This is a genomic window from Brevundimonas sp. GW821-FHT10E09 (assembly GCF_058809375.1).
In genome coordinates this window covers 56,196-110,978 of record NZ_JBXASO010000003.1, presented here as the reverse complement: position 1 = coordinate 110,978, position 54,783 = coordinate 56,196, and the positions used below count along the sequence as shown (strand labels likewise).

The window sequence follows — 54,783 nt, the reverse complement described above, 5'->3', positions numbered from 1 at the left end:
CGTTGGCGGCTGCGCCGAAAGCTCGACGCGGTAAGCGGATTGGCGCGTTCGTTCAGCGGCCAGGTCCAGGCCAGCGATCATGTTTCTCGTCGATCACGAAGGGATGGGCGTGAGCGGCGCCGGTGCCCCCTGCCCCGTCCGTCAGATGCGGATCGTCCGCCTCCAGATCCGGATGGCTGTGCATCAAAGTCTCGGGGTCCCGCGCTGGCCATATCAACAAACCGAGCACGGCACCCGTCGCGCACAGCGCCGCCAGAACGAGGAAGGCTGCGGCAGGATCAGCCTCGGCGCTGACCAATCCCGCCACCGGATAGGCGATCAGCCAGCAGGCGTGGGACAGGGCGAACTGGGCTGCGAACAGGGCAGGTCGATCCTGAGCGGTCGATGAGCGCCGCAGCGCCCGCCCCGCCGGGGTAATGGTCAATGAATACCCGAACCCCATGATCACCCACAGACCGATCAGGACCGGATAGCTGACGGCGACCCAGGCTCCGGCGAGCAGGACCGACGTCATCACACCCGCCCCCAGCACCATGGCCGTACGATCCGACACCCGGCTGAGCAGGCGCGGCAGCACGACGGCCGCTGTCATCGACCCACCGCCGAATGCCGCGAGCGCCCAGGCGGTCGCCTGTTGCGACAGGCCGAACTGTGACTGCACCAGGACCACGGTATTGACGAATACCATGGCCCCGCCCGCCGCCGTGGCCAGGCTGATGGCCAGGAGCCCGCGCAGACGCGGCGTGAGGGCGAACAGCCGCATGCCTGCGGTCAGCCGCTGGATGAAGGGTTTGGGCTGGATTCTGCTCAGCACCGGCAGGCTGGCCCCGACCACGAACAGCGCCGAGACGACGAACCCCAGCGCCGTGCCGACGAACAGGTTGTTGTAGCTGATGAAGGCTAGCAGCAGCGCCGCCAGCACCGGACTGGCCACGCTCTCCAGGTCGGCCGCCAGCCGCGAGAGCGACAGCGCCTTGGTGTATTCCGCCTCGTCGGGCAGCAGGTCCGGGATCATGGCCTGGAACGCCGGGGTGAAGGCGGCGGACGCGACATAGAGCACGGTCATCAGCCCATAGACCTGCCACGGCTCGCTGACGAACGGCAGGCTGACGGCGACCCCCGCCCGCACGACATCCAGCGAGACCAGCAGAGTCTTTCGCGGCAGACGGGCCGACAGGGCGCTCGCGAACGGGGCCACGCCGATATAGGCGATCATCTTGATCGCCAACGCAGCCCCCAGCACCTGTCCTGCATTCGCACCGGCCAGGTCGAAAGCCAGCAGACCCAGGGCGACTGTGGCCATGCCGGTGCCGAGCAGGGCGGCGACCTGAGCCGTGAACAGGTTGCGATAGGCGGCGTGGCGAAGCGGCGAAAACATCTGCATCTCTCTCGAGGGTCGCGCGTCAACCGAACATGCCCCGTAGTCCGTTCCGATCGAACCAACGACGGGGCGGGATCGGTCAGACGACCCGCTTGACCTCGCTGTAGGCGCCATCGGTGATCAGGGTGATGGTCACCGGCGCGCCCGTGCGGTTACGCCAGAACCAGCCGTGACTGCCGGTGAAGACCGCCGTCAGCGTGTCCTCGACCCGCTCGGACGAGCCCTTGGCATAGCCATGGTACGATGTGCCCGGCCGGTCGGCGTGGGTGTCATAGTTGATCCGGCCACCGCTGCTGGACCAAGTATAGCGGACCGTGGCCCCCTCCTGCATCACAAGCTTGATCTCTGCGCCCTGATCGGGTGCCAATGTCAAAACCGTCCGGTCCGACCGCGTCGCGGCCTGGGCCGCGGTGGCTACCGGAGCCGCGCCGGGAGCTGCGGTCGCAGGCGCGGTCGCATCCGCCGTCGGGGCGAGCGAGGTCGTCACTGTCGCGGGTGCCGGAGCCGCAGCCGCGGTCGCTGCGCTGGCCTCCGCTGCCTCCTCGGCCTGAGCCTCAGCGGCGAGCGAGACCTTGATCCGGCCCATCTCGGTCAGGCCGAACACCGAGCCGACGCGGGTCGGATCGACCCCGTATTCAGCGGGCATGACGATCGTGACCAGCAGGCCGGCGGCGATGACCGCGGCGATGCCCGTCGACTTCAGCAGCTTGGCGGTCGAGGGCAGTTCGGAGGCGGTGGGCTTGTTGGCGTTGTACATGGGTCAGTCTCCGATCAGAGGACGAAATAGCCGACGAGCTGATAGCCCGTCAGAACGAAACCGAGGGTCATCAGGACGACGTTGGCGACATAGGCATGCCGCCAGAAACTGCCGGTCTTCCGCCAGAACCCCATGGCGATCAGGATGGCGCCCAGGGCCAGGAGTTGGCCGATCTCGACGCCGATATTGAACGCCAGCAGATTCACGAACAGCCCGTCGGGGGCCATGTTGAAGTCCTGCAGCTTGGTGGCCAGGCCAAAGCCGTGGAACAGTCCGAACACCAGGGTCGCGACCTTGGTGTTCGGCTGGACCCCGAACCAGCGCTGGAAGGCACCGAGATTGTCCAGCGCCTTATAGACCACGGACAGGCCGATAATGGCGTCGACCAGATAGCTGGACACGCTGACATCCATCAGCACGCCCAGCAGGAGCGTGGTCGAATGGCCGATGGCGAACATCGTCACATAGATCGAGATGTCCTTCATCCGGTAGAGGAAGAAGATCACGCCGAACAGGAACAGCAGATGGTCGTATCCGGTGACCATATGTTTGGCCCCCAGATAGATGAACGGCCAGAACACGATGCCGGACGTCTCCTGGATATAGCCCTTGTCGCCTTCGGCCACGCCATGGGCGAGGGCCTGGCCGGTGACGCCGTCGATCAGGAAGAACAGCAGAACGGCGAACAGCGCCGTCGCGGGGGATTTGAGCCACGACCAGGCGTCGGGCCGGTAAGCCACTGTCATGGGGACCTTTCCAGGGGTTGGGTCTGAAGCGTTGGATGAGGCGGAGCGCGTCATTGGGCACCTCGCCTGCGTCGGAACGAGATACGGTCTCGCCAGGCCGGACGCGGTTGGTCGCTGGACCGATCACGGCCATGCACCAGGCTGTAGAGCGCGGGCAGGACCAGCAGGGTCAGGATCGTCGAGGAAAGGATCCCCCCAATCACGACCGTCGCCAGCGGGCGCTGGACCTCGGCTCCGGCCCCCACGTTAAGCGCCATGGGCACGAACCCCAGACTGGCGACCAGGGCGGTCATCAGAACTGGCCTCAGGCGCGTCAGGGCCCCTTCCCTGATGGCTTCGGCGACGGGCTTGCCCTCCTCGATCAGGCTGCGGATGAAGGTTACCATCACCACGCCGTTCAGCACCGCGACGCCGGACAGGGCGATGAAGCCCACGCCCGCCGAGATCGACAGCGGAAGATCCCGCATCATCAGGGCCGCCACCCCCCCGGTCAGCGCCAGAGGCACGCCGGAGAAGACAATGGCGGAGTCCTGCCACGACCGGAACAGGGCGTACAGCAGGCCGAAGATCAGCAGCAGGACCGCCGGCACCACGACCTGAAGTCGTTTTGCCGCCGAGATCAGCTGTTCGAACGTGCCGCCATAGGTGACCCAGTATCCGGCGGGTACCTCGACCTCGGCCTCGATCCGCTGCTGGGCCTCGCCGATGAACGAACCCAGGTCACGGTCCCGGACGTTGGAGGTGACCACGATCCGCCGCTTGCCGTCCTCGCGGCTGATCTGGTTGGGACCGACCGTGAGGGCGATGGTGGCGACCTCCGCCAGGGGCACGAACTGACGCGGCTGGCCTTCGTTCGCCGGCAGCGGCACCTGTAGGCGACCAATCGCGTCGGTGTTGGACCGGATATCCTCGGGCAGACGGACAACGACGTCAAAGCGCCGGTCTCCCTCGAAGATCTGCCCCGCCGTCGTGCCGCCCATCGAGGTGGAGATGACCGACTGGACGTCGTTCACGCTCAATCCCAGCCGGGCCATGGCCGTCCGGTCCGGCGTGATCTGCAGCACCGGCAGTCCCGTGACCTGTTCGGTCTGGGGGTCGGCCGAGCCTTCGACGCTGGCCACGATGGTCTCGATCTCGGCACCGAGCCTCAGCAGTTCATCCAGATCGTCGCCGAAGATCTTGATGGCGACGTCGGCGCGCACGCCGCTGAGCAGTTCGTTGAACCGCATCTGAATGGGCTGGGTGAACTCGTATTTGCTGCCGGGAACCTCGTTTACCGCCGCTTCCATCTCCTCGACCAGCTGGCCACGGGATTTGCGGGGATCAGGCCAGTCCTTGCGATCCTTCAGCATGATGAAGGTGTCGGCGACCGAAGGCGGCACCGGGTCGGTGGCCACCTCGGCGGTGCCGATCTTGGCCACGACCCGCTCGACCTCGGGGAAGGTCGCGATCCGGGCCTCCAGGGCGGTCTGCATATGGATGGCCTGGCTCAGGCTTGTGCCGGGGATGCGCAGGGCATGCATGGCGATATCGCCCTCGTCCAGGTTCGGAATGAATTCCGACCCCATCCGCGACGCGCCAAATCCCGCGAGCGCGACCAGAAAAACCCCCAGACCGATCATCAGGACCCTTGTCTTCAGCGCGAAATCGAGCGCCGGCTGATAGCCGATCCGCGCCCAGCGCATCAGGAAGCTGTCCTTTTCCTCGACCTTGCCGGTGACGAACATGGCCACCGCCGCCGGCACGAAGGTCAAGGACAGGACCAGGGCCGCCGTCAGGGCGATGACCACGGTGATCGCCATCGGGTGGAAGGTCTTTCCCTCCACGCCGGTCAGGGCGAAGATCGGCACATAGACCAGGGTGATGATCATCACCCCGAACAGCGACGGCCGGATCACCTCGCTGGAGGCGGTGGCGGCCAGTTCGAAGCGTTCTTCCCGGCTCAGGACGCGACCCAGACGATGCTGGGCCTCACCGAAGCGACGCAGGCAGTTCTCGACGATAATGACGGCCCCGTCGACGATCAGGCCGAAGTCGAGCGCGCCAAGGCTCATCAGATTGCCCGAGGTGCCGGTGCGCACCATGCCGGTGATGGTCATCAGCATGGTCACCGGAATGACCGCCGCCGTGATCAGGGCGGCGCGGATGTTGCCGAGCAGAAGGAACAGCACGACGATCACCAGAAGCGCGCCTTCCAGCAGGTTCTTTTCGACCGTATGAATGGCGCGTTCGACCAGGTCCGTCCGGTCATAGACTGGCGAGGCGGTCACGCCGTTGGGCAGGGCGCGCGCGGCTTCCTCCAGGCTGACGGCTGCCGCCTGGGCCACGACGCGGCTGTTCTCGCCGGCCAGCATCAGCACGGTGGCCAAAACGGTCTCGCGACCGTTCTCCGTTGCCGCGCCGGTCCTCAACTCTTCCCCCATCCCGACATCGGCGACATCGGCGATGCGGATCGGCACGCCGCCACGGGTGGCGATGACGACATTACCCAGATCCTCAGTGGTCGAGGCCTGACCCGGCACGCGGATCAGATACTGTTCGCCATAGCGTTCGACATAACCCGCGCCGACGTTGGCGTTGTTGTTGCCCAGGGCGTTCACCACCTCGGCCAGGGTCACACCATAGGCGGCGAGCCGGTCGGGGTTCGGGGTGACGTGATACTGCCGCTCATAGCCGCCGATGGTGTTGACCTCGGTGACGCCCTTGGTATTGCGCAGCTGGGGTCGGATTACCCAGTCCTGCAGCGTGCGCAAATCCTCGGTCGTATAGGGCTGGCCGTCGGGGCGGCGGGCGCCGGGCTCGGCCTCGATCGTGTACATGAAGATCTCGCCGAGCCCCGTGGCGATGGGCCCCATCTCCGGCGTGATCCCGGGTGGCAACTGGCTGAGCGCGTTCTGCAGACGCTCGTTGACCAGTTGCCGCGCAAAATAGATGTCGGTCCCGTCTTCGAAGATAACGGTGACCTGGCTCAGCCCGTAGCGGGAGACGGAGCGCGTATATTGAAGGCCCGGCACCCCTGCCACCGCCGTCTCGACGGGGAAGGTGATCCGTTGTTCGGCCTCCAGCGGGGAATAGCCGGGGGCCTCGGTGTTGATCTGGATCTGGACGTTGGTGATGTCCGGTGTGGCGTCGATCGGAAGGCGCTGGAAACTCCAGACGCCGACCGCGCAGGCCAGCAGGACCAGCGCCATCACCCCCCAGCGGAAGCGGATCGACAGCGCGATGATGCGTTCAAGCATGGTGTGCGCGCTCCCTAGTGATCATGGCTCGCGCCGGACTTGTCGATGTCCGCGCGAATGAGGAAGGCACCGTCGACGACGTATTCGGTGCCTGGCGCGAGACCGCCCAACACCTCCGTCCATTCGTCGGTGCGGCGGCCCAGTTCGAGCATCCGCACCTCATAGGTGTTGCCCACCTTGGCATAGACGACCTGGAAGTCGCGGAACGGCATGATGGCCTTGGTCTGGACCGCCAGCGGCACCTCGCCCTGGCCGACTTGGACCATTCCTTGGACCCCCAGTCCCGGCCGCCAGACCCCGCCCATATAGGCCAGATCGACATGGGCGATCAGGGTCTGGCTCATCGGATCGGTGCCGGGCAGGATAGTTTCGATCACGCCGTTGAACCGGTGATCTCCGGCCAGGCTGGTGACCTCGACCCGCTGTCCGGCACGAACACGCTCGGCGTCGCGCGGATAGAGCGAGAACTCGGCGTGAAGACGCGTGGGGTCGCCGATCACCAGCATCGGCTCGCCATTGCCGGTGATCTCGCCGGGGACCGCGTTCTTCTCCATGATGACGCCCGAGATCGGCGCGGTGACCGAGTAGGTCTGAAGACTTTCGCTGGACTCGACCCGGGCGAGGACCTGCCCCCGCGAAACCCGCTGACCCAATTCGGCGTTCAATGCCATGATCCGGCCCGGATAACGGGCGTGGACCTCGCTCTGGCCCTCCGGCGTGATCTCGACCCGACCACTCAACGGTAGGCTCTCGCCCAGTACCGCGCCACCGGCACGCGCGGTCGTCACGCCGCCGGCCTGTGCGGCGGCGGCCGTGATGATCGTGCGCCCCTCATAGGACGGGTAGCTCCAGGTCGATCGCTTGCCCGCATGAGTCGCCGCCACCGAAACATCGAACGAATGCGGCTCCGCCACGACGGTCGGACTGGTCAGATAATCCTCGGCCGCCGTGAAGACGAACCGGTCCACCGAAGGCCCCAGGCGGGTCAGGGCAATGAACGCCTGGACCTGACGCGGATCGACAGGCTTGTCCTTCAAATAGGGGTAGAGCCGATAGAGCGGTTCCGAACCTTCCTCAAAGATCGTGATCTCCAGAGCGAAGTCGCCGTCGCGCAACATCCGCCCATTGTGCGGCCCGCGCTCATAGTCTGCGGCGGCAGCGGCGGCAGCCTCGGGGCTCAGCTTTTCCGGCGCGCCCTGGCCGCAACCGGCCACGGCCAAGGCCAGTGTCAGCAGAGGCGTGGCCAGGCCTCGCCGTGCGGTCGGATAGCGGATCATGGTTGCATCTCCAGGCCGGTCAGGCCGCCATGCGCGCCGGTCAGCCGGTCAAGGCGGGCGCGCTCGATATGAAAGGATCTCAGAACCGCCACTCGCCGCGCCCGCGTCTGCAAAAGCGCGGTCTGGGCCTGGATGACGTCGTTGTAGGTGAAGCCGCCGCGAGCGAAGCCTTCACGGACGAGAACCACGGCACGCTCGGCCTGGGGCAGGGTCTCCTCGCCGATGCGCCGGGCCTCGCTGGCCTTGGCGGCTAGCAGGACCTGGAGCCGGGCGATCTCACGGTCCCGTTCGATCCGAAGGGCGGACAGATCGGCCTCGGCCGCGATCCGTTCGGCCTGGGCGCGTTCGATTGCCCCCTCGTTGCGATCATATCGGCCGAGCGGGATGGAGCCGCCGACCACGAAGGCGAGCGCGTCTTCGTTCCATAGATGCCTCACCCCGACGCTGACGGTGGCGTCCGGCACGGCGCGGGCCCGCTCAACGGCTACCCTTGAGGTAGCGATGTCGCGTTGGGCCGCGATCGCCGTCTCATCGATGATCGTGGGATCACCGGCCGGTCTACGCGACGCGCTGGTGTCGGTGAAATCCTCGTCCCGCAGCACAAAATCGGCCGGTCCCATCCAGAAGCTGGCCAGGGTGGCCCGGCCGAGGCGCGCCGCGATCTCGGCCTGATCAAAATCGATCTGGGCCTGGGCCAGTTCGGACTCGGCCCGGGCTCCCGCGAACAGGGGGTCACGTGCAGCGTTTACGCGGCGCTGGACCTCGGTCTGGAACCGTTCGGCCAGATCGAGTCGTTCTCGCGCGATCTCGACTTCGGCCTGCGCGGCCAGGGCTTCCGCCCAGGCGGTCTGAACCTGTTCGAGCCGGTCTAGCCGTCGGACCTGCGCCGTGGCTCCGACCAGCACACCCTCGCTGCGCGCCAAGGACACGCGGGCATCCCGGTCGCCGCCCCGCTCAATCGGCTGCTCGTAGGTCAGGGTCGTCTCGGAACGGTCGATCAGGCCGATGCCACCGACACCACCGATATTCTCAGCGACCAACCCCAGGGTCGGATTGCGCCGGACGTCGGCCTGGCGCACCCCCGCTTCAGCAGCGCGCACCCGGGCGGCCGTACCCGCGAGGGCAGGATCGGCCGAGGCCGCGAGGGCGAGAGCCTCTTCGAGGGTCAGAGAGCGAGCGGCTGCGTCAGCCGACGGTGGGGACTGTGCCATGGCGAAGGACGGCGGCATGGCGGCCGCCAGAATGAGCGCGAGGACCGTGACGGTCGGTGTACGCGCCCACGATCCGGCAAAGCCGGACGATGGGGTATGCAAGGGATATCTCCAAAAACGGAATGGCGCGCGCGGCCGGCTGGCCGCGTCGGATCAAAGGATCGCGCCTGTCCGTTTCGGGGGGTATTCGGGCCCGTCGAGCCCGACGTCTTCCAAGGGTGAGCTTCGCCCGAGGCTGTGCTCCGCGACACGGACCAGCTGCAGCGGCCCGGCCACGCTCAGGGCTGGCGTGGTCGATGGCTTTTCGACGCCGCTGTGGTGATGTCCGGTCGGCTGTCCGTCCTGGTCTTGGTCCGGTGCATCGGGTGTGGTTTCGGTCGGCGCCACATGCATGTGAGCATGCCCGTGGTCGTCGCTCGCCACCATGGCGACGGGAGGCCAGCCGGCCGAATGTCCGACCTCATGCTGAGCCTGAGCGGACGCGTGCAAGGTCAGCGCCGCCACCAAAGCGACGCATAGCGAGACGCAGAATGTCCGAATCGATGGCGGCAAGGGAACTCCTGAGGCTCACGTATCCCGCCTCAGGGCAAACTTCAACACGAGTGGCCCCCGCGTACGACGCTGCGACATCCTCGCTTCCCACTAAAGATCGGCGAACCTCGACGACGAAGACCATAGGCGCGATAGGTGGTGTCGAACGGAGCTTACCGACATGTCCCTCTCGCCCGCCCCCCAGCTCGCGCCCTCTCGTCGGTCTTTTGTCCGGGCCTTGCCGGGTCTGGCCCTGGCGTCATCGGTCTTGGCTTCGCCGGTCCTTGCGGCCCAGGCGGTTCAGGCCATCACCGTCTACAAGACGCCTTGGTGCGGCTGCTGCGGGGCCTGGGTCCAGCATTTGACGGCGGCCGGATGGACGGCGACGGTGCGCGAGTTGGAAGACCTTGCCCCCATTCGCCGCCGCTACGGCGTGCCCGACGCCCTGGCGTCCTGTCACACTGGAGTTGTGGGGTCCTATGCGATCGAGGGACATGTGCCGGCCGAGGACGTGGCCCGACTGGTCCGCGAGCGCCCCGACGCCTTCGGTCTGTCGGTGCCGGGCATGCCGGCGGGATCCCCGGGGATGCCAGCCCCGGCCGACCGGGTCCAGGGGTTCCAGACCCTGCTTATCCTCAAAAACGGTGCCACCCGCGTGTTCGCCAGCCACGGATGACGCCCGCCACGATCTCGCCGACGACGCTAGCAGTCTATCTCGGTGCGGCGCTCGCCGAGATCGCAGGCTGCTACGCCTTCTGGACCTGGATTCGCCTGGGCAGGTCGGTGGCGTGGATCGTTCCGGGGTTGGCGTGCTTGGCGGTGTTCGCCTGGTTGCTGACCCTTGTGGAGGTCGAGGCCGCGGGACGTGCCTATGCCGCCTACGGCGGCGTCTATATCCTGTCGTCTCTTCTTTGGCTCTGGCTGGTCGAGGGCAGCCGCCCCGACCGATGGGATGTCATTGGGGCTATGCTGTGCCTGATCGGTGCAGGCGTCATCCTGTTCGCGCCGCGTCCTTGATCAAACCGGGCTAAACTGCTGATCCTCGCGTGCGTCGTAAGAACCGGTTCGCAGCGAGAGGGCTTGGCGGAGGAGATGGCACTTGAACCCCTCGGAACTGGGCAGATCGCGTGAGGTCAACCGGTTACCAGATGGACCTGCGCCAGACCGTTTGGTTGGTTGCCTTCCTGAACCTCTCCTATTTCGGGGTCGAGTTCACGGTCGCGCGGGCCATTGGGTCGGTCTCCCTTTTCGCGGACTCTGTCGACTTTCTTGAGGATGCAGCGATCAACCTGCTGATCGGCATGACGCTTATGGCTTCGGCGACGGTTCGGGCACGGGTCGGTCGATGCCTGGCCATTTTGATCCTGATCCCGGGACTGGCGACGATCTGGACGGCTTGGAGCCAGTTTCAGGCACCGTCCCCTCCGCAGCCGATTTTGCTTTCGGTGACCGGAGCGGGGGCCTTAGCAGTCAACCTCGCCTGCGCCCTTTTGCTCACACGGTTCCGCGCCAGCCGGGGCAGTCTGACGCGCGCCGCCTTCCTGTCCGCCCGCAATGACGCTCTGGCCAATGTGGCGATCGTCGCCGCCGGCCTCGTGACCGCCTTCCTTTGGCGTTCCGCTTGGCCGGACCTGATTGTCGGCCTGGCGATCGCAGCACTAAACGCCGACGCGGCGCGGGATGTCTGGAGGGCCGCAGGACGCGAGGCGGACGTGAATCAGGCCTGACCTTTGGGCGTTTCGGCCGCGACACCGTCTTTGCGCAACAGAGTCGTCAACAGCTCGATCTGCTCCTGCTGTTTGCTGATCAAGGTCTGGATTTGGCTGTCACGCATCTGATCCAGTTTTTCATGCAGGGCCATGATCTCGATCTCCGCCTTCAGGTTGACCTCATAGTCATGTGAGGCATCCAGCCGATCTTTCGTAGCCTGCCGGTTCTGACTCATCATGATGATCGGGGCCTGGATCGCAGCGAGCATCGACAACAACAGGTTCAGGAAAATGAAGGGATAGGGATCGAAGGCGTGCCGACCAAGGGTGAGATTCAGGATCGCCCAGACCAGCAAAAACAAACCAAAGCTGCTGATGAAGCCCCAGGAGCCACCCAAACGGGCGACTCGGTCGGACAGGCGTTCGCCGAAGGTCAGGTCGCTCTTGAACGCCGCATTGACGTCCTGCGAAACGGGTTTTCGATGCACCGTGCGGCTGAGGACGCGGCGCTCGGCTTCCGCTAGCTCCGGCGTGGCCTTGCCAAGCCAACGCCGTGCAAGATGATCCAGGTCGAGTCTGTCGTTGGTCATCGCCATCTCTTCATGAGGGATGTGAGGGTCGGATCTGGCGTCAGTGCTGCGTCGGGCCTGCGCCCGCAGTCGTCGGTTCGCCAAGCCATCGCCAGCCGATCAAGGCCCAGATTGATCCCAGTGCCCACCCGGCGGCGACGTCGGTCGGCCAGTGCACGCCCAGATAGACACGGCTTGCGCCAATCATAAGCACCACCGATCCGGCCACCATATAGATCATTCTACGGGAGCTCGGGCGGACCGCGCCCGCCGCTAACAAAGCCGCGAGTGTGAAATAGATGGCGACGGACAAGGTGGAATGGCCGCTCGGGAAACTGTTGGAATAGACATAGCTCCCGTGGGGCACGAGGTCCGGTCGGGGCCGGGCGTAGGCGAGCTTCAGCACATCGCTCGTCAGCTCGGCGCCGAGCGCCACCGTTGCCATGCCAAGCGCCTTGCGCCACCGCCTGGCTCGCATCAGCGTGACCACAGCGACGATCGTGACGAGCGTCAGCACCGTGAAGCCGCCGAGGGCCGTCACGTCACGCATCGCCTCTTCAAGCCACCGCGGCCCGAGCGGATCATTCTGATCGCCCCTTTCACGCATCAGCAGCATCAGGCGTTCATCGATCGCCCGGGTCTCGCCTTCACGCATTTCGCCCGCGAGGGTCAGGAAGCCCCAGATGGCCAGCGAACCGGCCATGAAGGTCGCGATGACCGCTCCGCTCAGCCGACCGCGCACCCGCCCCAGAGTGGAGGCCAATCCGGACACAGGCAGTCTTCCCAGCATCAGCTACCGACAAAGCCCAAGGAAGGCTCCATGCGCTCCCAGGTGACGGTGGAGCCCCACCCCTTGCCAAACGGCGCCTGGACATGGCCGTAGCGCAGCGAGAGGTGTCGCTCCGCGGCCTCCTCACCGAGCCCTTCCACCGCAGCCACATAGAGGGCCGAGGCAAGCCCGCTGCGGTCGGCGCCCGATTCGCAATGGATCAGCAGGGGCTTGGGCGCGTCGCGCATGACCTGGATCAGCCGCCAAGCCTCTTCGTTGGTAATGCCCCGCTTCGCGGACATGCGGAAGTCGATGTGGCGCAAGCCCAGGCGACGCGCGGTGGCCACCTCGTCGCGGTACCAGGCCTCGGACGGGTTCGCCCCTCTCAGATTGATAACGGTGCGGATGCCATGATCCCGCGCATAGCGTTCGAGGTCCTGCGGCGACGGCTGCGCCGACCGGAAAGCCTCATCCTTGGCGACGGCGTGGAAATTGTCGTTAGCCATGGTGAAGCTGACAAAGGCCACGACGAACAGGCCGATGGCGGCCATCGTCCAGAGGGTCGCGGACCCAAGGCCGGCGACGATCTTGAGCAGCACGCGTGGGCCACGCGAAGACGGCAGGCTGAACTTCATTGCGGTCGCTCCCGGAGCGGAGTGGAAAGGCGCGCCAACAGGGCGGGACAAAAAATCAGGATCAGCGGCACACCGGCGATCAGACCGGTGATGATCGCGATCGCGAGGGGCTTTTGCATCGCCGACCCCTCGCCGAGGCCGAGCGCGAGGGGCGCCAAGGCCAAAATGGCGATCAGGGCGGACATGAGGATGGGCCGAAGTCTCGCCCGCCCAGCGGCTATCAACGTCTTGGCGTCCGCCCGTTGGTTCGGTGGCAGTTCCGCGAGGTAGAAGACGCCCAACTCGGCGACGATGCCGATGACCATCGTGAGGCCCATCATGGCGGAGATGTTGAGCTCAGTGCCCGTGGCCCACAGGCCCAGGAAGACACTGGACGCCGCCAGCAGAAGCGTGACGACGATGCTCGCCGCCGCTGCCCATCCCTGAAACAGATAGAGGAACAGCAACCCGACGAGCGCTAAGGCGCTGACGAAGACCACCGCCAGGTCACGGAACGACTTCTGTTGTTCGGCATAGAGGCCGCCGTACTCGACGCGGACGCCAGACGGCAGGCTCAACGAGGCCACCGTGCGCTGAACCTCGCGCATCGCCGAGCCCAAATCGCGTTGATCCAGCCGCGCGGTCACAGCCACCAACGGCTGTAGATTCTCGCGGGTGACCTGCGGCTGACCGGGCGCGATCGTCAGGGTCGCGACACGCGAGAGAGGCAGGGTGTGCCCGTCCGGCGCGCGCAGCGGCAGGGTCTCCAGAGCGCGCACACGATCGCGGAGATCGCCTGCCGTCCAGACCCGCACGCCGACCAGTTTTTCGCCCTCCTGAATCTGCCCGATGACGTTGCCGCCTACCAGAAGCTGGAGCTGTCGCGTCACCGCCTCGGGATCGAGGCCTTCCAGAGCCGCGGCCGGCCGATCCACGGCTATAACCACGGCGTCGCCGGCGACCCGCAGGCCACCGCTGACCTCGACCACGCCCCGGATCTTGCCGATGGCATCCACGACCATTGGCGATGCCGTTTTCAATGCCGCCATGTCCGCCCCCAGCAGCTTGACCTCGATCGGCTGGGGCACAGCGGTCAGATCGCCGATCAGGTCCTCCATCAGTTGCGCCGTCTCGACCGTGAGGCCGAGCACGGACGCCTCGATCTTGGATCGGACCTCTGCGGTGACGACTTCGAGCGGACGTCGGCCCTTGGCCTTCAGCCTCACGAAAAAGTCGCCCTCATTGGCTTCGGATAGGCTGCCGCCGAGCTGCAGCCCGGTCCGCCGCGAATAGCTTTCGACGTCCGGCGTGGCTTGGAGGATGGACTCGACTTGTCGTAACAGCCGGTCGGTTTCGCTCAGCGACGTGCCCGGCGCGGCATAGTAATCGAGGATGAAGCCGCCTTCGTCCATCTTGGGCATGAAGCCCGACCCGACCCGGGTATAGGCGAGCCCGCCGATCAACAGGACGACGAGGCCCACGATCAATGCAAGCCGACCCGGCCGTCCCAGAACGCGCGTCATCAGCGTCTCGTAACGACCACCGAATCGTTCGAGCAGCCCGCCTGCCCGCTCGGCCTGCTCCACGTCGCGTTCCCGCACCCATCGCTCGGCGAGCAACGGCGCGACGAACAGAGCGAAGATCAGGGAAACGGCGAGCGACGCCGACATCGTGACAGCAAGGGCCTTGAAGAACCCGCCCGTGACGCCGCTCAAGAAGGCGAGGGGCGCGAAGACTAGGATGGTGGCGAGCGTCGATCCGATGAGCGGGCGGGCCATCTCGGCCGCCGAAACCAGCACACCGTCCTCCCCGGCTTCCGCCCCTCTGCGCTTCTCCTGAAGCCGCCGCATCAGATGTTCCAGCATGACCACCGCGTCGTCCACGACCAGGCCGACGGCCGCGGCCATACCCCCCAGGGTCATCATGTTGAAACTCATGCCCAGAAGGCCGAGGGCGATGCAGGTCGTCGCCAACACGGCAGGCAGCATCAGGGCGACGATCACCATGAAGCGCAGGCTGCGAAGAAAGACGAACAGCACAACACCGGCCAGCAGAGCGCCCAACAGGATAGCGTCGCGCACGCTGCTCGCCGCTGCGGTCACCAGCTGCGACTGGTCGTAGAAGGTAACGATCTGAACATCGGCGGGGGTCTCCACCTTGAAGGCGGCGATGCGTCGCTGCACCTCTTTGACCAGACCGACGCTGTTGGCGTCTGGCGTCTGGCGAATGTTGACCAGCACCGCGTCCTGGCCCTGCGACGTGACCCGCGTCCACTGCGGGGTCTGTCGGACCACGACATCGGCGATATCGTCCAGTTCGACCACACCGCGCGCGCCGGTCTGGATCACGGTCCAGCGGATATCGTCGATGCCGGTCAGCTGGTTGTCGGTGAGCACCAGATACAGCCGATAACGGTCCTCCAAGCGACCCGCTGCGACCACGACGTTGTTGGACGACAGGACCCGTGCCAGGTCTTCGACAGAGAGACCCAGCGCCTGGAGTCGCGTGGGGTCCGCCAGCACCTGATATTCCTTCTCCTGACCGCCCTGCACGGTCACGCTGGCCACGCCGGGCGTCGAAGACAGCAGCGGGGCGAGCTGGAGCTGGGCGAAATCTCTCAGCGCCACGGGATCGCGGCTGGGCGACACCAGCGCAAGACCCAGGACCGGAAACACCGTCGGGTCCATTCGCCGGACTTCGAACCGCGTCCCCGGCGGCAGGTCCGGCATCACCGCATTCACGGCCGACTCGGCCTGAAGGGTCGCAGCGACCATGTCCGCGCCCCAGGCGAAGTTGACGGACAGCTCGGCCGAGCCCCGGCTGCTGGTAGATCGGACGGAGGCTACGCCGGGGACGGTGCGAAGCGCCCGCTCGACCGGCCGGGTCACCTGGCTGACCATCTGCTCCACCGGACGGTCGCCGGCGTCGACGGCCACCACCACCCGGGGGAAGTCGATCTTCGGGAACAGGCTCACGGGCAGTCTGAACGCCGCCGCCGACCCCGCCAGGGCCAGCAGGACGAAGGCGAGAAGAACGAACCGGACCTGGCCGGAGAGCCAGCGGGTCACGGGCGCGCCGCCGGGGTCGCGGCGGCGGCTTCTCTCACGGCCATGCCGTCCGAGAGGGATGGACCGCCCTCGATCACCACCTGCTCGTTGGCTTGAACGCCCGAGGTCAGTTCGACCCGATCGGTGAGTTCAAGTCCGACCTGGACGGGCCTGCGCACCGCCTTGCCCGCGCTGACGACAAACACATAGGGCGTCTCGCCATCATAGAGGACCGCGGCGCGCGGCACCGTCAGGACGCCGATGCGCGTGCCGACCACTACGTCCGCCCTGACGGCCTCGCCCGGAAGCAACACGCCCGCAGCCGGAAGCGGAACAAGCAGAGCCGCGAGGCGGGTGGCGGGATCGACACGCCGGTCGATTGAGGCCACCCGAGAGGGAGCTGTGCCGCCCTGATCATGCAACCCCATCAGCATGACGACGCTGCCCGACCTGAGCCTCTGGGCGTCTTCGACCTCAATGCCGATGCGGGCGTTCAGCCGCCCGGCAGCCCCGAGATTGGCCACCACGGATCCGGCAGGCACCAGACTACCCGGGCTGCTGGGCACGGCATCGACAATCCCTGCCACCGGTGCCGACAGGGTCACCTGCCCGCCGCGCGTCAGGCTCTGGAGGTTCGCGCTGGCCTGACGTGCCGTCTGGGCGGTGGCCGTCGCGGTCTGGACCTCCGCGTCACCGGCCAGGCCATCGGATCGCAGGCGACCCAGCCGCTCCGCCTCGCTCGCCGCCACCTGCGCCTCACGAGCCAGCCGCCCGAGGTCGAGGCGGGTCTGGGGACTGGCGGTCAGGGTCACGATCGGTTGCCCGGCCGAAACAGACTGTCCGACCCGAACGTGAACCTGGGCCACCTGGGCCTCGAAGGGAGCAGTCAGGGCGCGAAGACCGGCTGGATCGAACTCCACCTGACCATAGGCGGTGACGGTTTCGTCCAGGTCGGCTCTGACGACAGGAGCGGTGCGGACCTGAGCCACGGGATCGGCCGCCTTTTCGGCGGGCTTGGAACAGCCGGCCGGGATCGCCGCCAGGGCGAGGAGAAGGATCAGACGGCGCATGCGAACGTCTCCAGCGAAGTTCCGACGGCGGTCTGCAAAGCCCGTGTCTGTTCGGCCATCGCCTGATCGAGGGCGGACAAGGCGATCGACTTGTCGAGCAAGGACAGGCGGGCGGTCTCGGCGGTGATCCGCGCTATGTCGCCACGCGCCGCCGCGTTCTCGAAGGCGGCCACCGAGGCGCGGAGCGGACCCAGTTGATTGGCCAGGTCGGCCTGCTGCCGGCGGCCGATGTCGAGCGCGGACACCAGGGTCGCGATATCGGCCTGCGTCCTGAACAGCCGGGTCTCGTACTCCGAGCGCAGCTGCTCGCGCGTGGCGGTCTGGATCGCGATCTGGCCGCGGTTCCGGTTCCAGAGAGGCAGGTCGAACCCAACGGCGACGCCGTTGGTGCGGACGGCTCCGGTGTCCCGGGCCCCGTTCAAAGAGAGGTTCAACCGGGGATACTGCTGGAGAACCGCGACCTGCAGCGTCGCCTCCTGGCCCTCATATCCCGCGCGCAAGGCCTGAAGGTCGAGCCTCTGCGCCAGGGCCCTATCAACCAGCGTGTCCACGTGCAGTAAGCATGGCGACGGTGGCTGCAAGCGCGTCAGCTGGATCGAGGTCGCGGGGCTGAGGCCCAGCAGGGCATTCAACTCCAGACGGGCGGAGGCTAGATCGCGTTCGGCGACGCGCAGACGATCGGCCGCATCGGCCTCGGCGATCCTCCGGGGCTCGACGTCAGTGGCGGACAGGTCTCCCCTGGCCAGGGCGGCCAGCGAGCGATTCAGAATCGAGGCCGACAGGGCCTCCGCCTCGCGCGTCAGTTGGAGGTTATTCTCCAGACCCTGAATACGGGCGGCCAGCACAGCCGCCTGATTGCCCGTCTGCCACTCTAGCCAGGCGAGATCCAGTCGGGCTTGCCGCTCCACCGCTCGCGCGCTCCGCAGCCTCTGAGGGCGGAGATAAAAGGCCGATGTATCCAGACCGAGAGAGGCCGCCAGGGCGTCGACGAGCATCGGGGCGGACTGCGGTCGATCAAGACTGGCGCTGAACTGCGGATCGGGAAAGAGGCCGGCGTCAAAGGCCTGGGCCTCGGCCACGCCGACCCGGGCGCGCTGGCTCCTCAAGTCAAGGTTCAAAACGATGGCGATCGCCGCAAGGGCGTCCGGGCCAAGCGGTGCGGTCAGATCGATGGGCTGAGCCTCTGGGCGTGCCAACCGAAGGCGATCGGCGAGCGAAGCGCTCGTGGGATCGGCCGAAGGGGCCATCGGCAGAGGTGACGGCGCATAGGTCGCGCAACCGGCCAGCGACACCATGATCAATGGCCAAACAAGACTGACCCGCATCACCCCACCGTTCCCATCATGGTCTTGGTAGCACGACGCGCACGGCCAAACCGGGATGGTTTGGCCCGATCACCAGTTCGCCTTCGTGGAGCGCCGTTATCGCCGCTACCAGCGCCAGACCCAAGCCTTGACCGGGCGTGTTGCGGCTTGAATCGAGCCGGTAGAAGCGGCGTGTGATCCGCTCGACTTGGTCGGCCGGCACGCCCCGACCATCGTCGCGCACGGCGAGAACGCTCTTCGAGCCCTCGTCGTAGGCTCCGATCTGGATTCGCGCGCCGCTGCCCGCGTGCGCCAAGGCGTTGTCGACCAAGTTCGACAGCATTTGAACCAGCAGCTCGGGGTCGCCGATGACCTCGGCGTCGCTATCGACAAGCTGGGTCAGGATGTGACCGCTCTCCTCGCTGGCGGGCTGATAGGCCTCGAAGACACGATCGACCACATCACCCAGCTTCACGCGCCTGAACGAGGTCCGGCCAGCCCCGCCCTCGAGTTGGCCGATCCGCAGCAGGGCGGAAAAGGTCTCCAGAACCTGGTCCAGGTCGGCGATCGCGGCGCGAATGGCCGCGTCCGGAACCCGCCCGTCGACGGCTTCCGCCTGGGCCCGATCCAGACGCTGGCGTAGGCGGTTCAGCGGCGTCCGCAGATCATGGGCGATGTCGGTCGAGACATGGCGCAGGGCTTCCAGCGCCCGCTGCTGCCAATCCAGAAGAGCGTTCAGGTTGCGGCGGACTCGCTCCAGTTCGGTTCCCAATCCGACGGACGGCACGCGCTCATTGGGGTGGCCTTCCATGATGCGCGCGGCGGCCCGGTTTATCCGGCTCAGGCGTGCCGACAGCAGTCCTCCAGCCGCCGCTCCCGACAGAGCGGCGACGCCGGTCAGACCCAGTACGGCCCATAGACCGATATCCTGGAGCAGCTCCTCAAGCTCATGAACGGCATAGGTCGACTTACCGACCACAAGCGTGCCCTGAGGCAGGGCCGTGGTCAGGGTGCGAACGGGCACTTCTTCAGCCGGACCGCCGTCATCTTCGGCATACGGCAGCTGGATCTCGTCGAGCCCCTGACGCGGCATCAGGCCGTCGGGCAACTGGCCTGCGAGCCGCTGACCCTGGGGATCCGTCACACTGTAAACGAACAGGCCGCCGACCCGGCTCCGAGCCTCGACCTTGCGCACCAGGGTCGCCTGATCCGACCCGCCGTCCTCCGCCAGCAGCACACGGGTCTCTGTCTGGAGATCCGTCGTGATGGCCTCGGCCGCATAGCGCGCGACGATGATCGTCAGGACCGACCACAGAACCCCGCCGCCCAGTCCAAAGACAAGGGCGTAGACGAGTGCCAGGCGAACGGCGACCGATCCCAGCGCCCTAGTCATGGTCGTCCAGTCGGTAGCCGGTCCCCCGCGCGGTCTGAATGCGGTCGCGGGCGAACGGCCGATCGACCTTGGCGCGCAGACGACTCATGTGGGCATCGATGAGATTGGCGCGGGGCTCGAAGTCGAACCCCCAGACCTTCTGAAGCAGCATGTCGCGCGTCACGACCAGGCCCGAGTGTCGGACCAGAAACTCCAGCAGTCGAAACTCCTGAGGCGTCAAGTCGAGATCGACGCCGGCGCGCCGCGCTGTGCGCGAGCCGAGATCGATCTCAATATCCCCGGCCGTCAGGCGATCGCGCATGTCCAGGGTGCGCGGCCGTCGGCCCAAGGCGTTCACCCGGGCCAGCAGTTCACTAAAGACATAGGGCTTGACCAGATAGTCGTCGGCCCCCGCCTCGAGCCCCTCGACACGGTCCCCGACACCGCCGACGGCCGTCAGGAAAAGAGCCGGTGTGGTCACGCTCGCAGCCCTCGCCTTTTTGACGATGCTCAGGCCGTCGCCGCCCGGCAGCATGCGATCGACGATGAAGACGTCATAATGGCCTTCGAGAGCCATGTGCTCGCCGTCTTCGGCATGGTCGGCGATATCCACAAGATGGCCGGCCTCGCGCAGGCCGCGCGCTGCGAACTGCGCCGCTTCGGCGTCATCTTCGATCAGCAGAATTTTCATCTTCAAACCTCCCCGAGGTCCTCGCCCGGCGCCGGGCGAGGCTGACGAAGGATCAATCCTCGTCCTCGGACCCCTCGTCGGTCTCCGATTCGCCGGGTGCGGCCGACAGCGCGCCAGTCGTCATGTCAACCAGATAGGTCGACACTTGACCGTCACGGGCGAGTTCGACTTCCCACCGGCTGCCGCTCTCATCGTCGAATGCCGCCTCCAGCGCCTTGCCGCCGTTCTGCCGCTCGGCGATGGCCACAGCCTGGACCAAGGACACGCGCGCGCCCATCACGGCGGCGATCTCCTGGACGTCGTCGGCTTCCACGCGTTCCGGTGAGACCCCGTTGGCCAAGGCCACGCCGCCGATGGCCAGAGCCGACGCCAAGGTCGCCGCCGACAGGCCGATCACGATCGTCTTGCGTTTCATCGTCTTTCTCCACTGCGCCCCAATCGGGCACGGTGACACCTTAGATGACCAAACCTTCGCGCAGCCTCGCGGCGCAGTTAAACCTTCGAGAGGCACGGACACGACGAAGCTGCTGTCACTCCGCCACCCCCTACCTTCATCATGAACCATACTATAGAGGAGTATGGTATGGCGCACGTCGCAGGCAACAAGAAGAAGCTCATCACGCGCGTCCGCCGGATCAGCGGCCAGCTGGCGGCGATCGAGCGGTCGATCGAGTCCGAGGCGGGTTGCTCGCAAATTCTGCAACAGGTGGCGGCCGCGCGAGGGGCCATGAGCGGTCTGCTTGAAGAACTGATCGAGGACCACCTTCACCAGCATGTGGCTCGATCCGATCTGACGGATGAAGAGCGCGAGACCGGGGCCGCCGAAATGCTCGCCATCATCCGCCGCTATTCCCGATAGGTTCGACCATGACGACCGCTGACCCGCATCTCCACACCCACGACCACAATTTTCTGGGCTCCACCCACGACGATAATGCGCGTCGCACCTTGTGGGTGGTGGCACTGACCACAGTCATGATGGTCGGCGAGATCGTCGCAGGCACCGTCTTCGGCTCGATGGCGCTGCTGGCCGACGGCTTCCACATGGCCACCCACGCCGGAGCGCTCGCGGTCGCCGCGGGGGCATATGCCTTCGCGCGAAGATACGCGACCGATCCGCGATTCAGCTTCGGCACCGGCAAGGTCGGCGATTTAGCAGGCTTTGCCTCGGCCCTGGTGCTCGGCATCGTGGCCATCGGGATCGCGGTCGAGTCGGTCATGCGCCTGCTCAGGCCCGAAGCAGTTGATTTCGGCCCGGCCGCGACGGTGGCCGTGATCGGCCTAGCCGTGAACGTCGTCAGCGCGATCCTTTTGTCAGGCGGTCATCATCACGGGCCCGGACATGGTCACGGGCACGAGCATCATCACGACGATGATCACCATGTCGGGCATGGCCATGCGGCCCATAAGGACAACAATCTGCGTGCTGCCTATATGCACGTCCTGGCCGACGCCCTGACCTCGGTGCTGGCGATCTTGGCGCTGCTCGCCGGATTGTTCCTCGGTTGGTCGTGGCTTGACCCTGCCATGGGTATCGTCGGAGCTATCGTGATCGCCCGTTGGTCCTGGAGCCTGATGCGCGACACCGCCGCCGTCCTGCTCGATACGACCGACGCGCACCTCAGTGAGGAAGTCCGCGACTGCATCGAAGGGCCAGGCGACGCTCGTATCGTTGATCTGCACGTCTGGAGAGTCGGTCCTGAGGCTTATGCCGCCATCGTCAGCGTCTCGGGGAACGTCGTCGCCGACGTGGTCCGGGCTCGCTTGGTCCCTGTGCACGAGCTTGCGCACATCACTGTGGAATGCAGGACCTCGGCATAGCGGTACGTTCGCCAGGATCATCAAGATCGATTTCTGGTTGTCCGGCCACCGCGGCGTCGATGGAGGGAGAGAGTGAGGGCGGCGGCTGGCGCTCCGACGGGGAGCGGAAGCCAGGAGGCCGCCGTGACGCAGATTTCAGCCCATGCCCATCCGATCCGACCAGCACGATCGACTGCCGCTTCAGACGGGCCAGACCCCTCCAGTCTGGAACGGATGTCAGACCACGATCTGCTGTGTCTGCTGCTCGGTCGAAGCGTTTCCGCTCCTATCGCAGGACGGGTGGCCGCCGACCTGCTGGGGCAGTTTGGGGACCTGGGCGGCATCGCCGCCGCTGACGGTCCCGAGCTTGGACGCGTGGACGGCGTCGGGGCGGCAGCGATCATGGACCTCAAACTTCTCCGCCAGCTGAGTGTGCGTTTGGCACGCAGCGCCGTCTGCGCCCGGCCGGTGTTGAGCTCCTGGCACGCACTTCTCGACTATGCTCGGATCGCCCTGGCCCATCTGCCCCGGGAACAGTTCCGCGCCCTCTTCCTCGACCGGCGCAACATCCTGATGCGCGACGAGCTGGTCGCAGACGGGTCCGTCGACCACGCGCCCGTCTATCCCCGCGAGGTCATACGGCGGGCGCTGGAGCTTTCGGCGTCGGCGCTCATTCTGGTCCACAACCATCCCTCGGGCGACCCCTCGCCCTCTCAGGCCGACATTTCGGTGACGCGCCAGATCATCGAGGCGGCCAAGGTGTTCGGCCTTCAGGTGCATGATCACGTCATCGTCGGGCGGGAAGGCACGGCGAGCTTTCGTAGCCTTGGTCTGATCTGAGCGCGCCATGACCTTGCACGCCATCGTCACCGCCCTGGGCGGCGATCTTTATCAGGGTGGCCATCGCGCCAATGTGCCGGCCCCTGGTCACAGCGGCCATGACCGCTCCGTCTCACTGCTGCTTACGGACGGGCGGCTCGTTATTCACGGCTTCGGGGCCACCGATTGGCGCGCCATGCGCGACGATCTGCGCCGACGCGGCTTCATTGACGACGGCGGGCGGTTGACGGGCGGTGGCCATGCCGGTTCGACCTGGCCCAGGCCCGATCGTCTGGCCCGGCTTCAAGCCGCCGCCCACCTCTGGGAGAGCGCGGTGCCCATCGGCGTGACCAGCGCGGCGGCACGACACATCCGGTCTCGGTCAGTGACCGGCGGGATAGCGTCGTCGAACCTTCGCCACCATTCACGTGCGCCGGCGTCCGTGTATCGGCCAGGAAGTGCCCACCGCCCTGCCCTCATCGCCCGGATCAGCGACGGCGCTGACCGGCTGACCGGCGTCGAACTCAAGGTGATCGCAGCCCTTCGGGTTGAATAACGTCCACCGACATGGGGGCCTGCGCGTTCAGCCAGGCGGCTGCGATGCCCATGTCGCCCAGGGTGGCGGACAGGCCGATCCGCCTGGGCCGGCGCGCCGACATCAGCTCCAGGCGACGTAGCAGGCTGAACAGATGCAGCCCGCGCGGCCCCTGAAGGAAAGCATGCAGTTCGTCGACGACGATGGCGTCCAGGGACCCCAGAAGCCGGCGCGCATCCGTCGAGCGGCGCAGAAGAAGCGCCTCGATCGATTCCGGAGTGATCATCACCACGCCGTGAGGCGTCTTCAATATCTGTTGCTTGGGACCCTGGGGCGCATCGCCATGCCAGCGCACCAGGCTTACGCCCATGCGCTCACACAGAAGGTCCAGCCGCCGGTGCTGATCGTTGATCAGGGCCTTGAGCGGTGCGACGTAGAGGATCGAGACGCCCCTCTCCTCGCGGCCGGCGGCCTGGGTGAGGAGGGGCAGGAAGGCGGCTTCTGTCTTGCCGGCTGCGGTCGCCGCAGCGATTACGACGTCCCTGTCGCTTCCCAGGATTGTCCGGATCGCCTGGTCCTGCACGGGCCGCAGTTCGATCCAGCCTTCGTCGCGAATCCAGCGCCGAACCTCCGGATGCAGCCGATCAAAACTGGTCTCGGTCAAAGCCGCAGCGTCGCCAGCTCGTCGTCCCCGCCCACCTCGACCTCGATGTCTGCGGCGCCGTCGGTGTCGTTGGCGATATCGACGCCGCCGATCAGGTCCGCCCAGCCCTGTCCAGGGTTCTGCTCCAACACCGACAGAAACTGGACGAAGGCCTTGATGGTGTTGCGCGGCGTCCGGAAGTAGGCTTCCCCGATCCGCTTGTTGCAGTGGGTCATGAACAGCGGCAGGGCCTCGTCGGGCACGAGGTACTTTTCCGGGTCGCCCAAGGCGAAAACGGTCCTCAGATTGAACAGGAGGATCAGCAGATCTTCAGGGGTCAGGCTCTGGAGCCGAATGACCGGTCCCGACAGATCGATCAGCCCATTGGTCGCAAAGGCGTTCTCGACCAGCCGCGACTGCAGGGCCTGATAGCTGTACAGGCCGCGCCGGCTGTCCATCAGGAACTCCGGCGTGCCCCCGAAGACGAAGCCGATGCCGGAGGCGTTACCCTGCAGGACGTCGTTCACAATGCGCAAGATCTGCTCGAAGTTCTGGTTGCGCGCCTGGGCGCTCTGGAGCTTGTACAGGTTGACCATCTCGTCGAAGACGATGACGAGCCCGGCGTATCCGGCCAGCCGGACGAAGGCCGCGAGCAGTTTGAGGCTGTCGTAGACGTCGCCGTCGTCGATGATGTTGCGGACACCCAGAGCCTGCCGGGCCTCGGTCTTCGTGGTGTATTCGCCTCGCAGCCAACGCAGGGCGGCCGCCTTGCCGCCGGCGTCGGCGTCCTCGCTGGCGCGCCAGTAGGCTTTCAGCACCGCCGCGAAATCGTAGCCGCCGTTGTGATCCTGCAGCGGGGCGAGACGCTCATCGATTACCGCCTCGACGCCCGCTCCGCGCCCTTCGGCGTCACGCACACATTCGGTAACGAATTTCTCGACGATCGAGGCGAGAGCATTGCCGTCGGGCTTAGTCCGGGTCGCCATGTTGCGAACGGCCTCGGCATAGAGCCCCCTCGCCTGCCCGCCGGTCGCGTGGATCCGCCTGTCCGGTGCCAAGTCGGCATGGATGGTCACGCATCGCCGTTCGAGAGCGATCAGTCGGACGAGATTGAGGAAGAAGGTCTTGCCGGCACCGTACTCTCCGATGACGAACCGGACGGCCGAACCCCCGTCGGCGATCCGGTCCACGTCGCGCACGAGAGCATTGATCTCAGCCGATCGGCCGACTTGGATATGTGGGAGGCCCGACCTCGGAACGACGCCGGCTGCAAGGGCCTGGAGGATGATGTCGCGATCCCGCGGCTTGAGCGTCGGTGCGGAGGTCATGCAGCCAGATCCAGAGCGAGAAGCTGAAGTCGGAGGGGCTCAGGGCAGGTAAGGTCGTCATCACCCTCGAGGACGGGCTCGTCGAAGCGGTCGAAGGCCCAGTCGTTGATCGTCTCGATCGCGCCGTCCGGGAGAAGCTTCAAAGCCTTGGCGCGGGTGTCAAACGTCGCGCGGTCAAGCCCGCAAGCGTCGACAACGGCCCCCAGGAGTTCAGAATGAGCGACATCAAGCCCCTCAAAGCGCGCCGAAGTCGTCTCCGCGACCGCCGGCGGAGCGACGGGGGCCTCCTCCTCCGCGAAGATGCCAGCTAGGAGACTGGACACCTCCGCCGTTTCCAGGCGCAGCCGGGCCAGGCGGGCGGGATCGATTTGCACGGTGGTCGGAACGACAGGTTCCTGGGGGATGGCGACGCCGTCCTTGGCAGCGGGCGCGGCCTCGGCCACTGTGACCGGTTCGTCGCGCGATGCCGGGCCCCGGTGGAGGGTGGCGTAGACCTCGTCCTGGGGCAGGCCCAAAGCCCTATAGAGTTTCTCGAGAAAACGGATTTCGGCGGGCTGGACCCGACCGTCGGATAAAACTGACGCCACTGCGGCACGCGCCGCCTCAGTCCTTAGCGGCACCGGCAGTTTGGACAGTTTGGTGATCGCCGCGAGCTGGCGCGGGCGATCCTGAAGCAACCACATCGCATAGGCCGACAGGCGTGTACGCTCCTCAGGCCGGAGGTCCGTGGCGGCGCGAATCACGGCCTCGATCTGGTCGAGCTCGGCCGAGACCACTTCGCCATCCGAAATAGCCGCGATCGCTGAAATCTCCGCCATTGTACGGACCGATCGGTAGGCGGGCTGTTCGCAGTCGATCGGACCACCGCCCGCCGCCCGGTAAAGGACCACCTGGCTATCAGACGTCAGGCCGGCGTCTCCGTAACGGCGATCCGGTTCGAACGCGATCTGCAGGCGATCCAGGACGACGCCGAACTGGCGATGGATGCCGACCGGCACCTTGCCCTCGACCTGATCCATTCCGATAAGGTCGCAGAGCCGCGTGACCGCCATCGGGACGATAGTCTGGTCGCCGATGATGGCGTCGAACTCCGCCTTGAGGGCCCGTGCACTCAGCCCCCAATCGGTTTCGATCAGGTCGTCCGGAAGGCATAGCGCAGCCTCTAGTGTGCCTCGAGCCTCGGGCTTCCGACCCAGAAGCCGGCTGTAGGCCTCGAGATCGGTCTGGCACTCCGACAGAAGATCGCGAAGACCGCTTAGCGGCGCGGCGATGGCCGCAATGTCGGGCAGGTCGCCGAGATCAAGGGTCAGCTCGAACGCGCTGCTTGCGCTTCGATACTGACCAGTAAGCCTGCGTTTGGGCGCACGGACCTTGAGCCCTTCAGGATGCCGCCGGTCAAAGCGGAGGCGCCACAGCACCGCGAGTTCCTCGAAACATCGCGAGCCGGGCGTGCGAAGATAGGTGTCAGGCAGACAGAGCGCCCAGACCAGGCAGTCGTCTGCGTCGAACGGAAGCTGTTCCGCGAGGCGCGCGCCGAGATAACGCCTAGCCGGAAGCGGGATCTCGAACTCTCCATTGCCCATCCTCGGAGACAGGATCGGCCGTTCAACCACGCCGGATCTCACGAGCTCGGCTGCTTCGAGAAAACGGCGCGCATAGCCATCGAAGGAATAGTTATCGCCGTAGGCGACTCTGAGTCGGGCGACCTCCGCGATGATGCTCTCAGCCTCCTTGAACGCCTTGTCGATGAACAACCGGCGTTCCAGGCCGTAGAAGAACAGGAAGACATAGCCGACGCCGACGGGGTCGACCCGCCCGGCGGCCAACCAGTCGAGATAGGACCGGCGCGCGTTCGACGTCAGGTCTCTGTAGGACGGCCAGTACGGCAAGCTTGATCCGAGCGGATCGGTGCCCGACAGGCTGACCTGCAATGACGGGTCCACCAGACTGCGTTCGTTCAGCCATTCGGCGGACGCTCCGGCATGGCCTGCGTAGATCATTCCTCCCGGCACGCGCACGGGTCCGATCTGAAGGCCATCGCCCGCCGCGATCCAGCCCGGAGACAGCCGTGCGGGAGCCGCTGCCAGGGCCTGTGACCGTGCGGGCATCGGCGCGACCGTACGGGTTTCCACTGGGGGTGACGGGTCCGGCCGCCCCTCTCCCTTCCGGCTCGCGAAGGCTACGGCCTGATCAAGGGTCGAGAACCCGTAGGCCCCGGCGACGTAGCGGCCATCGTGATAGGTGACCCCATGATCGGCCATGCGCGTGGCATGCGGCGATGGGGCCAGGATCGAGGCGCGCGAAGCGGAAGCCGTTGCAACCGGTAGAGAGGCGAGTGAAGGTGTCGCCACCGCGGAGACGGAGGCCCCTCCTCTGGGCTCGGCCTCACCGTGGGCGGCCAGCCTTCGGGCGTAGTTGACTGCCTGGGCCAACTCCGAGAAGCCGTAGCCCTTCACGACGTAGCGCCCACCGGTCAGGGCGATGCCGTGGGCGTTCATCAACTCACCGCGCGGATCCGGCGCGACGTCCGGAGCCGTGGGTGCCGGCATCGGCGGGTCCGACGACGGAGAGGTCTTGGCGTCCAAACGTACGAGCGGCAGTTCAAGCCGGATATGCCGGGTTGGGAAGACTAGCTCATCGTCGTAGAGCGGTACCCGCGGCGGCGGGCTTGCCGCAGTGCGTTTTCGTTTCTGCGCCTGGGCGTTCAACGCCAGCCAAATGACCACGACGAGAACGCAGATTATGATCAGTGCCAACAGCCCGTTCCCCCGGATTAACGGACCCTACCGCACGTGCATCTCGCGAGCTAGGCACACGGGGAAGATGCGGCAGTGAGAGGCCAGGCAGACATTCCAAACCATTACTGCGGGGCGGGGCGGACATTGTCCCTTTTGGTCGGCAGGACGCAGGAACCATCCGTTGGACTCCGGCCGGTCGGCCGCCTTTGTACGTTCAGGGCACGACCGGGCGTTCGACAACTACCTTCATGGCGCTTCAGCCGGTTTCACCTAGATGCGTGAACGCTCGCCCCGCATTGTGACCAAATCTGTGACCAAATCAGATTTCGAGATAATCGAAGGGGTTAGGCTCGTGCCTAACCCCTTGATTTCCCTGGTCGGAGCGACAGGATTCGAACCTGCGACCCCTTGACCCCCAGTCAAGTGCGCTACCAGGCTGCGCCACGCTCCGAAGGCGCTCCCTATAGACGGGGCGACCGTTGACCGCAAACGCTAAAACGACTTTTCCACCGACCGCGAAAGCACGGCGTCCAGACGCGCCTTCGCCTGCTCCAGATCGGCCAGAACACCCTGCAGATCCGCATGTTCGGCGCGCCCGGCATGCGACATCGAGACGGGGCGCGCCGGGACTGGCGTCGCGATGGCGGCGAACGTCTCGCCATCCTCGATCAGGGCCGCCGCCTCTGCGCCGACCAGCTTCTTCAGCCCCTGCTCCTTGTGCAGGCGCTGAACCCCGCGAATCGTCAGGCCGTCGTCGTGCAGCAGCCGCCGCACGGCCTTCAGCACCGCTATGTCCTGCGGTCGATAGAACCGGCGCCCCCCGGCCCGTTTCACGGGAACCACGAAACTGAACTTGGTTTCCCAGAAGCGCAGCACATGCTGCGGCGCCCCGACTTCCTCGGCCGCCTCGGAGATCGTGCGGAAGGCGTCTGGGCTCTTGGCCAAGGGACTCAGGCCTCGACGACGGCGTCGTGAACCCGGCTCTTCATGATCTGAGAGGCGCGGAAGCTGATGACCCGGCGCGGATTGATCGCCGCCGGCTCGCCGGTCTTGGGATTGCGCCCCATGCGGGCGCGCTTCTCGCGAACCTGAAACACGCCGAAGCCCGACAGTTTGACCGTATCGCCCTGTTCCAGGGATTCAACGATCAGTTCCAGGGTGCGCTCGACAAGGGCCGAACACTCCTGCCGGGACAGACCGACCTCTTCATGCACGGCTTCGCAAAGGTCGGCGCGCGTTACGGTCTGTAGGCCTGACATCATATCCCCGTCTGGTAGCGGTAGGCTGGGCGTATAGGGACGCAAAGTCTCCGAAAAATCAATGCCTCTGCCGGACTTAGAGGCGCAGCGCGCAGGCGCCCCAGGTCAGGCCGCCCCCCATGGCCTCCAGCAGGACCATGTCGCCCTTCTTGATCCGTCCGTCCTGGATCGCCGCGTCCAGCGCCAGGGGGATCGAGGCGGCCGAGGTGTTGGCGTGCAGGGCCACGGTCGAGATCACCTTGGTTTCGTCCAGACCCAGCCGGTCGCCGACGCCCTTGATGATCCGCTGATTGGCCTGATGCGGCACGAACCAGTCGACGTCGGCGATCTCGATGCCGGCGGCGGCGCAGGCGGCGGTGATGCCTTCGGCGATATTGACCACGGCATGACGGAACACCTGATTCCCAGCCATCCGCAGGTGGCCCACGGTCCCGGTCGTGGCCGGACCGCCGTCGACGTAGAGCAGATCGGTCTTCGATCCGTCGGCGCGCAGGGCGAAGCCCAGCATCCCCTGATCGGCCGAGGTCCCCTGCCCTTCGCGCGGCTCCAGCACCACGGCCCCCGCGCCGTCGCCGAACAGGACGCAGGTGGTCCGGTCGGTCCAGTCCATCAGCCGCGTCATTTCCTCGGCGCCGATCACCAGGGCGCATTTGGACAGGCCGCGCGCCACGAAGCCGTCGGCCACGCTCAAGGCATAGACGAAGCCCGAACAGACGGCTTGGACGTCAAAGGCCACGCCCACCCCGGCGCCCAGCTTGTGCTGAACGATCGAGGCCACGGCCGGGAAGGTCATGTCGGGCGTGGTCGTGGCCACGATGATCAGATCGACGTCCGCCGCCGTCTTGCCGGCGTCGGCCAGGGCCTTCCTGGCGGCCTCGACAGCCAGATCGCTGGTCGGCTGGTCGTCGCGCGCCTTGTGGCGCTGCTTGATGCCGGTGCGCTCCTGAATCCACTCGTCGGAGGTGTCGACGAACTTGGCCAGGTCGGCGTTGGTGACGATCTGCTCCGGCAGATAGGAGCCGACGCCGGTCACGGCGCTGCGGGTGACGCTCACTGAAGGGGTTCTCCGGCGGGGGCGGCGGGCGGGCTGGAATGGTCGAACACGGCGTCCAGCTTGCCCAGATTGGCGCCCACCTTGGTCATATAGTCGCTGCGGGCCAGATCGACCGCGATGCGGATGGCGTTGCCGAATCCCTTGGCGTCGGCGCCCCCGTGGCTCTTCACCACGATCCCGTTCAGCCCCAGCAGCGGGCCGCCGTTGATGGTGCTGGGATCGATCTTCTCGCGCATCTTCTTCAGAGCCGGCATGGCGATGGCGGCGCCCAGCTTGGACTGCAGGTTCGAGGTCAGGGCCTCGCGCAGCAGGGCCGAGATATAGCGGGCCGTACCCTCCGCCGTCTTCAGGGCGATATTGCCGGTGAAGCCGTCGGTCACGACCACGTCCACCGTGCCCTTGGCGATGTCGTCGCCTTCGACGAAGCCGTGATAATTCAGGTCGAACGGCCCGTCGCGCAGGATGGCGTGCGCCTCCTTGACCTGTTCGTTGCCCTTCATGTCTTCCGAACCGACGTTCAGCAGGCCGATGGTCGGCCGGGCGATGCCGCGCACCGCCGACTGGAAGGCTTCGCCCATGATGGCGAACTCGACCAGTTGCTCGGCGTCGCTGCCGATATTGGCGCCCACGTCCAGCACCGCCGTATGGCCCTTGAAGCTCGGCCAGCTGGCGACGATGGCCGGCCGCTCCAGCCCCGGCGCGGACATGCGCAGAATCAGTTTGGAGATCGCCATCAGGGCGCCGGTGTTGCCGGCCGACACGACGCCGCCGGCCTCGCCCGTCTTCACCGCCTCGACGGCGTTCCACAGGCTGGAGCCCTTGCCCCGGCGCATGGCCTGGGCGGGCTTCTCGTCCATGGCCACGACCTTTTCGGTGTGGCGAATCTCGGCGACAGCGTCCGACAGGTCGGCGCGCGCCAACTCAGGCCGAATCTGGGTCTCGTCACCGTGCAGCAGGAAGCGAACCCCCTCCCCGCCATGGGTGTGGATATAGCTGCGGACGCCGGGAATAACGACGGATGGGCCGTGATCGCCGCCCATGGCGTCAAGCGAGATCGTAACTGGGGCTGGCAAATGGACCTCGAATAGCCGCGTCGTCTTGTCGCGCGACGCTTGATATAGGGCGCTGGACGATAGCGCCCAAGCCGGGGGATGCAACCACCCGGCCCTAACGTCAACCTCAGCCTTGGCCGTCCTGCGGCTTCAGCGCCTTCAGGGCGGCGAAGGGAGAGATTTCGGCCGGTTCTTCCGGTTGCACGAACTCCGCGCCTGGCTTGCGCGGGAACGGATCCAACGACAGGGCCAGTTGCTCGACGGCGTACTGGCCCAGGTCGATCTTGCCGTCCTCGATCAGATCGGCGTCCTCCTCGTCCAGCGTGACCTCGATCTCGTCGGTCTCCGTGGGCGCACGTTCGGCCAGCTGGATAGAGAATCGGCGATCCACATCGACTGGCAGCGGCTCCAGCGTCAGGCCGCAGGTCTGGACCGCATGGGCGCTGACCCGGCCCTTCAGCGTCCATTCGCTGGTCGACGGGGTCGGCTTCACTTCCACGTCGATCGTGAAATCTTCCAGACCTTGCAGGTCCAGGGCGCGAGCGATTCGCTTGCGCGTGTCTGCGTCCGGCTCCAGCCGCCGGCTCAGTCCGGCGCCGATCTGGTTGATCCGCACCGTCTCGCTGTAGGGAAGGCTCACGCTCATCGTCTCAAACATCCGTCCAGGCCGGCTTCGCCAGCACATCATTGAATTCCTGCGCGGCCAGGCCGGCCCGCGCCGCCAGGGCGTAGCGCGCCAGATCATTCGCCCGTTCCGCCCCGGTCTCTGCATAGACATTGCGCGCCAGGGCCTCGGCCAGCGCCGTCGCGTCGTCGTCGCGCAGCGGCGTCTCATAGGCGTTCATCCGCCCGTACAGGGCCTCGCCCAGCTTGCGCATCTTCTTGCCGACCGAGACGTCGCCGACGCCTTCTTCGCGCAGCGCATGGTCCAGGGCCGAGACATAGGCGTCAAAGAGGGCCTGGGCCGCGTCCCGCCCGGCCTCGGTGTTCTCGTCGCGCAGCCTCAGCACCAGCAGCAGCACGTGCAGCGTATAAAGCTCGAAGCGGGCGTCGATCCGGTCGGCCACGCCCAGACGCGTGTAAAAGCCGAGATGGCGCGCCTGTTCCACCGCCAGGGCGTACAGGGCGTCGCCGATGCGGACGCCGGGCCGGGGTTTGAACAGGTATTTCAGCATGGTTTTATACGGCCCCTTTTCCGCCGCGCCGTTGAACTAGGACGCAGGTCCGTCTAGGTCAAAGACCTTGTTCTCTCGCAGGCGCCCGATCATGTCTCGTTTCGTCCCGCTTTTCGTCGCCGTTTCCCTGGCTGGCCTGTCCGCCGCCTGCGCGCCCATGATCGGCTCCAACGGCTTCCAGGCCATCGACGCCAAGCCCCAGGACATCGTCGCGGGGACCGACACCAAGGAAACCGTCCTGGCCCGCCTCGGTTCGCCGTCGACCACCTCGACCTTCGAACCGGATCAGGTCTGGTACTACATCAGCCAGACGACCGAGAAATACACCTACAACCGCCCGGTCGTCGCCAGCCGCACCATCACCGAAGTCACCTTCGAGCCGAACGGCGACAAGGTCGCCGCCGTCCGCACCCTGGGCCTGGCCGACGGCGAGCAGATCGCGATGAACCGGACCGAGACGCCGACCCGCGGCCGCGCCCTGACCGTGCTCGAACAGTTGCTGGGCAACGTCGGTCGCGGCCAGTTGCCGCGCACCGAGGACGACACCCCCGGCCAACGCCGCCCAGACTAAGCGCCGCCCGGACTAGGGTCCGACGCATCGCCGAAGAAAAAACGCCCCGGAGATCACTCTCCGGGGCGTCTTCGTACAAGCTTAGCCGATATTTCCGCTCGCCAGCACCGCCAGCAGCAGCAGGGCGACGATATTGGTGATCTTGATCATCGGATTCACCGCCGGGCCGCTGGTGTCCTTGTAGGGATCCCCCACCGTATCGCCGGTCACGGCCGCCTTGTGGGCTTCGGAGCCCTTGCCGTGGACCACGCCGTTCTTGTCGGTGAAGCCTTCCTCGATCACCTTCTTGGCGTTGTCCCAGGCGCCGCCGCCCGAGGTCATCGAGATGGCGACGAACAGGCCGGTGACGATCACCCCCATCAGCATGGCGCCCAGCGAGGCGAAGGCGTTGGCCTTGTCCGAAATCGCCAGCACCGCGACGAACAGGACGATGGGCGACAGCACCGGCAATAGGGACGGCACGATCATCTCGCGAATCGCCGCCTTGGTCAGGATGTCCACCGCCCGTCCGTACTCCGGCTTGACCTGATAGGTCATGATGCCGGGGTTCTCGCGGAACTGCCGCCGCACCTCGGCCACCACGGCCTCGGCCGCGCGCCCGACCGCCATCATCGACATGCCACCGAACAGGAAGGGCAGCAGCCCCCCGAACAGCAGGCCCACGACCACATAGGGGTTGGTCAGGTCGAAGGCGATCGGCCCCATGTCGGCGAAGAAGGGATAGTCCGCCGGATTGGCCGAGAAATACTGCAGGTCCGACGTATAGGCCGCAAACAGCACCAGGGCGCCCAGGCCGGCCGAACCGATGGCGTAGCCCTTGGTCACGGCCTTGGTGGTGTTGCCCACCGCATCGAGCGCATCGGTCGACCGCCGCACCTCGCTGGGCAGGCCCGCCATCTCGGCGATCCCCCCGGCGTTGTCCGTCACCGGCCCGAATGCGTCCAGCGCCACGATCATCCCCGCCACGCCCAGCATGGTTGTGGTGGCGATGGCGATGCCGAACAGGCCCGCCAGCTGGAAGCTGGCCACGATGCCGACGATGATGGTCAGGGCCGGAAGCGCCGTGGCCTCCAGCGACACCGCCAGACCCTGGATCACATTGGTCCCGTGACCCGAGACCGAGGCGTTGGCCACCGACTGCACCGGCCGGAATTTCGACCCCGTGTAGTATTCCGTCACCACCACGATGGCCGCCGTCACCGCCAGCCCGACCATGCCGGACCAGAACAGGGCCATCGGCTGGATCGTCAGGCCGCTTCCGGTCACGATCGGCCCCGTCACCATCTGGTTGATCACCCACCAGACCGCGCCGATGGACAGGACGCCGGTCACGATCAGCCCCTGATACAGCGCCCCCATGATGTTCTGGCTCTTGCCCAGCCGCACGAAGAAGCTGCCGATGATCGAGGTGACGATACAGACTGCGCAGATCGCCAGCGGCAGCACCATCAGGGCGCCCACATAGGGCTGATCGCGGAAGAAGATGGCCGCCAGCACCATGGTCGCCACCGTCGTCACCGCATAGGTCTCGAACAGGTCGGCCGCCATGCCGGCGCAGTCGCCGACATTGTCGCCCACATTGTCGGCGATGGTCGCGGCGTTTCGGGGATCGTCCTCGGGGATGCCGGCCTCGACCTTGCCCACCATGTCGCCGCCCACGTCGGCGCCCTTGGTGAAGATGCCGCCGCCCAGACGCGCGAAGATCGAGATCAGCGAGGCGCCGAAGCCCAGGGCCACCAGGCCGTCGATCACCTCGCGGCTGGTCGAGCCCAGACCCAGGTGATGGGTCAGCACGATAAAGTAGCCGGATACCCCGATCAGGGCGCCGCCCGCCACGAACATGCCGGTGATGGCGCCCGAGCGGAAGGCCAGGTTCAGCCCCTTGGACAGGCTCTCGGACGCCGCCTGCGCCGTGCGCACATTGGCCCGCACCGAAATCAGCATGCCGGCGTAACCGGCGGCGCCCGACAGGACGGCCCCGATCACGAAGCCGACCGCCGCATAGACGCCGATCAGCAGATAGGCGGCGATCAGGATCACGACCCCGACCATGCCGATCGTCAGATATTGCCGCTTCAGATAGGCCGAGGCGCCTTCCTGAATGGCGGCCGCGATCTCTCGCATCTTGTCATTGCCGGTGCTCGCCCTCATCAGCACGGCGGTCTGGGCGGCGCCGTACAGCACCGCCAGAACGCCTGCCGCGAAGACCAGCGTAAGTGAGTTCGTCATTGACGTTTCCATGCCCTTGCAACAAGCGCACGGATCCTTGCGACGGCGGGCGTTATCGCCTCTGTCCGACGTCCGGTCCCCCCGAGCGCGGCGGACGCGTCAGTGCGTCCCTTGGGATTTGCAGAGGGAGCGTGTCATGGGCGTCAAGTTGACGCAACCATGGTTGCGGACCTTCAGACGCCCGGCGTCATGCCCGCGCGCAGGCGCGGGTTCTGGGCGATGATCTCGGCCCGTGCGACGGAGCCCCGTCCAGAGATCGCGTTCGCAGCCGCGACCAGGGCCGCAGACATCCGGTTTTCGTCCAGCCGCGTCCAGTCGCCCGCAACAGTGAAGGGGGTGCGGTGGGCCGCCTTGACCAGGGCGTCGCGGAAGAACGCCTCCTTGGGCCGCATCTGCTCGACCGTCTTGCCCCCGCCGATATGCAGCTTCAGCGAGACGAAGACGTAGTTTCTAAGGCGACCGTCGGCGATCACCGGCAGGCCGACGCCGGGGATGCTCAAGGCCGGGGCCTCGGCGGGGGTCTTGCTGGATGAGGCCCGGGCCGACGTAGCGGCGACGCCGGCCAGGGCGACTGTTCCAGACGTGATCAAGGTTCTGCGATCCATAACCGCCACCCTAGCGGTGCGCGGTTAGGATTGTGTTGCCGGTTCAGCCATGGGTCCAGCCGCGCCGCGCCAGCTCTATCCGCCGTCCCCCATAGTCGACCGCAACGCCCTCGCCCGCCGTAACCGCCCCGATCCGGGTCAGGCGCAGCAGGCGGCGTTCGGCCTCGCGACGCAGGGTCTCTTCATGGCGGGGGTGGGCGGTGAAGACGATCTGGTAGTCGTCGCCGCCGGTCGCCAGGTCCTCCAGCGCCGCCTGCGGATCGACCCGGTCCTCGAACCAGGCCTGGGCGGCGGCGGACAGGGGCAGGACGCTGAGGTTCAGGGCAATGCCGACGCCGCTGGCCTTGGCGATATGGTTCAGGTCCGCCGCCAGACCGTCGGACACGTCCGCCGCCGCCGTCGCCAGGTTCCGGACGACATCGGCGAAATCCAGCCTCGGCATGGGGGTGCGGTAATGGTCGATCAGGCGCGCAAGCCGTTCGGCGTCCAGCTTCAGCTTGGCTTGCGCCGCCTGAAGCCCCAGCAGGCCATCGCCGATGGTTCCGGTGACGAAGACCAGGTCTCCCACCTGGGCGCCCGCGCGCGACACCGCCTCACCCGCCGGAACCCAGCCCAGGGCGGTCAGGGAGAACACCGCCGGCCCCGGCGTCCTGACCGTGTCGCCGCCCATCAGAAACACCCCGAACAGGGCCTGATCCTGCGCCAACCCGGCCGCAAAGGCCTCGCGTTCGGGCCAGCCGCAGCGGTCCGACCAGCAGCAGGCCATCAGATAGCCGAACGGCTCGGCCCCCTTGGCCGCCAGATCCGACAGGTTCACCCGCAGCAGTTTCTTCGCCACCGTGTCCAGCGGGTCGTCGGGCAGGAAATGCACCCCCTCGACGATGGCGTCCTTGGTCAGGACCAGGTCATAGCCGCGCCGCGACGGCAGGACCGCCACATCGTCGGCCAGCCCCCTGCCCCATTCCGGATGGGCCAGGGGCCGCAACAGCCTCTCGATCGTCTCGAACTCACCCGCGACGTCGAGCGCCGGCATTATTTGCGCGTGTCTCTGGACACGCCGTCCAGCGCCGCATTGACGAAGCGCGCCTCGGAATCGTCGAAGAAGGCCTTGGCCAGTTCGACATATTCGTCGATCACCACTTCGCGCGGCGTCTCGGGATGTTTGATCAGCTCCCAGGCCCCGCAGCGCAGCAGGGCGCGCAGGGTGGCGTCGATCCGCTCCAGCTTCCAGTTGGAGGCCAGACGCGCCTTGACGGCCGCGTCGATATCCCGCTGGCTCTCGATCACGCCGCGCACGATGTCGGCGAAATAGGCCTCGTCCGCCTCGGCCAGGGCCTCGCCCTCGATATCGGTGTCGAAGCGGAAGTTGGCGAATTCGGTGATCACCGTCTCAACGCCCTCGCCCGCCAGCTCCATCTGGTACAGGGCCTGGACGGCGGCGAGACGCGACACGGTGCGCGCACGGCGCTGTTTGGAGCTGAGATGAGGCTCGGCCCGCTGCTTCTCGGCCTCGGCCAGTTGTTCGAGGACGGCTTTGACGCTGTTCGGTTCAGTCATGCGCCGAGGCCTAGCCGCAACCGCTTCTTCAATGCAATGAGCTCGAGACAGGCTTTGGCCGCCCCGCCCCCCTTATCCCCTTCGGAAAGCCGCGCCCGGGCCCAGGCCTGGTCTTCGTCCTCGGTCGTCAGGATGCCGTTGCCGATCAGCAGTCCCTTGACGCCCAGGGCCATAAGGCCGGCCGCCGACTGGTCCGAGACGATCTCGAAATGATAGGTCTCGCCGCGGATCACGCAGCCCAGGGCGACATAGCCGTCGTAACGGGGCGCGGTCGGGAACCGTCCGGCCTCCTCGGCCATGGCGATGACGGCCGGGATCTCCAGGGCGCCCGGCACGGTGACGACGTCGAACTCGGCGCCGCGCGCCTTCAACGTCTCCTTGGCGCCCTCCAGCAGGGCGTCGGCCAATTCGTCGTAGAAGCGCGCCTCGACGATCAGAATACGGGGGGCCTCGGTCACGCCTTGTCTTCTCCATCCATGTCGCGCCAGCCGACGATGCGCAGGCCATAGCCCTCAAGCGCCGTCGGTTCAGGCCGCGTCGAACTCATCACGATCATGTCTCTGACGCCCAGGTCCAGCAGGATCTGCGCGCCGACGCCATAGGCCCGCAGCGACCGGTCCACCGCCGCAGGCTTGTCCACGCCCGCGAGACGCTCCGCCAGCGAGGTCAACGACGGATCACGGAGGAAGACGACCACGCCCGGACCGTCGTGGTCGGTGATCTGTTTCAGGGCCTTGGGCACATAGTCCTGGCGCGTCTCGACATGGCCCAGCAGGTCGCAGGCGAAGTCCACCTGGTGCATCCGCACCAGGGTCGGCTTGGACGGATCGATCTTGCCGCGGACCAGGGCGATATGCTCGGCGCCCTCGATGGTGTTCCGATACAGCATCAGGCGGAACGGCCCGCCGTGGACGCTCTCGAACGGCGTATCCATGATCCGTTCGACGAACCGCTCGGTGCGGCGGCGATAGGCGATCAGGTCGGCGATGGTGCCGATCTTCAGCCCGTGCAGCTGGGCGAAGGCGACCAGATCGGGCATCCGCGCCATCTCGCCGTCGTCCTTGATGATCTCGCAGATGACCCCCGCGGGGGTCAGGCCCGCCATGCGGCTGATGTCCACGGCGGCCTCAGTATGGCCGGCGCGGACCAGAACCCCGCCGTCGCGCGCCACCAGGGGGAAGATGTGGCCGGGCGAGACGATGTCGTCCATGCCCTTAGAGGCGTCGGTGGCCACATGAATGGTGCGCGACCGGTCGGCCGCCGAAATCCCCGTGGTCACGCCCTCCTTGGCCTCAATCGAAACGGTGAAGGCGGTCTTCATGCTCTCACGATTGTCGGCCGCCATCGGCGGCAGCCGCAACTGATTGGCCCGCTCGGCCGTCAGGGCCAGGCACACCAGCCCGCGGGCCTGGCGGATCATGAAATTGATCTGGTCGGGGGTCGCGAACTGGGCGGGGATGATGATGTCCCCCTCGTTCTCGCGGTCCTCGGCGTCCACCAGGATGTAGGGACGGCCGTTGCGGGCGTCCTCAAGAATGTCCTCGATGGGACTGATCGGGCTGTCGTTCATGTTTGCGGCCAATTGCATCACGCCGTCTCCTGCCACCGCGCGAGGTATCGCGCCAGCATGTCGATCTCGAGATTGACCGGATCGCCCGCCTTCAGACGGCCCAGGGTCGTCACATCCCACGTATGCGGAATGATATTCAACGAAAACACCTGCCCCGCGACGCTGTTCACCGTCAGGGACACCCCGTCCACGGTGATCGAGCCCTTGGCGGCGATATAGCGGTGAAGGGGCGCCGGCGCCTCGACCTCGAGCCGGTGCGACCCGCCCTCCGGCGTGATCGACACGACGCGGCCCAGGCCGTCGACATGGCCCGACACCACATGGCCGCCCATCTCGTCGCCCAGCTTGGCCGCCCGCTCCAGATTGATCCCGTCGCCGGCCTTCCAGCCGCCCAGGGTCGTCTTGGACAGGGTCTCGTTCGACACCTCGACCGCGAACCAATCCGTCCCCTTCTCCGTCACCGTCAGGCAGCAGCCCGCGTGGCTGATCGAGGCGCCCAGGTCGATCCCGGACACGTCCCAGGCGGTCTGGATCTCATAGCGGCGATCCCGCTCCGTCTCACGGACGTCGCGAACGCGCCCGATGTCGGTGACGATTCCGGTGAACATTTCGGCTCCGGTCCCTTCCGGACCCAACAAACACAGTCTGAATAGTCTGAATCGTCTGAAATCGACCGGCGAAAACGCCCGGCGGCGGCGTCACGATCGCTCGTAGCGCTCCCACAGATCGTCTCCGACGGGCGTGACGCCCAGGCGACGGAACTTGGGGGCGTCGGCCAGCTTTGCAAGAGCCAGCGCCGCCACGCAGGGCCGCCCCTCCCCGCCCAGCAGGATCGGCGCCCGGAACCACTCCAGCCGGTCCACAGCCCTGGCCCTCAGGAAGGCGGCCGCGACCTGCCCCCCGCCCTCGATCAGCACCGAGTCCACGCCCGCCGCCTTCAGCGCCTTCAGCACCGCCTGGATCGCCGGACGCCCGTCCTCGTCTTCGGCCTCGACCCGCCGCACCTGGGCTGCGCCGACGGGCTGCGGCTCGACCGTCGTCAGGATCAGGGTGTTCTCGCCCGCCAGTTTCGCCGTCGTCGGCGTGCGCAGCCGGCTGTCCAGCACCACCCGCAGCGGCTGATCCACGCTCCGCCCCGGCAGGCGCGCCGTCAGTTCGGGATCGTCCTTCAGCACCGTCTCGACGCCCACCAGTATGGCGTCATGGCCGGCGCGCAGCCGATGGCCTTCCAGCCGCGCCGCCTCGCCGGTGATCCACCGGCTTTCGCCCGTGGCCGTGGCGATACGCCCGTCCAGCGACGTGGCCAGCTTCAGGGTGACGCGCATCAGGCCTTGTCGGAGGGCTCGTCGAAGCCCCCATCGGCAAAACCTTCGGCGCCCAGGAATTTGGCGAAATCACCGGTATGGCGGAAGTCCTTGTAGACCGAGGCGTAGCGGACATAGGCCACCTCATCCACGCCCTTCAGCGCCTTCATGATGAAGTCGCCGACCGTGCTCGACGGCACCTCGGTCTCGCCCAGGCTCTCCAGCTGGCGCACGATCCGGTTGACCATCTGCTCGACCTGTTCGGGCTGGACCGGCCGTTTGCGCAGGGCCACGCCCAGCGACCGCTCCAGCTTGTCGCGGTCGAACGGCGTGCGCCGCCCGTTGCGCTTCAGGATCACCAGTTCGCGCAGTTGCACCCGTTCGAAGGTGGTGAAGCGCCCGTTGCAGTTCGGACAGGATCGACGGCGTCGGATCGCCGAGCCGTCGTCCGACGGCCGGCTGTCCTTAACCTGGGTGTCCTGATGACCGCAGAAGGGGCACTTCATCGGTCAGATCATCGGTAGATGGGGAAGCGGTTGGTCAGCTCCCGCACCTGGGCCGCCACGCCCGCGACCACGGCCGGATCGGCTTCATCGCCGCCGTTCATCGACGAGACGACGTCGGCGATCCAGTGGCCGATCTGCTTGAACTCGTCCTCGCCGAAGCCGCGCGTCGTGCCCGCCGGCGTGCCCAGGCGAACGCCCGAGGTGACGGTGAAGGGGGCGGTGTCGAACGGCACGCCGTTCTTGTTGCAGGTCATCAGCGCCTTCTCGAGCTCGTGCTCGGTCGCCTTGCCGGTCACGCCCTTGGGCCGCAGATCGACCAGGGCCAGGTGGCTGTCGGTGCCGCCCGAGACGATGGCCAGGCCGCGCTCGACCAGGACGCCGGCCAGGGCCTGGGCGTTCTTGACCACCTGATGGGCGTACAGCTTGAACTCGGGCTGCAGCGCCTCGCCGAAGGCCACGGCCTTGGCCGCGATCACATGCTCCAGCGGCCCGCCCTGCAGGCCGGGGAAGACGGCCGAGTTGATCTTCTTGCCCAGCTCGACGTCGTTGGACAGGATCATGCCGCCGCGCGGTCCCCGCAGGGTCTTGTGCGTCGTCGTGGTCACGACGTGGGCGTGCGGGATCGGATCGGGATAGGCGCCCCCGGCCACCAGGCCGGCGTAGTGGGCCATGTCCACCATCAGATAGGCGCCGACGCTGTCGGCGATCTCGCGGAACCGCTTGAAGTCGATGTGGCGGCTATAGGCCGAGGCGCCGGCCAGGATCAGCTTGGGCTTCTCCTTCTGCGCCATCTCCGCCACGTGATCATAGTCGATCAGATGGGTGTCTTCGCGGACCTTGTAGGTCACGGGCCGGAACCACTTGCCCGACTGGTTCGCCGGCGACCCGTGCGTCAGGTGCCCGCCGCAGGCCAGGTCCATGCCCAGGAATGTGTCTCCGGGCTGCAGCAGGGTGAAGAACACCGCCTGGTTGGCCTGGGCGCCCGAGTGGGGCTGCACATTGGCGAAGGCCGCGCCGAACAGTTTCTTGGCCCGTTCGCGCGCCAGATCCTCGGTCACATCGACGAATTCGCAGCCGCCGTAATAGCGACGACCAGGATAGCCCTCGGCGTATTTGTTCGTCAGAACCGAGCCCTGCGCGTCCAGCACCGCCTGGGAGACGATGTTCTCCGACGCGATCAGCTCGATCTGCTCCTTCTGCCGCCCCATCTCGCCCTGAATGGCCTTGAAGACGTCCGGATCGGCGTCGGCCAGGGTCTTGGTGAAATAGGCGTCATGGGTGAAGGCGGTCACGTCGGAATCCCCGCGTCTGAGAAGGCCGCCTATCTAGGCCGCAGCGCGCCGAACCACAATATCTTGTGGTGAGCCCCCTTAGTCAGGCTCAAACGCCCGACGGAGGAAGGCGTATGAACCGCGCCGTAGCGTCGCCGTCCGTGGTCGCGCGAACCTCCACACTACAGGGACGGCAGCTCTTGCGATCAATCAGAACGGCTGGCCCCTCGAACAAGGCCAGCGATCCGTTGGGCAGATATTGCTGCACACGGACGGACGAGCCCATTTCGACAATCTCGAAACCTAAGTCCGGATCAAACTTGCGATTGGGGCGCGGATCGTTCGCCACCGCAACTTTTGCGGTTTCGATGAAGTCACAGCGCCTGACCTCCGGCCCTGTGCAGCCCGGCGCGGCATGGTCGGCTCCGGTCAGAAGCACCAGGCCGCCGAGCATGGCGAAGATCGAAAAGGCTCCGAACCCCAGAACCGCCGGTCCGCCTGGTTGCAGCATGATCGCCTCCCACGACACGCAGGAAATCACCGTTCGACGTTAAAGTCGATCTAGGGCGCCTTATCGACCTGTCTCTAAGGCCCGCCTCAACTTCGCGATCGCTACGCGCTCGACGGCCTTGGGCTCGTTGACCGGTCCCATGGCGCTGACCTCGCGGCCGGTGGCCACATGGATGGCCGAGCATTTGATATAGGGGCCGTTGCGCACGGTCTCGACGATCACCTCGCCGAGGTCGTCGTCCGCCACGTCTGTCTCAGGCCGCCACCGACCGGCGCGCCACATTGCAGTGGGCGAACAGGCGGTCCATCGCCTGGACGACATGGTCCATCATCTCGTCCGTGTGGTTCGGCGAGGGCGTAAAGCGCAGCCGCTCGGTCCCCTTGGGCACGGTCGGATAGTTGATCGGCTGAACATAGACGCCGTACTCGTCCAGCAGCATGTCCGAGATCATCTTGCAGTGGACCGGATCGCCGACGTGCACCGGCACGATATGGCTTTCGCTGTCCATCACCGGAATCCCGGCGGCGGCGAACCGCGCCTTCAGCGTCGCCGCCCGTTCCTGATGCTGTTCGCGCAGTTCGGGATGGGTCTTCAGGTGCCGCACTGACGCCAGGGCCCCCGCCGTCAGGGCGGGCGGCAGGCTGGTGGTGAAGATGAAGCCCGAGGCCCAGCTGCGCACGGCGTCGATGATCACGGCGTCGGCGGCGATATAGCCGCCCATGACGCCGATGGCCTTGCCCAGGGTGCATTCGATGATGTCGATCTGGTCCAGCACGCCGTCACGCTCGGCCACGCCGGCGCCGGTTTCGCCATACAGGCCCACCGCATGGACCTCGTCCAGATAGGTCATGGCGCCGTATTTCCTGGCCAGGGCGATGGTGCCGGCCAAGTCGGCGATGTCGCCGTCCATCGAATAGACGCTCTCGAAGGCGACCAGCTTGGGCGCTCCGGCCGGAGCGGCGGCCAGCAGGGCCTCCAGATGGGCCAGGTCGTTATGCTTGAAGATGTGCCGTTCGCCGCCGCCCTGGCGGATGCCGGCGATCATCGAGGCGTGGTTCAGCGCGTCTGAGAAGGTGATGAGGCCGGGCAGGATCTTCTGCAGGGTCGACAGGGTCGCCTCGTTGCCGACATAGCCCGAGGTGAACAGCAGCGCCGCCTCCTTCTGGTGCCAGTCGGCCAGCTCGGCCTCCAGATCCACCGCCGAGCGCGTCGTGCCCGAGATATTGCGCGTGCCGCCGGCGCCCGCGCCCACGGCGTCGATCTCGTCCTGCATGGCCTTCAGCACGACCGGGTGCTGGCCCATGCCCAGATAGTCGTTCGAGCACCAGATGACGACGTCCTGCTCGGACCCGTCCTCGCGGCGGCGCACAGCCTGCGGGAATTGCCCGCGAACGCGCTTCAGGTCGGCGAAGACGCGATACCGTCCTTCGCTGCGCACCTGCTCCACCGAGTTTTCAAAGGCGGCCTTATAGTCGAACACGATATTCGTTCTTTCGCTTATGGCGATCTCTGTCTTTTCTTTGCGCCCGACACCGAAGCTTGTCCATGTCCTGAGCATGGACAAAACGACCTAAAACCTTCATTGATAACGGTTCTCAGGTTTCGTCGGCAGGGTGTTCGACATTTTAAGCCGTCCAGCGACCGATTCGATTCCTGTGGACGCCCGACCGCCGCAACCGATTTGCCCGGTCACGAATCGAATTCTGGGGCAGTTTGAGGTCATGACCGTTCAGATGATCCAAGCCGACCTCCAGGCGCGCAGCGCGGCCGCGCCCGCCGACCATCCGGAGCGGCAGTATCTGAACCTGCTGCGCGACATCCTGGACAACGGCGTGCGACGCGACGACCGCACCGGCACGGGGACCCTGGGCGTCTTTGGCCGCCAGATGCGGTTCGACCTGTCGAAGGGCTTCCCCGTCCTGACGACCAAGAAGCTGCACCTGCGGTCGATCATCGTCGAACTGCTGTGGTTCCTGCGCGGCGAGACCAATATCGGCTGGCTCAAGGACAACGGCGTCCGCATCTGGGACGAATGGGCCGACGCCGAGGGCGAACTGGGCCCGGTCTATGGCAAGCAGTGGCGGTCGTGGACCGCGCCCGACGGCCGCGTCATCGACCAGATCGAGAAACTGGTCCACGGCCTGAAGACCAACCCCAACAGCCGCCGCCACATCGTCACGGCCTGGAACCCGGCCGACGTCGACGACATGGCCCTGCCGCCCTGCCACTGCCTGTTCCAGTTCTTCGTCGCCCCCAACGATAAAGGAGGCGGAAAACTGAGCTGCCAGCTGTATCAGCGCAGCGCCGACGTCTTCCTGGGCGTGCCGTTCAATATCGCCTCCTACGCCCTGCTGACGATGATGCTGGCCCAGATCGTGGGGCTGGAGCCCGGCGACTTCGTCCATACCTTCGGCGACGCTCATCTGTATCTGAACCACCTCGAGCAGGCCGAGCTTCAGCTGACGCGCGAGCCTCTGCCCCTGCCGGTCATGCGCATCGCGCCCAAGACCGACCTGTTCGCCTTCGAACTGTCGGACTTCACGCTTGAGGGTTACGAAGCCTGGCCGCACATCAAGGCGGCCGTAGCCGTCTGATGGACCTCAGATCTTTGCAGGCCGACGTCCTGCGCATCTCCGACATCTACGCCGCCGAACACCAGATCGACCGCGACCGCGACTGGGCTCTGCTGAAGCTCCAGGAAGAGCTGGGAGAGCTGACGGCCGAACATCTGCGTCTGTCCGGACGGGCGCGCGGAACGCCCGACGCTGACGCCCTGGGCGACGAGGCGGCCGATGTTCTGGGCATGCTGCTGATCTATTGCGCGGGCGCAGGCGTTGATCTGGAGACGGCCATGCGGCGCAAATGGCTCAAATGGCTGGAGCCGAAAGCATGAGCATTCCCCTGATCTCCCTAGTCGTCGCGCGCGGACGCAACGGCGTCATCGGCCGTGACGGCGACCTGCCCTGGCGGCTGCGTTCAGACCTGCAACGGTTCAAGGCCATCACCGTCGGCAAGCCCTGTCTGATGGGGCGCAAGACCTGGGAGAGCCTGCCGCTCAAACCCCTGCCCGGCCGGCTGAACCTGGTGCTGACCAAGGACGAGTCCTACGAGGCCGACGGCATGTCCAAGGGCGCCCTGGTCTGCGCCACCCTGGATGAGGCGATCGAGATCGCGCGGGAGACGGCCGAGGAGGACGGCGTGGACGAGATCTGCGTCATCGGCGGCACCGCCCTGTTCGCCGCCGCCCTGCCCCGCGCGCGTCGCCTCTATATCACCGAGGTGGACGCCGCCCCCGAAGGAGACGCGGTCTTTCCACCGTTCGACGAAACGGCCTGGACCGAGGTATCGTCAGAAGTCCACACGGCGGGCGAGAAGGATGACCACGCCTTTACCTTCCGTGTGCTGGAACGTCGCTAGGAGAAGTCCATGTACGTCACGACCACCAACGACCTGCCCGGTTTCCGCGTCACCCGCCATATCGGCCTGGTGCGCGGCGTGACGGTGCGGTCCCGCAACGCCATTTCCGACGCCATAGGCGGGGTCCAGTCGATGCTGGGCGGCCGGGTCGGCGCCTATGTGAAACTGGCCGAGGCCGGACGTCAGGAAGCCTATGACGAACTGGTCAAACATGCCCAGGAACACGGCGCCAACGCCATCCTGGCCGTCCGCTACGACGCCACCGAGATCATGCCCGGCGTGACCGAGGTGCTGTGCTACGGCACGGCCGTGATCGTCGAGCCGGCCTGACCTCCGCAGAGACGGACCGACTCGACCAATCGCGTCACGACAGGGTCATCAGGTCCGAGCGCTCGAAGTTGCGCAGCTCGTCGGTGCGCCCGTCGCGGATCTTCTGCACCCAGTGCGGATCGGCCAGAAGGGCGCGGCCGACAGCCACCAGATCGAACTCCTCGTTCTCCAGCCGGCGCAGCAGGCCGTCCAGGGATGCGGGCTTGGATCCTTCGCCGCCGAAGGCCGCGATGAACTCGCCGTCCAGGCCGACCGAGCCGACGGTGATGGTGGGCTTGTTCATCAGCTTCTTGGCCCAGCCGGCGAAGTTCAGGTCCGATCCCTCGAACTCCGGCTCCCAGAAGCGGCGCTGCGAGCAGTGGAAGACGTCGACCCCCGCGTCCGACAGCGGCGTCAGCCATTCGACCATCTGGTCCGGCGTCTCGGCGATCCGGGCGGCGAAGTCCTGCTGCTTCCATTGCGACAGGCGCAGGATGACGGGGATGTCGTCGCCCACGCCCTCGCGCACCGCCTTCACCACCTCGGCGCCGAAGCGCGCCCGCTCGGCGATGGTCGGGCCGCCCCAGCGATCCTCGCGCACATTAACGCCGCTCCAGAAGAACTGGTCGATCAGATAGCCATGGGCGCCGTGGATCTCGACGGCGTCGAAGCCCAGGTCGCGCGCCGCGCGCGCCGACCGGCCGAAGGCGGCGATGGTGTCGGCGATGTCCTCTTCGGTCATGGGTTCGTACTTGGCCTTGCCCGGCCCCGTCAGGCCCGACGGACTGTCCACCTTGCCCAGCGGCGTCCAGTCGGCGCCCTGGCCCCGCGCCGATCCGACGTGCCAGATCTGCGGCGCGATCAGCCCCCCGGCGGCGTGGACCTCGTCCACCACCGTCTTCCAGTGCGGCAGGGCCTCGCCGTGGAAGACAGGCACATTGGCGTCGTTGCGGGCGGCGGGCCGTTCGACGACCGTCCCTTCGGTGACGATCAGCCCGACCCCGCCCTCGGCCCGGCGGCGATAATAGCCGGCGACGTCGGACGTCGGAATCCCGTTCGGGGAGAAAGACCGGGTCATGGGGGCCATGACGATCCGGTTGGGCAGGGTCAGACCCTTGACGGTGAACGGGCGGAACAGGGCGTCGACGCTCATCGGAACTCCTCAGTGATATGTACGCCCCAAGGTGGCGAATAGGGTTGCGTTTGAAAACCCCCGTCCCGACGATTTCTAGAGGCCCAGCGCCGCGGCGACCTGTTCAGCGATCGCCGCGAACCGGCCCGCGATCAGCCCCGAGGGATCGGCTGAGACCGGAGGACGACCGGCGTCTCCCCCTTCGCGCAGGCCGGCGTCCAGGGGCAGGTCGCCGAGGAAGGGAATCGACAGACGTTCGGCCTCGGCTTTCGCCCCGCCCTGGCCGAAGATCGGTCCGGTCATGTTCTCGATCAGGCCCAGGGTCGGCACGTTCACGCGCTGGAACAGGGTGTGCGCCCGCCGCGCGTCGGCCAGGGCCACCTCCTGCGGCGTCGAGACGATGACGGCGCCGTCCAGCGGCGTCTTCTGGATCAGGGTCAGTTGCACGTCGCCGGTGCCGGGGGGCAGATCGACCACCAGCACGTCCAGCGGCGCCTCGGCCACGCCCCAGCGGGTCTGGGTCAGCATCTGGGTGATGGCCTGGGAGGCCATGGGGCCGCGCCAGATCATGGCGTCGTCCATCCTGGTCAGCAGGCCGACCGACATGGCCTTCAGCCCGTGCGCCTGGTGCGGAACGATGGCGCCGTCCTCATAGGCGGGCTGGCCGCTGATGCCCAGCATGGTGGGCAGCGACGGCCCATAGACGTCGGCGTCGAGGATCCCGACCGACAGGCCGCGTGCGGCCAGGGCGGCGGCCAGGTTCACCGCCACGGTCGACTTGCCCACCCCGCCCTTGCCGCTGGCGATGGCCAGGACGCGACGGACATGGGCCGGACGATCGGTGGGGACCGGCGCCTTGGCGCGCCCCTGATCCACAGCGGCCTTCGAAAGGCCTGCGGTGCGCGCCGCCGGCTTGGCGAGTCCGGGTTTGGCTTCGGCCGTCAGAATCACCGACACGCGGTTCATGCCGGGAAGGACCTTCAGCGCGGCCTCGGCCGCGTCGCGAACGGGCGCATAGGTCGCGACCAGGCTGCGATCCACCTCAAGAGCGAAGCCGGCGCGGTCCTCAGCGACCACCAATCCCTGCACGAGGCCCGAGGCGAACAGTCCCTGGCCGGAGACCGGGTCCATGACGGCGTCGAGGGCGGCGATGACGGCGGAACGTTCGACCAAGGCGGTCTCCAGAAGACTTGCAGGCGACAAGGGCCGCGTTCTATCGCCCATGGATGTCGCCTGCGAGCCTCCATTTGTCCCAGCCGCCTTCAGTCACCCTGATCGCCGGTCCGACCGCTTCGGGCAAGTCGGCCCTAGCGTTGCAAATGGCGCGCGAGACCGGCGCCGTCATCATCAACGCCGACAGTCAGCAGTTATACGCCGACCTGCGCGTCCTGACCGCCCGCCCGTCGCCTGAAGACGAGGCCCAGGCCGATCACCGGCTGTATGGCGTCGCCGATGCGGCGGACGCCTGGTCGGTTGGGAAATGGAGCCGTGCGGCCCTGAATCTGCTGGATATCGCACGCGCCGACGGGCGGCCGGCGATCCTGGTCGGCGGCACCGGCCTGTATTTCACCGCCATGACCCGCGGACTGGCGGACATTCCCCCTGTGCCTCAGAGCGTCCGTGACGCGGCCGAGGCGGACTATATGGCCCAGGGCGAAGCCGCATTCCGCGCCCGTCTCGCTGAAATCGACGCCGAAGCCGCCCGTTCCATCGAACAGGGCGACCGCCAACGGCTGGTGCGCGCCATGAGCGTCCATTCGGCCAGCGGCCGCGCCTTGAGCGACTGGAAGGCGGACACCCGCCCTCTGCTGACGCCGGGGTCATGGAGGGGACGGGTCATCGAGCCGGACCGTGCGGACCTCTACGCCAACTGCGACCGGCGTGTGGATGTGATGATGGAGAACGGCGCGCTCGACGAGGTGCGCGCCCTGACTGCGCGGAATCTGTCCCCGGCCCTACCCGCTATGAAGGCGGTCGGGGCGCGCGAATTGGCGGCGTATCTGGCCGGAGAAATCGGTCGGGATGAAGCGATCGACGCCCTGAAACAGGCGACCCGAAACTACGCCAAACGCCAGCTGACCTGGTTCAGGAACCAGACCCCGGGCTGGGCGCGGGTTTGAAACGCACGCGGCGCTTGGAAAGCGTCCGCGCAACGCCTATATTGGACCTGTCCGGTTTCGGCCGGACTATAGCGATAAACGCGCTTGTAATAAGCGGACCGGACCCGGGTGCGATTCCCGGCGGCTCCACCAACTTTCTCCCCGCGTTATCGGCGGAGGCAGCATGGGGCCGACTAGCATCGACGGACGTGTAAAGAGGATTGCTTTCGCTCGTCCTGGCCCACCGTATCGGGCCATTTTCTAACTGCGAACGATAACTTCGCTGGAGAAGTCGCTCTCGCCGCGTAATGCGGTTCGGGTGATTTCGAATCTTAAGTCCTAGGGGTTCAGATCCTTGGGCGGGGCCTGTCGGGAGCCTGGCAACAGAATCCCGGCGTTTCTTCCGCACATACTGTCCGTTTACCCTATTCGCATCTTTCGCGGCGGGACCGGCGACGCTATCAGTCGCGCTGAATTGCGAGGTGACGATGACCGACCAGACCCCTCCGGTCGATGAGATGCAGTATGAGCGGCTGGCGCACGAGGCGTTGCGCGGCGTGATCCGTTCTGCGCTCGACCATGTTCTGGCCGAAGGCCTGCCGGGCGCCCACCACTTCTACATCACCTTCAAGACCCGCGCCGCCGGGGTCAGCATCCCGCCGGACATGCTGGCCAAATACCCGGACGAGATGACGGTGGTGCTGCAACACCAGTACGAGGACCTGCAGGTCGAGGCCGACCGGTTCTCCGTCAAGCTGCGGTTCGGCGGCGTGCCGCGCACCCTGGCCATGCCCTATTCGGCCGTGACCCGATTCTACGACCCCAGCGTCCAGTTCCTGCTTCAGTTCGATGAGCCCGAGATCGTCGAAGTGATCGAGGAAACGACCCCGCCCGAGGACCCGACGCCGGGCTCGGACGGCCCCAAGGTCGTGTCGCTGGACCAGTTCCGGAAAAAGTGACGGCTCAGTCCCGACGGGGATAGGAGCGGATCATGATCCGCTCCCTCTCGCCCTCGCGTCGCTCGACCAGCAGGCGGGCGACCTGGGCGTCGTCGTGGAACAGATAGCCCTTGATGGAATCGAGCAGGGCCTTGGCCAGGTTGTCCAGATCCATCCACGGCGGCTCGCCCACATGCTCCATGCGGATCTCGACGACATGATCGCCCCAGGACGGGCGTGACGCCCATTCCTTGCGCATGAACTCATAGACCAGCGGCTTGTAGTATTTGGCCTGGGTGGTCAGGCCGTCGATGACGATCTCGACCGCCTCGCCGTCCTCGCGCGCCCGCACCTTGCCTGTCCCGATCCAGCCTTTCGTCATTGGGTGCAAGCGGCCGGCGCGGCGTCCAGCAAGCGCGCCGAACGGATCGTCACCGGCGGAGTCAGTTGCTCCGCATCGTCTGCCGGCATCCGCTGGATGCGGCGCGCGACATCCAACCCCTCGACGACTTTTCCGAACGCTGCAAACCCCTGACCATCAGGATTGCGGCCGCCACCGAAGTCGAGACTGGGCGTGTCCTGAGTGACGATGAAAAAGCTGGAAGTCGCGCTGTCCGGAGCGCCGCGCGCCATCGAAACAGTCCCGGCAAGATGGCGCAGTCCGGTGTCGCGGGTCCGCTCCAGCACGATAGGAGGCCGGGAGTCGTCATCGCTGCCGCGGGGGGTCGCCGCCTGAATGACGTCGATGGGATTGGGGTTGGCCGTATTGGTCTCGCGGACGACCGTGCGGAAGAAGGACCCGTTGTCGTAGTCGCCGAAGACGACATAGCCGATGAAGTTGCAGGTGCTGATCGGCGCCGCAGCGGCGTCGAGCGCCAAGACGATCCGCCCCGCCGTAGTATCTAGGACGACCCGAGGACGCGCCGGATCAGCAGGAAGACTGGCGCAGTTCGCCAGCGCCAACAACGCGGCCGCCAGTATCGCCTTTGGTCTCATCATCTGGCCTCGCCTTGCCCTGTCCCGCTCTCGTGCTACACCGCCGCGCAACCAACCGCCACGTCTGAGAGACGAGATCCGCGCATGAGCAACGTCCGCATCGAAACCGACACCTTCGGCCCCATCGAGGTCGCCGCCGACCGCTACTGGGGGGCCCAGGCGCAGCGGTCGCTGGGCAATTTCAAGATCGGCTGGGAGAAACAGCCCCTGCCGGTCGTCCGCGCCCTGGGCATCGTCAAGCGCGCCGCCGCTGAGACCAACCGCGACCTGGGCAAGCTGGATCCTGCCCTGGCCGACGCCATCATCAAGGCGGCCAACGAGGTCATCGAAGGCAGGCTGAACGACCACTTCCCCCTGGTCGTCTGGCAGACGGGGTCGGGCACCCAGTCGAACATGAACGCCAATGAGGTGATCTCGAACCGCGCCATCGAAATCCTGGGCGGCGAGATGGGCTCCAAGAAGCCGGTCCACCCCAACGATCACGTCAACATGAGCCAGTCGTCGAACGACACCTATCCGACCGCCATGCACGTGGCCTGCGCGGAACAGGTGGTCAACGACCTGATCCCGGCGCTGAAGCACCTGCACGCCGCCCTGGACGCCAAGGCCAAGGCCTGGGCCCACATCATCAAGATCGGCCGCACCCACACCCAGGACGCCACCCCCCTGACCCTGGGCCAGGAGTTCGGCGGCTATGCCCAACAGGTCGCCAACGGCATCGAGCGCATCGAACAGACCCTGCCCAAGCTGATGGAACTGGCCCAGGGCGGCACCGCCGTCGGCACCGGCCTGAACGCCCCCATCGGTTTCGCGGAAAAGGTCGCCGCCCAGATCGCCGAGATCACCGGGCTTGCCTTCACCACGGCGCCGAACAAGTTCGAGGCCCTGGCCGCCCATGACGCCATGGTCTTCAGCCACGGCGCGATCAACACCGTCGCCGCCTCGCTGTTCAAGATCGCCAACGACATCCGCTTCCTGGGTTCCGGCCCGCGTTCGGGCCTGGGCGAACTGGCCCTGCCGGAGAACGAGCCCGGCTCGTCGATCATGCCGGGCAAGGTCAATCCGACCCAGTGCGAAGCCCTGACCCAGGTCTGCGTCCAGGTGTTCGGCAACAACACCGCCCTGACCTTCGCCGGCTCGCAGGGGCATTTCGAGCTGAACGTCTACAACCCCGTCATGGCCTACAACTTCCTGCAGTCGGTGCGTCTGGTCGCCGATGCGGCCATCAGCTTCACCGACAACTGCGTCGTCGGCATCGAGGCCCGCGAAGACAACATCGCGCGCGGCCTGAACAACTCGCTGATGCTGGTCACCGCCCTGAACGGCAAGCTGGGTTACGACCTCTGCGCCAAGATCGCCAAGACCGCGCACAAGAACGGCACCACCCTGCGCGAGGAAGCCGTCGGAGGCGGCTATCTGACCGACGCCGAATTCGACGAAGCGGTCCGCCCCGAGAAGATGATCTCGCCGGGCTGATGCGATGACCGCGCTGGAGCGTCCCTACTGGATCGAGGCCCTTTTCGAGCGCCGAGACGGCTGGGACGCTTCCGTCTATCCTTTCAACCTGCCGGTCGTGCGCACGCTCGACCGGCTGGCCTTCCATCCGAACGTGACCTTTCTGGTCGGTGAGAACGGCTCGGGAAAGTCCACGCTGATCGAGGCCCTGGCGGTGGCCTGGGGGTTCAATGCCGAAGGCGGCGGCCGCGAACATCGCTTTGGCACGCGCGACAGCCATTCCCCGCTGCACCGGTTCGTCCGGCCCGTTCGATCGGCGCAGCGGGTTCAGGACGGCTTCTTCCTGAGGGCGGAGAGCTTCTTCACGGTCGCCTCCTATCTGGAAGACCCCGAGGTCAGAGGCGAACGATACGGCGCCCGCCGACTGCATGAGCAGTCCCACGGCGAGTCCTTCTTCGCCCTGTTCGATAACCGCTTCATCGGCGACGGCCTTTACATTCTCGACGAACCGGAGGCCGCCCTGTCGCCTAGCCGGCAACTGTCCTTCCTCTCGCGTCTGCACGAACTGGTGATGGCGCGGTCGCAGTTGATCATCGCCACCCATTCGCCCATCCTGCTCGGCTATCCCAACGCCTGGATCTATCAGGCGTCAGACCATGGGCTCGAACGGATCGAGTACGAGGATACCGACCATTATCAGGTCACTCGCAACTTCCTTACTCGTCGCGAGATGATGTTGGACATCTTGCTGGAACTCGATTGAGCTCAGGGCTTGTCGCGGATCGTTCGTCCCACCGGCGCCAGGGCCAGCTTGGCCAGCTCCAGGTCCTTCAGGGCGAAGGGGATGCCGATGATGGATACGAACTCGGCCACCGCGATGATCAGGTGCGAGAGGGCGATGTACCAGCCGGCCACGACGAACCAGACGACGTTCAGCACCAGTCCCAAGCAGCCCGCCACCGGATGGGTGTCCTGCCAGACGATCTCCCGCCCGAACGGCCAGAAGGAATAGCTGGCGATCCGCCAGGCCGCGAAACTCCACGGCAAGCCGACGATGGTCAGGGCCAGGATCGCACCGCCCAGCAACCACAGCAGACCCGACAGCCAGCCGCCAAAAATGAACCACAGGATATTCAGGATCAGGCGGACCATCTCAGCTCTCCGGCAGGCGTGGCCATACAGATAGCCAAAACGCCCCGCCTGCGACAGCGGGGCATTCGTTAATTCGCTTTCACCCGGCTCTCCTGGCTCAGGGGGACCGGTCACCCGCTCGACGTCAAAACGCAGTGCTTAGAGACCGCCCTTGCACCCCCCGGTGATGACAAGGGGCCCGTCGCAGCGGTATGAACGCTGACGGGGATTTTCAATGAGAACGCATCGGATGAGACGAATCTGTTCGAGTCTGCTGGCGGTCGTCATGGCCTTGTCGGTGGCGTCATGCGGCACCTTGGACCGGCCGACAGGACCGCTGCGCATCGCGGACGGCTCGCTGATACCGGCGCGGGATCCGCGCATTCGCGCCAATGACGCGGCCCGGCTGGCGGCTTTCTCCCAGGAAGTGGGCGAGCGGCTGTCGACGGGGCGGCCCCTTTCGATCCTGGCCCTGTCCGGCGGCGGCGCCAA

60 protein-coding genes, 1 tRNA gene and 1 other RNA gene (1 of these 62 cut by a window edge) are annotated in these 54,783 nt (G+C 66.4%); 18 read left to right on the top strand and 44 right to left on the bottom strand.

Going from position 1 to position 54,783, the window contains the following annotated elements; all coding sequences use genetic code 11:
* Nucleotides 1-52: 52 nt before the first annotated feature.
* From AC1RSI_RS03930 to AC1RSI_RS03900, 7 genes are all read right to left on the bottom strand, one after another.
* Nucleotides 53-1,378: an MFS transporter gene (locus AC1RSI_RS03930; RefSeq protein WP_152950477.1), complete on the bottom strand. Its 1,326-nt coding sequence runs from the start codon at nt 1,376-1,378 to the stop codon at nt 53-55.
* Nucleotides 1,379-1,460: 82 nt separating this feature from the next.
* Nucleotides 1,461-2,138 carry a transmembrane anchor protein gene (locus tag AC1RSI_RS03925; RefSeq protein WP_152950478.1) on the bottom strand — a complete coding sequence of 226 codons (678 nt, stop codon included), beginning with the start codon at nt 2,136-2,138 and terminating at the stop codon, nt 1,461-1,463.
* A gap of 14 nt (nt 2,139-2,152) precedes the next feature.
* The gene (locus AC1RSI_RS03920) at nt 2,153-2,884 is read right to left on the bottom strand and encodes a HupE/UreJ family protein (RefSeq protein ID WP_152950479.1); all 732 of its coding nucleotides are present in this window, start codon (nt 2,882-2,884) and stop codon (nt 2,153-2,155) included.
* Nucleotides 2,885-2,934: 50 nt separating this feature from the next.
* Complete coding sequence (locus AC1RSI_RS03915; protein WP_447941512.1) at nt 2,935-6,123, bottom strand: efflux RND transporter permease subunit; 3,189 nt, start codon at nt 6,121-6,123, stop codon at nt 2,935-2,937.
* 14 nt (nt 6,124-6,137) lie between these two features.
* Nucleotides 6,138-7,400 (bottom strand): efflux RND transporter periplasmic adaptor subunit, encoded by a 1,263-nt coding sequence (locus AC1RSI_RS03910; RefSeq protein WP_152950481.1) that lies wholly within the window; start codon nt 7,398-7,400, stop codon nt 6,138-6,140.
* Nucleotides 7,397-8,713: a TolC family protein gene (locus AC1RSI_RS03905; RefSeq protein WP_227975953.1), complete on the bottom strand. Its 1,317-nt coding sequence runs from the start codon at nt 8,711-8,713 to the stop codon at nt 7,397-7,399. The genes AC1RSI_RS03910 and AC1RSI_RS03905 overlap by 4 nt, the downstream gene beginning before the upstream one ends.
* 51 nt (nt 8,714-8,764) lie before the next feature.
* Nucleotides 8,765-9,163 carry a hypothetical protein gene (locus AC1RSI_RS03900; protein ID WP_447941513.1) on the bottom strand — a complete coding sequence of 133 codons (399 nt, stop codon included), beginning with the start codon at nt 9,161-9,163 and terminating at the stop codon, nt 8,765-8,767.
* A gap of 160 nt (nt 9,164-9,323) precedes the next feature.
* On the opposite strand from AC1RSI_RS03900, the gene AC1RSI_RS03895 reads away from it, so the two are divergent.
* From AC1RSI_RS03895 to AC1RSI_RS03885, 3 genes are all read left to right on the top strand, one after another.
* Entirely contained in the window at nt 9,324-9,818 is a 495-nt protein-coding gene (locus AC1RSI_RS03895; RefSeq protein ID WP_152950483.1) for a DUF411 domain-containing protein, read from the top strand.
* Nucleotides 9,815-10,159 (top strand): YnfA family protein, encoded by a 345-nt coding sequence (locus AC1RSI_RS03890; protein WP_152950484.1) that lies wholly within the window; start codon nt 9,815-9,817, stop codon nt 10,157-10,159. Before AC1RSI_RS03895 ends, AC1RSI_RS03890 begins: the two co-directional genes overlap by 4 nt.
* Nucleotides 10,160-10,290: 131 nt before the next feature.
* The gene (locus AC1RSI_RS03885; protein ID WP_152950485.1) at nt 10,291-10,869 is read left to right on the top strand and encodes a cation efflux transmembrane domain-containing protein; all 579 of its coding nucleotides are present in this window, start codon (nt 10,291-10,293) and stop codon (nt 10,867-10,869) included.
* Here AC1RSI_RS03885 and AC1RSI_RS03880 read toward each other — a convergent pair.
* The 9 genes from AC1RSI_RS03880 to AC1RSI_RS03840 form a co-directional block, all read right to left on the bottom strand.
* Entirely contained in the window at nt 10,860-11,441 is a 582-nt protein-coding gene (locus tag AC1RSI_RS03880; RefSeq protein ID WP_152950486.1) for a DUF1003 domain-containing protein, read from the bottom strand. The two genes, AC1RSI_RS03885 and AC1RSI_RS03880, sit on opposite strands and share 10 nt — an antisense overlap.
* Nucleotides 11,442-11,481: 40 nt before the next feature.
* The gene (locus AC1RSI_RS03875) at nt 11,482-12,123 is read right to left on the bottom strand and encodes a phosphatase PAP2 family protein (RefSeq protein ID WP_194166965.1); all 642 of its coding nucleotides are present in this window, start codon (nt 12,121-12,123) and stop codon (nt 11,482-11,484) included.
* Nucleotides 12,124-12,209: 86 nt separating this feature from the next.
* The gene (locus tag AC1RSI_RS03870) at nt 12,210-12,824 is read right to left on the bottom strand and encodes a dual specificity protein phosphatase family protein (protein ID WP_227975954.1); all 615 of its coding nucleotides are present in this window, start codon (nt 12,822-12,824) and stop codon (nt 12,210-12,212) included.
* Nucleotides 12,821-15,871, bottom strand: coding sequence for an efflux RND transporter permease subunit (locus AC1RSI_RS03865; protein ID WP_447941514.1), 3,051 nt, complete (start codon nt 15,869-15,871; stop codon nt 12,821-12,823). Before AC1RSI_RS03865 ends, AC1RSI_RS03870 begins: the two co-directional genes overlap by 4 nt.
* Nucleotides 15,868-16,920 carry an efflux RND transporter periplasmic adaptor subunit gene (locus tag AC1RSI_RS03860; RefSeq protein WP_152950489.1) on the bottom strand — a complete coding sequence of 351 codons (1,053 nt, stop codon included), beginning with the start codon at nt 16,918-16,920 and terminating at the stop codon, nt 15,868-15,870. Before AC1RSI_RS03860 ends, AC1RSI_RS03865 begins: the two co-directional genes overlap by 4 nt.
* Nucleotides 16,908-18,026, bottom strand: coding sequence for a TolC family protein (locus tag AC1RSI_RS03855; protein ID WP_492322658.1), 1,119 nt, complete (start codon nt 18,024-18,026; stop codon nt 16,908-16,910). The genes AC1RSI_RS03860 and AC1RSI_RS03855 overlap by 13 nt, the downstream gene beginning before the upstream one ends.
* 235 nt (nt 18,027-18,261) lie before the next feature.
* Entirely contained in the window at nt 18,262-19,617 is a 1,356-nt protein-coding gene (locus tag AC1RSI_RS03850; RefSeq protein WP_152950491.1) for a sensor histidine kinase, read from the bottom strand.
* Nucleotides 19,610-20,287 (bottom strand): response regulator transcription factor, encoded by a 678-nt coding sequence (locus AC1RSI_RS03845; protein WP_152950492.1) that lies wholly within the window; start codon nt 20,285-20,287, stop codon nt 19,610-19,612. The genes AC1RSI_RS03850 and AC1RSI_RS03845 overlap by 8 nt, the downstream gene beginning before the upstream one ends.
* Nucleotides 20,288-20,339: 52 nt before the next feature.
* A complete protein-coding gene (locus AC1RSI_RS03840; RefSeq protein WP_194166967.1) occupies nt 20,340-20,702 on the bottom strand; it encodes a PepSY domain-containing protein in 363 nt (120 codons plus the stop codon).
* A 168-nt stretch (nt 20,703-20,870) separates the two neighbouring features.
* Here AC1RSI_RS03840 and AC1RSI_RS03835 point away from each other — a divergent pair, with 168 nt between their 5' ends.
* From AC1RSI_RS03835 to AC1RSI_RS03820, 4 genes are all read left to right on the top strand, one after another.
* On the top strand, nt 20,871-21,146 hold the full coding sequence (locus AC1RSI_RS03835; protein WP_152950494.1) for a metal/formaldehyde-sensitive transcriptional repressor: 276 nt from the start codon (nt 20,871-20,873) through the stop codon (nt 21,144-21,146).
* Nucleotides 21,147-21,154: 8 nt separating this feature from the next.
* Nucleotides 21,155-22,108: a CDF family Co(II)/Ni(II) efflux transporter DmeF gene (gene dmeF, locus AC1RSI_RS03830; protein WP_291754909.1), complete on the top strand. Its 954-nt coding sequence runs from the start codon at nt 21,155-21,157 to the stop codon at nt 22,106-22,108.
* A 213-nt stretch (nt 22,109-22,321) separates the two neighbouring features.
* On the top strand, nt 22,322-22,927 hold the full coding sequence (radC, locus tag AC1RSI_RS03825; protein WP_152950496.1) for a RadC family protein: 606 nt from the start codon (nt 22,322-22,324) through the stop codon (nt 22,925-22,927).
* Nucleotides 22,928-22,934: 7 nt separating this feature from the next.
* Nucleotides 22,935-23,462 (top strand): DUF7146 domain-containing protein, encoded by a 528-nt coding sequence (locus AC1RSI_RS03820; protein ID WP_447941515.1) that lies wholly within the window; start codon nt 22,935-22,937, stop codon nt 23,460-23,462.
* Here AC1RSI_RS03820 and AC1RSI_RS03815 read toward each other — a convergent pair.
* From AC1RSI_RS03815 to AC1RSI_RS03770, 10 genes are all read right to left on the bottom strand, one after another.
* Nucleotides 23,431-24,105 carry a DEAD/DEAH box helicase gene (locus AC1RSI_RS03815; RefSeq protein WP_447941516.1) on the bottom strand — a complete coding sequence of 225 codons (675 nt, stop codon included), beginning with the start codon at nt 24,103-24,105 and terminating at the stop codon, nt 23,431-23,433. The genes AC1RSI_RS03820 and AC1RSI_RS03815 overlap by 32 nt on opposite strands.
* Nucleotides 24,102-25,412 carry an ATP-binding protein gene (locus AC1RSI_RS03810; RefSeq protein WP_152950512.1) on the bottom strand — a complete coding sequence of 437 codons (1,311 nt, stop codon included), beginning with the start codon at nt 25,410-25,412 and terminating at the stop codon, nt 24,102-24,104. The genes AC1RSI_RS03815 and AC1RSI_RS03810 overlap by 4 nt, the downstream gene beginning before the upstream one ends.
* Nucleotides 25,409-28,168, bottom strand: a complete 2,760-nt coding sequence (locus AC1RSI_RS03805) for a tellurite resistance TerB family protein (protein ID WP_152950513.1) — start codon at nt 28,166-28,168, stop codon at nt 25,409-25,411. The genes AC1RSI_RS03810 and AC1RSI_RS03805 overlap by 4 nt, the downstream gene beginning before the upstream one ends.
* Nucleotides 28,169-28,524: 356 nt before the next feature.
* Nucleotides 28,525-28,601, bottom strand: a tRNA-Pro gene (locus AC1RSI_RS03800).
* A gap of 41 nt (nt 28,602-28,642) precedes the next feature.
* The gene (locus tag AC1RSI_RS03795) at nt 28,643-29,095 is read right to left on the bottom strand and encodes a MerR family transcriptional regulator (RefSeq protein WP_035306827.1); all 453 of its coding nucleotides are present in this window, start codon (nt 29,093-29,095) and stop codon (nt 28,643-28,645) included.
* A gap of 5 nt (nt 29,096-29,100) precedes the next feature.
* On the bottom strand, nt 29,101-29,409 hold the full coding sequence (locus AC1RSI_RS03790; RefSeq protein ID WP_035306862.1) for an integration host factor subunit alpha: 309 nt from the start codon (nt 29,407-29,409) through the stop codon (nt 29,101-29,103).
* A 76-nt stretch (nt 29,410-29,485) separates the two neighbouring features.
* Nucleotides 29,486-30,463: a beta-ketoacyl-ACP synthase III gene (locus AC1RSI_RS03785; RefSeq protein WP_154726839.1), complete on the bottom strand. Its 978-nt coding sequence runs from the start codon at nt 30,461-30,463 to the stop codon at nt 29,486-29,488.
* A complete protein-coding gene (gene plsX, locus AC1RSI_RS03780) occupies nt 30,460-31,536 on the bottom strand; it encodes a phosphate acyltransferase PlsX (RefSeq protein WP_154725496.1) in 1,077 nt (358 codons plus the stop codon). The genes AC1RSI_RS03785 and plsX overlap by 4 nt, the downstream gene beginning before the upstream one ends.
* A 106-nt stretch (nt 31,537-31,642) precedes the next feature.
* Nucleotides 31,643-32,161, bottom strand: coding sequence for a YceD family protein (locus AC1RSI_RS03775; RefSeq protein WP_035310147.1), 519 nt, complete (start codon nt 32,159-32,161; stop codon nt 31,643-31,645).
* Nucleotides 32,162-32,165: 4 nt separating this feature from the next.
* Entirely contained in the window at nt 32,166-32,690 is a 525-nt protein-coding gene (locus tag AC1RSI_RS03770; RefSeq protein ID WP_008259732.1) for a ubiquinol-cytochrome C chaperone family protein, read from the bottom strand.
* Between the two features lie 91 nt (nt 32,691-32,781).
* On the opposite strand from AC1RSI_RS03770, the gene AC1RSI_RS03765 reads away from it, so the two are divergent.
* Nucleotides 32,782-33,261: an outer membrane protein assembly factor BamE gene (locus tag AC1RSI_RS03765; protein ID WP_008262615.1), complete on the top strand. Its 480-nt coding sequence runs from the start codon at nt 32,782-32,784 to the stop codon at nt 33,259-33,261.
* 81 nt (nt 33,262-33,342) lie between these two features.
* Here AC1RSI_RS03765 and AC1RSI_RS03760 read toward each other — a convergent pair whose 3' ends face one another.
* The 13 genes from AC1RSI_RS03760 to hemA all read right to left on the bottom strand — a co-directional run bounded on the left by AC1RSI_RS03760 (nt 33,343) and on the right by hemA (nt 44,294).
* Nucleotides 33,343-35,490, bottom strand: a complete 2,148-nt coding sequence (locus AC1RSI_RS03760) for a sodium-translocating pyrophosphatase (protein ID WP_154725497.1) — start codon at nt 35,488-35,490, stop codon at nt 33,343-33,345.
* Between the two features lie 173 nt (nt 35,491-35,663).
* Entirely contained in the window at nt 35,664-36,080 is a 417-nt protein-coding gene (locus tag AC1RSI_RS03755) for a hypothetical protein (RefSeq protein WP_230307520.1), read from the bottom strand.
* A gap of 58 nt (nt 36,081-36,138) precedes the next feature.
* Entirely contained in the window at nt 36,139-37,128 is a 990-nt protein-coding gene (gene thiL, locus AC1RSI_RS03750; RefSeq protein WP_447941517.1) for a thiamine-phosphate kinase, read from the bottom strand.
* A complete protein-coding gene (nusB, locus tag AC1RSI_RS03745; RefSeq protein WP_271166223.1) occupies nt 37,128-37,652 on the bottom strand; it encodes a transcription antitermination factor NusB in 525 nt (174 codons plus the stop codon). The genes thiL and nusB overlap by 1 nt, the downstream gene beginning before the upstream one ends.
* Nucleotides 37,649-38,110: a 6,7-dimethyl-8-ribityllumazine synthase gene (gene ribH, locus AC1RSI_RS03740; RefSeq protein WP_008263826.1), complete on the bottom strand. Its 462-nt coding sequence runs from the start codon at nt 38,108-38,110 to the stop codon at nt 37,649-37,651. Before ribH ends, nusB begins: the two co-directional genes overlap by 4 nt.
* Nucleotides 38,107-39,240: a 3,4-dihydroxy-2-butanone-4-phosphate synthase gene (gene ribB / locus AC1RSI_RS03735; protein ID WP_196066320.1), complete on the bottom strand. Its 1,134-nt coding sequence runs from the start codon at nt 39,238-39,240 to the stop codon at nt 38,107-38,109. Before ribB ends, ribH begins: the two co-directional genes overlap by 4 nt.
* On the bottom strand, nt 39,240-39,830 hold the full coding sequence (locus tag AC1RSI_RS03730) for a riboflavin synthase (protein WP_008262410.1): 591 nt from the start codon (nt 39,828-39,830) through the stop codon (nt 39,240-39,242). The genes ribB and AC1RSI_RS03730 overlap by 1 nt, the downstream gene beginning before the upstream one ends.
* Nucleotides 39,831-39,920: 90 nt before the next feature.
* The gene (locus AC1RSI_RS03725; protein WP_154725500.1) at nt 39,921-40,547 is read right to left on the bottom strand and encodes a RibD family protein; all 627 of its coding nucleotides are present in this window, start codon (nt 40,545-40,547) and stop codon (nt 39,921-39,923) included.
* Nucleotides 40,547-41,032 (bottom strand): transcriptional regulator NrdR, encoded by a 486-nt coding sequence (nrdR, locus tag AC1RSI_RS03720; protein WP_008264203.1) that lies wholly within the window; start codon nt 41,030-41,032, stop codon nt 40,547-40,549. The genes AC1RSI_RS03725 and nrdR overlap by 1 nt, the downstream gene beginning before the upstream one ends.
* A gap of 8 nt (nt 41,033-41,040) precedes the next feature.
* Nucleotides 41,041-42,324 carry a serine hydroxymethyltransferase gene (gene glyA / locus AC1RSI_RS03715; RefSeq protein ID WP_035306030.1) on the bottom strand — a complete coding sequence of 428 codons (1,284 nt, stop codon included), beginning with the start codon at nt 42,322-42,324 and terminating at the stop codon, nt 41,041-41,043.
* Nucleotides 42,325-42,412: 88 nt separating this feature from the next.
* Nucleotides 42,413-42,814: a hypothetical protein gene (locus AC1RSI_RS03710; protein ID WP_040349519.1), complete on the bottom strand. Its 402-nt coding sequence runs from the start codon at nt 42,812-42,814 to the stop codon at nt 42,413-42,415.
* A gap of 60 nt (nt 42,815-42,874) precedes the next feature.
* The gene (locus AC1RSI_RS03705) at nt 42,875-43,060 is read right to left on the bottom strand and encodes a DUF6898 family protein (RefSeq protein WP_008260590.1); all 186 of its coding nucleotides are present in this window, start codon (nt 43,058-43,060) and stop codon (nt 42,875-42,877) included.
* A 7-nt stretch (nt 43,061-43,067) separates the two neighbouring features.
* Nucleotides 43,068-44,294 (bottom strand): 5-aminolevulinate synthase, encoded by a 1,227-nt coding sequence (gene hemA, locus AC1RSI_RS03700; protein WP_040350067.1) that lies wholly within the window; start codon nt 44,292-44,294, stop codon nt 43,068-43,070.
* Between the two features lie 253 nt (nt 44,295-44,547).
* Here hemA and AC1RSI_RS03695 point away from each other — a divergent pair, with 253 nt between their 5' ends.
* From AC1RSI_RS03695 to AC1RSI_RS03680, 4 genes are read left to right on the top strand one after another with little or no spacing between them, the layout of a single operon-like run.
* A complete protein-coding gene (locus tag AC1RSI_RS03695; protein WP_154725501.1) occupies nt 44,548-45,408 on the top strand; it encodes a thymidylate synthase in 861 nt (286 codons plus the stop codon).
* Entirely contained in the window at nt 45,408-45,707 is a 300-nt protein-coding gene (locus AC1RSI_RS03690) for a nucleoside triphosphate pyrophosphohydrolase family protein (protein ID WP_154725502.1), read from the top strand. Before AC1RSI_RS03695 ends, AC1RSI_RS03690 begins: the two co-directional genes overlap by 1 nt.
* Nucleotides 45,704-46,231 (top strand): dihydrofolate reductase, encoded by a 528-nt coding sequence (locus AC1RSI_RS03685; protein ID WP_154725503.1) that lies wholly within the window; start codon nt 45,704-45,706, stop codon nt 46,229-46,231. Before AC1RSI_RS03690 ends, AC1RSI_RS03685 begins: the two co-directional genes overlap by 4 nt.
* Before the next feature lie 9 nt (nt 46,232-46,240).
* Nucleotides 46,241-46,561: a YbjQ family protein gene (locus AC1RSI_RS03680; RefSeq protein ID WP_154725504.1), complete on the top strand. Its 321-nt coding sequence runs from the start codon at nt 46,241-46,243 to the stop codon at nt 46,559-46,561.
* Nucleotides 46,562-46,595: 34 nt separating this feature from the next.
* On the opposite strand, the gene AC1RSI_RS03675 is transcribed toward AC1RSI_RS03680, so the two are convergent.
* The gene (locus tag AC1RSI_RS03675) at nt 46,596-47,693 is read right to left on the bottom strand and encodes an NADH:flavin oxidoreductase (protein ID WP_035306018.1); all 1,098 of its coding nucleotides are present in this window, start codon (nt 47,691-47,693) and stop codon (nt 46,596-46,598) included.
* A 75-nt stretch (nt 47,694-47,768) separates the two neighbouring features.
* Entirely contained in the window at nt 47,769-48,896 is a 1,128-nt protein-coding gene (locus AC1RSI_RS03670) for an Mrp/NBP35 family ATP-binding protein (RefSeq protein WP_230307521.1), read from the bottom strand.
* A 23-nt stretch (nt 48,897-48,919) separates the two neighbouring features.
* On the opposite strand from AC1RSI_RS03670, the gene miaA reads away from it, so the two are divergent.
* From miaA to AC1RSI_RS03655, 3 genes are all read left to right on the top strand, one after another.
* Complete coding sequence (miaA, locus tag AC1RSI_RS03665) at nt 48,920-49,792, top strand: tRNA (adenosine(37)-N6)-dimethylallyltransferase MiaA (RefSeq protein ID WP_154725505.1); 873 nt, start codon at nt 48,920-48,922, stop codon at nt 49,790-49,792.
* Nucleotides 49,793-49,802: 10 nt separating this feature from the next.
* Nucleotides 49,803-50,170, top strand: a transfer-messenger RNA (tmRNA) gene (ssrA, locus tag AC1RSI_RS03660).
* A gap of 89 nt (nt 50,171-50,259) precedes the next feature.
* Nucleotides 50,260-50,730, top strand: a complete 471-nt coding sequence (locus AC1RSI_RS03655; RefSeq protein WP_154725506.1) for an SspB family protein — start codon at nt 50,260-50,262, stop codon at nt 50,728-50,730.
* Nucleotides 50,731-50,734: 4 nt separating this feature from the next.
* On the opposite strand, the gene AC1RSI_RS03650 is transcribed toward AC1RSI_RS03655, so the two are convergent.
* Together AC1RSI_RS03650 and AC1RSI_RS03645 are read right to left on the bottom strand one after the other, a co-directional pair.
* Nucleotides 50,735-51,091, bottom strand: a complete 357-nt coding sequence (locus AC1RSI_RS03650; RefSeq protein WP_154725507.1) for a RusA family crossover junction endodeoxyribonuclease — start codon at nt 51,089-51,091, stop codon at nt 50,735-50,737.
* Nucleotides 51,088-51,705 (bottom strand): peptidylprolyl isomerase, encoded by a 618-nt coding sequence (locus tag AC1RSI_RS03645; protein ID WP_268865002.1) that lies wholly within the window; start codon nt 51,703-51,705, stop codon nt 51,088-51,090. Before AC1RSI_RS03645 ends, AC1RSI_RS03650 begins: the two co-directional genes overlap by 4 nt.
* An 84-nt stretch (nt 51,706-51,789) precedes the next feature.
* Between AC1RSI_RS03645 and fumC the strand changes: the two genes are divergently transcribed.
* Both fumC and AC1RSI_RS03635 read left to right on the top strand, forming a co-directional pair.
* On the top strand, nt 51,790-53,181 hold the full coding sequence (gene fumC / locus AC1RSI_RS03640; RefSeq protein WP_154725508.1) for a class II fumarate hydratase: 1,392 nt from the start codon (nt 51,790-51,792) through the stop codon (nt 53,179-53,181).
* Nucleotides 53,182-53,185: 4 nt separating this feature from the next.
* On the top strand, nt 53,186-53,923 hold the full coding sequence (locus AC1RSI_RS03635; protein ID WP_008259977.1) for an AAA family ATPase: 738 nt from the start codon (nt 53,186-53,188) through the stop codon (nt 53,921-53,923).
* 2 nt (nt 53,924-53,925) lie between these two features.
* Here AC1RSI_RS03635 and AC1RSI_RS03630 read toward each other — a convergent pair whose 3' ends face one another.
* Entirely contained in the window at nt 53,926-54,312 is a 387-nt protein-coding gene (locus AC1RSI_RS03630) for a YccF domain-containing protein (protein ID WP_008263259.1), read from the bottom strand.
* Nucleotides 54,313-54,541: 229 nt separating this feature from the next.
* Here AC1RSI_RS03630 and AC1RSI_RS03625 point away from each other — a divergent pair, with 229 nt between their 5' ends.
* Nucleotides 54,542-54,783 carry the beginning of a patatin-like phospholipase family protein gene (locus AC1RSI_RS03625; RefSeq protein WP_008263692.1) on the top strand. The gene runs 1,003 nt beyond the window's last position, so only the first 242 of its 1,245 coding nucleotides appear in the window; its start codon is at nt 54,542-54,544; the stop codon falls past the right edge of the window.

Excerpts from the sequence above, each read along its gene's own strand:
- AC1RSI_RS03840 (WP_194166967.1), bottom strand. The coding sequence starts at position 20,702 with ATGAAACGCAAGACGATCGTGATCGGCCTGTCGGCGGCGACCTTGGCG.
- AC1RSI_RS03680 (WP_154725504.1), top strand. The coding sequence starts at position 46,241 with ATGTACGTCACGACCACCAACGACCTGCCCGGTTTCCGCGTCACCCGC.
- AC1RSI_RS03820 (WP_447941515.1), top strand. The coding sequence starts at position 22,935 with ATGACCTTGCACGCCATCGTCACCGCCCTGGGCGGCGATCTTTATCAG.
- thiL (WP_447941517.1), bottom strand. The coding sequence starts at position 37,128 with ATGCCGGCGCTCGACGTCGCGGGTGAGTTCGAGACGATCGAGAGGCTG.
- AC1RSI_RS03765 (WP_008262615.1), top strand. The coding sequence starts at position 32,782 with ATGTCTCGTTTCGTCCCGCTTTTCGTCGCCGTTTCCCTGGCTGGCCTG.
- AC1RSI_RS03645 (WP_268865002.1), bottom strand. The coding sequence starts at position 51,705 with ATGAGACCAAAGGCGATACTGGCGGCCGCGTTGTTGGCGCTGGCGAAC.
- AC1RSI_RS03915 (WP_447941512.1), bottom strand. The coding sequence starts at position 6,123 with ATGCTTGAACGCATCATCGCGCTGTCGATCCGCTTCCGCTGGGGGGTG.
- AC1RSI_RS03875 (WP_194166965.1), bottom strand. The coding sequence starts at position 12,123 with ATGGCCGGTTCGCTGGCCATCTGGGGCTTCCTGACCCTCGCGGGCGAA.
- AC1RSI_RS03860 (WP_152950489.1), bottom strand. The coding sequence starts at position 16,920 with ATGCGCCGTCTGATCCTTCTCCTCGCCCTGGCGGCGATCCCGGCCGGC.
- AC1RSI_RS03790 (WP_035306862.1), bottom strand. The coding sequence starts at position 29,409 with ATGTCAGGCCTACAGACCGTAACGCGCGCCGACCTTTGCGAAGCCGTG.
- AC1RSI_RS03835 (WP_152950494.1), top strand. The coding sequence starts at position 20,871 with ATGGCGCACGTCGCAGGCAACAAGAAGAAGCTCATCACGCGCGTCCGC.
- AC1RSI_RS03690 (WP_154725502.1), top strand. The coding sequence starts at position 45,408 with ATGGACCTCAGATCTTTGCAGGCCGACGTCCTGCGCATCTCCGACATC.
- AC1RSI_RS03925 (WP_152950478.1), bottom strand. The coding sequence starts at position 2,138 with ATGTACAACGCCAACAAGCCCACCGCCTCCGAACTGCCCTCGACCGCC.
- AC1RSI_RS03655 (WP_154725506.1), top strand. The coding sequence starts at position 50,260 with ATGACCGACCAGACCCCTCCGGTCGATGAGATGCAGTATGAGCGGCTG.
- AC1RSI_RS03725 (WP_154725500.1), bottom strand. The coding sequence starts at position 40,547 with ATGCGCGTCACCCTGAAGCTGGCCACGTCGCTGGACGGGCGTATCGCC.
- AC1RSI_RS03850 (WP_152950491.1), bottom strand. The coding sequence starts at position 19,617 with ATGACTAGGGCGCTGGGATCGGTCGCCGTTCGCCTGGCACTCGTCTAC.
- AC1RSI_RS03775 (WP_035310147.1), bottom strand. The coding sequence starts at position 32,161 with ATGAGCGTGAGCCTTCCCTACAGCGAGACGGTGCGGATCAACCAGATC.
- nrdR (WP_008264203.1), bottom strand. The coding sequence starts at position 41,032 with ATGAAGTGCCCCTTCTGCGGTCATCAGGACACCCAGGTTAAGGACAGC.
- radC (WP_152950496.1), top strand. The coding sequence starts at position 22,322 with ATGTCAGACCACGATCTGCTGTGTCTGCTGCTCGGTCGAAGCGTTTCC.
- AC1RSI_RS03880 (WP_152950486.1), bottom strand. The coding sequence starts at position 11,441 with ATGACCAACGACAGACTCGACCTGGATCATCTTGCACGGCGTTGGCTT.
- AC1RSI_RS03760 (WP_154725497.1), bottom strand. The coding sequence starts at position 35,490 with ATGACGAACTCACTTACGCTGGTCTTCGCGGCAGGCGTTCTGGCGGTG.
- dmeF (WP_291754909.1), top strand. The coding sequence starts at position 21,155 with ATGACGACCGCTGACCCGCATCTCCACACCCACGACCACAATTTTCTG.
- nusB (WP_271166223.1), bottom strand. The coding sequence starts at position 37,652 with ATGACTGAACCGAACAGCGTCAAAGCCGTCCTCGAACAACTGGCCGAG.
- AC1RSI_RS03920 (WP_152950479.1), bottom strand. The coding sequence starts at position 2,884 with ATGACAGTGGCTTACCGGCCCGACGCCTGGTCGTGGCTCAAATCCCCC.
- AC1RSI_RS03635 (WP_008259977.1), top strand. The coding sequence starts at position 53,186 with ATGACCGCGCTGGAGCGTCCCTACTGGATCGAGGCCCTTTTCGAGCGC.
- AC1RSI_RS03710 (WP_040349519.1), bottom strand. The coding sequence starts at position 42,814 with ATGCTGCAACCAGGCGGACCGGCGGTTCTGGGGTTCGGAGCCTTTTCG.
- AC1RSI_RS03895 (WP_152950483.1), top strand. The coding sequence starts at position 9,324 with ATGTCCCTCTCGCCCGCCCCCCAGCTCGCGCCCTCTCGTCGGTCTTTT.
- ribB (WP_196066320.1), bottom strand. The coding sequence starts at position 39,240 with ATGCAATTGGCCGCAAACATGAACGACAGCCCGATCAGTCCCATCGAG.
- AC1RSI_RS03685 (WP_154725503.1), top strand. The coding sequence starts at position 45,704 with ATGAGCATTCCCCTGATCTCCCTAGTCGTCGCGCGCGGACGCAACGGC.
- AC1RSI_RS03810 (WP_152950512.1), bottom strand. The coding sequence starts at position 25,412 with ATGACCTCCGCACCGACGCTCAAGCCGCGGGATCGCGACATCATCCTC.
- AC1RSI_RS03870 (WP_227975954.1), bottom strand. The coding sequence starts at position 12,824 with ATGAAGTTCAGCCTGCCGTCTTCGCGTGGCCCACGCGTGCTGCTCAAG.
- AC1RSI_RS03770 (WP_008259732.1), bottom strand. The coding sequence starts at position 32,690 with ATGCTGAAATACCTGTTCAAACCCCGGCCCGGCGTCCGCATCGGCGAC.
- AC1RSI_RS03675 (WP_035306018.1), bottom strand. The coding sequence starts at position 47,693 with ATGAGCGTCGACGCCCTGTTCCGCCCGTTCACCGTCAAGGGTCTGACC.
- AC1RSI_RS03670 (WP_230307521.1), bottom strand. The coding sequence starts at position 48,896 with ATGGGCGATAGAACGCGGCCCTTGTCGCCTGCAAGTCTTCTGGAGACC.
- AC1RSI_RS03730 (WP_008262410.1), bottom strand. The coding sequence starts at position 39,830 with ATGTTCACCGGAATCGTCACCGACATCGGGCGCGTTCGCGACGTCCGT.
- AC1RSI_RS03695 (WP_154725501.1), top strand. The coding sequence starts at position 44,548 with ATGATCCAAGCCGACCTCCAGGCGCGCAGCGCGGCCGCGCCCGCCGAC.
- fumC (WP_154725508.1), top strand. The coding sequence starts at position 51,790 with ATGAGCAACGTCCGCATCGAAACCGACACCTTCGGCCCCATCGAGGTC.
- AC1RSI_RS03845 (WP_152950492.1), bottom strand. The coding sequence starts at position 20,287 with ATGAAAATTCTGCTGATCGAAGATGACGCCGAAGCGGCGCAGTTCGCA.
- AC1RSI_RS03930 (WP_152950477.1), bottom strand. The coding sequence starts at position 1,378 with ATGTTTTCGCCGCTTCGCCACGCCGCCTATCGCAACCTGTTCACGGCT.
- AC1RSI_RS03890 (WP_152950484.1), top strand. The coding sequence starts at position 9,815 with ATGACGCCCGCCACGATCTCGCCGACGACGCTAGCAGTCTATCTCGGT.
- AC1RSI_RS03630 (WP_008263259.1), bottom strand. The coding sequence starts at position 54,312 with ATGGTCCGCCTGATCCTGAATATCCTGTGGTTCATTTTTGGCGGCTGG.
- AC1RSI_RS03885 (WP_152950485.1), top strand. The coding sequence starts at position 10,291 with ATGGACCTGCGCCAGACCGTTTGGTTGGTTGCCTTCCTGAACCTCTCC.
- AC1RSI_RS03650 (WP_154725507.1), bottom strand. The coding sequence starts at position 51,091 with ATGACGAAAGGCTGGATCGGGACAGGCAAGGTGCGGGCGCGCGAGGAC.
- AC1RSI_RS03910 (WP_152950481.1), bottom strand. The coding sequence starts at position 7,400 with ATGATCCGCTATCCGACCGCACGGCGAGGCCTGGCCACGCCTCTGCTG.